The organism is uncultured Hyphomicrobium sp. (assembly GCF_902826555.1).
GTDB lineage: Bacteria > Pseudomonadota > Alphaproteobacteria > Rhizobiales > Hyphomicrobiaceae > Hyphomicrobium_C.
The window spans coordinates 1-54,908 of the sequence record NZ_CADEFI010000003.1 but is presented as its reverse complement, the minus strand read 5'-3'; the positions used below and the strand labels follow the sequence as shown (position 1 = coordinate 54,908).

The following is a 54,908-nucleotide window of genomic DNA, read 5'->3' as shown; positions in this document are numbered from 1 at the left end:
TGGTCATGATCGCCTGCGCCGTCTTGTTGAACATGTCGGGCGAGAACGCGCGCCTCAGGTCGCCCTCGGTAATGAGGCCGAGAAGGCGGTTGGTGCCCTCCTCCGTGACGACCACGCAACCGCGCTGACCCTCGGCCATTTTGATGACGACGTGGCCGAGAAGCTCGGTCGGGCTGACAGCCGGCACCGTATCTTTGAATTCTTCCGTATAGCGGCGCACGGAGGACAAGAGGAGGCCGAGCCGGCCACCGGGATGGAGCTTGCCGAAATCCGAATCGACGAAAGAGCGCTGCTCCATCAGCAGCACGGCGAGCACATGCCCCGCCGCCAGCGTGATGATCGCCGACGACGTCGGCGCGAGATTGTTGGGGCAGACCTCCTTGACCTTGGGCAGACGGAGGCAGATGTCCGACTGCTGTCCAAGGCGGCTCTGTTCGTTCGCGGTCATGCAGATGACCTTGGTGCCATTGGCCGCGCAGAACTCGAGCACCGGAAAGAGCTCTTTCGTCATGCCCGAGTTCGAGATGGCAAGCACGACATCCTGTCCCGTGATCATGCCGAGATCGCCGTGCGAGGCTTCGGCGGCGTGCAGGAAGAACGAAGGGGTGCCGGTCGATGCGAAGGTCGCTGCCAGCTTGGCGCCGATATGTCCCGACTTCCCGACGCCCGTGACGATCAGCCGGCCGCGACACGCCTGAATGAGGCCGACAGCCGCGATCAGGCTGTCGTCGAAGCTGTCGCGCAGGAGCGCCATGGCCTCGATCTCCTGATCGACAATCCAACGGCCTCGCTCCAGCGCCTGCGATGAATGTTCTTGTCGCATCCAGAATGCCTTTGTCGGGAAATCGCCACACGTGGAAGCGGCGGAGCAGGCTTCGTGAGCAAAGCCCGTCCCGGTTCACGGTCCGGGAAAGGAACCCGCGACCGTGGGTTACTGATCATCGCCGTGGAACTGTGTCAAGGCAGCGGAGAAGCCGCGTGCGCCGCCGTCGATCGCGTCTCGGATCGAGCCCTCGCGGAACCGGTGCTCGGCATGCGGCGGCGCAGCAGGTCTTGCACAGTTTTTTGGCCCCAGCGGTAGGCGAAGCCTCGGCCGCCACGCGGGTCTACTTGGTCTCGTCGGGCGCGCGGGAATAGACGTCGTCGCTGCGGATGATGTCGTCCTCGCCGAGATAGGTTCCGACTTGGACTTCGATCAGCTCCAGCGGAATCTTCCCGGGGTTTTCCAGCCGGTGCCACTGCGTCGCGACGATATAGACGCTCTCGTTCTCCTGCACGAGGCGCTCGACGCCGTCGACCGTGACCTTCGCCGTTCCCTGCACCACCACCCAGTGCTCGGATCTGTGATGGTGCATTTGCAGCGAGAGCAGTCCGCCCGGCTTGACGTGCAGGAGCTTCACCTGGAATCTGGAGCCGATATTGAGCGTCTCGAAGAAACCCCAAGGTCGATAGTTCCGGATGTGCTGCTCGTGCTCCGTCCGCTTCGCCGCCTTGAGCCGCTGCACGATGCGCGAAACGTCCTGTGAACGCGACTTGTGCGCCACGAGCACCGTATCGGGCGTGTCGACGATCACCAGATCCTCGAGACCGATGGTCGACACCAGCGCGCGCTCGCTGTGGATGTAGCAGTTCTGCGTATCCTCGAGAAAAGCCTCGCCCCGTACGAAATTGCCGTTGCCGTCCCTCGGCGCGATGTCCCACAGCGCCGACCACGATCCGAGATCGCTCCAGCCGATGTCGAGCGGCAGCACGGCCGCGGCCCGCGTCCTTTCCATCACCGCATAGTCGACCGAGATCGAGGGGGCGGCGGCGAACTGCTCCGCGTCGAGCCGCAGAAATCCGAGATCGGTCGCAGCTCCGGCAACCCCGCGGCGCGCGGCGTCCAGAACATCGGGCGCGAGCTTCTTCAGCTCGGCAAGGAAGACGTCGGCACGGAATACGAAGATGCCGCTGTTCCAGAAGTAGTCGCCTTGGGCGATGTATTTGCGCGCTTTGGCGCTGTCTGGCTTTTCGGCAAAGCTTTCGACGGCGAAGGCCGCTCCGTCGCTGCCCTCGATCGGCGCTCCGCGCCGGATGTAGCCGTAGCCGGTGTGCGCCTCGGTCGGCCGTATGCCGAACAGGACGATGCGGCCCTGGGCGGCCAGATCCGCCGCACGCCGCACCTCGGCACGGAAATGCTCGGTTTCGCGGATCACGTGGTCGGACGGCATGACGACAAGGACGGCCGATGGGGTCTTTGCCGCCACGTGGAGAGCCGCGACGGCAATCGCCGGCGCGGTATTGCGGCCGACCGGCTCGAGGATGATGGCGGACGGCGAAATTCCCGCGCGCTCGCATTCGTCTTTGACCAGGAAGCGATGAGCGTTGTTGCAGACGATGACGGGCGCCGAAACGTCGTCGTCCTGCCCGAGCCGCGTCAGCGTCGCGCCGAGCAGGCTTTCGTCGGGCGTGACGAGGCCGCGGATGAGCTGCTTCGGATAGAGCGCGCGTGAGATCGGCCACAGTCGCGTGCCCGAGCCGCCGGATAGAATGATGGGAACGATTGTCGTCATGGTCGGTCGGCTCTCGAGACGTCGGAGTGGTTCAGGCGAAATTGGCAAGAGGTGAGGAGACGAAGCGGGCGTCGCGGAAACTCGTTCGGTCCTTGGGGCGCAACGGAGAAGTCGAAACGAACGGGCAGCACGGCATGAGGATGTTTATAAGGGCTGATCGGCAAGTTCGGGGCTTGGAAAGCGGATCGTGGTTTCCGGGGCTATCCCCTGTCTTGTGCGAGCTTTATTTGACAACAGTGTTGTGTTAGAGCTGGCGCCCTCGAAAATCCATCTGATACCAAGATATTGACCTGACGTCATAATTCTGCGCTTCGCGGGTCTTGCCCGGCGTTAGCCGAGCGGGCTTGAGCACTGGCCGGTGCCGCAAATGATGATTGTCCTCTGTGGACGTGCAACCATAGTGTAGCCTCCGAAAGAATGGCAGCTGAGGTGCGACTTTGAGTAAAGGGACGGGGGCGAAGTGGTGGGATCTGACCCGGCTCCGCGATTGGCTGCTGGAGCGGCCGCGCTACCATAAGCGCGCTGCCCTGGTCGTCGCCGACTTGCTCGCGCTGCTCTCGGTTCTCTGGGTGGCCTTGTGGGTGCGCTACGGCGGCTTCTTTGTCCCGCCCAACATTCAGTCCTTCGGGCTGCTTCTGGCGGGCCCCTTCGCGACGGTCGCAACCCTGTGGCATTTCGGCGTCTACCGGATGGTCACCCGGTTCATCGGCCAGCGCGGAAAAACGCAGGTCATGGCCGCCGTCGGGCTGTCGGTCCTGCTTTGGGCCCTCGCGCTCTTCATGCTCGGCCAGTACGGTATCCCGCGCACCGTCATCCTGACCTACGGTGTGCTCGCCGCGGCAGCGATCATCGGCGTACGCGCTTTGATCAAGATGATGCTCGAAAGCGCCGGCATCCGCCTCGTTAGCTCCGCGCCGGTGTCGGATCGCACCCCCGCCCTCATTTACGGTGCCGACCAGCTCGGCATGGCGCTGCTGCAGGCGATCCGCAAGGCGCGCGACCGCCGGGTGGTCGGGTTCGTCGACTCCTCGCCCACCATGTGGCGTCAGTATGTGGGCGATCTCAAAGTCTACCCCCCGCACCGGATCGACCGATTGATCGAGCGCGAGAAGGTGCAGGAGGTTCTGATTGCCCTGCCGGGAAGTCGCAGGCAAGAGCGGCGCAGGGTGCTGCAGGAGCTGAAGCGCTTCCCGATCGCGGTCAAGATCCTCCCGACCTATGAGGATGTCGCCCTCGGCCACGTGAGCTTGAATAGCCTGCGCGCTGTCGAGGTCGGCGACCTGCTCGGCCGCGATGCGGTGACGCCCAACATCGAGCTTCTTGATCGCAACGTCACCGGCAAATCGATCCTCGTCACCGGCGCGGGCGGCTCGATCGGCTCGGAGCTTGTGCGCCAGATTGCGCTCCGCGCGCCACGACGGCTCGTGCTCCTCGATATCTCGGAGGCCGGCCTCTACACCATCGATATCGATCTGCGTCAGCTGCTGAAGCGCGAGGCCCAGCCTCCGGAGGTCAAGATTGTGCTCGGCTCGGTGACCGACGCGCGTCTGGTGGATCAGGTGATCGTCGAGAACGGCATCGAGACCATCTATCACGCGGCGGCCTACAAGCACGTACCCATGGTCGAGGAGAACCCCTTCACCGGGCTCGAGAACAACATTTTCGGGACTCAGGTCGTGGCCCAGTGCGCGCGCAAGCATGGCGTCGAGCGTTTTGTGCTGGTCTCCACCGACAAGGCGGTGCGTCCGACCAACATCATGGGAGCAAGCAAGCGGCTCGCTGAGCTCATCCTGCAGGCCGAGGCCGCAACCAAGGATGGCGCCGCGACCGTCTTCACGATGGTGCGCTTCGGCAATGTTCTGGAAAGCTCGGGCTCGGTCGTTCCCTTGTTCCGTCAGCAGATCCGCAACGGTGGGCCAATCACGGTCACCCATCCCAATGTGACGCGCTTCTTCATGTCGATCCCCGAGGCATCCGAGCTCGTCATCCAGGCCGGCGCCATGGCCAAGGGCGGCGAGGTGTTCGTGCTTCACATGGGCGACTCCGTACGCATCGACGATCTGGCGCGTCTGATGGTGCGCCTGTCCAACCTCGAGGTGCGCGACGAGGCCCATCCCGACGGCGACATCGAGATCACGTATACCGGCCTGCGGCCGGGTGAAAAGCTCTACGAGGAGCTGCTGATCGGCGCTCATACGCAGACCACCGAGCATCCGCGCATCTTCAAGTCCGATGAGCCCTATCTCACCAGGGCGGAGCTCCACCACGAGCTCGGGCTCCTGAAGCAGGCCATGGAAATGCGGGATCGCGCGGCCGTGCAGGCCATCCTGAAGCGCACGGTGGAAGGCTATAGCTCGAGCCTCGACGAGGGGAATTTCGAACGCGACCACGTGCACCCGGCCCCGTCGCAAACCCTGCACTGACCCGCCAAGCCGCCATCCCTGAAAGCGTAAACCATCCGCAATCAGGCCCGCGAATTGCTCTGCGGATCGTCTATACTGACCGGCTATAACGCCCCTTTAAACTCCCCGACCGAACGCCGGATGCGCCAATGAGCCTGGATTGGATCACGCCCGAAGAGATGGTGGCCATCAAGCTGTCGCTGCGGGTCGCGACGGTTGCGGTGCTGGCCAGCTTGCCGGTTGCGGTTCTGGTCGCCTACCTTCTCTCCCGCGGCCAATTCCGCGGCAAGATCCTCCTCGACGGCCTCGTCCATATGCCGCTCGTGCTGCCGCCCGTGGTGACGGGGTACGTGCTGCTGATCCTGTTCGGCCGCCGTGGCCCGCTCGGAGCGTTTCTCGAGCAGACGCTCGGCATCGTGCTGTCGTTCCGCTGGACCGGAGCAGCGCTCGCCGCCGCCGTTATGAGCTTCCCCCTCATGGTGCGCGCCATTCGTCTGGCGATGGACGCCATCGACCGGCGCAGCGAGGAGGCCGCCGCGACGCTTGGTGCCTCGCCGCTGTGGGTGTTCGCGACCGTCACCCTGCCGCTGGCCGTCCCGGGCATCATCGCCGGCATGGTCCTGGGCTTTGCCAAGGCCTTGGGCGAGTTCGGCGCCACCATCACCTTCGTTTCGAACATTCCGGGTGAGACGCAGACCATCCCGGCCGCCATCTACTCCTATACGCAGACGCCGGGTGGCGAGGCCGGCGCCCTGCGCCTGTCGTTGATCGCGGTCGGGCTTTCGTTCGCCGCCCTGGTCGCGTCCGAGCTTCTGATCCGCCGGTCGGGGCAAACGAGGGCCCGTTTCGAATGATCAGCTTCTCCTGCCGTCTCGCCCGCCCGCGCTTCACGCTCGAAGCCGACTTCTCGTCTCCGAGCGGTTGCACGGCGCTGTTCGGCGCCTCGGGGTCGGGCAAGACGACGATCGCCCGGTTGATCGCCGGTATCGAGCGGCCGGATCGCGGACGCATCGTCGTCAACGACCATGTGCTGGTCGATACCGAAGCCGGCAGATGGGAGCCCATCCACAAGCGCCGCGTCGGCCTCGTCTTTCAGGACGGGCAACTGCTCCCGCACCTCAACGTGCGGCAGAACCTTGCTTACGGCCGATACTTCGCTCCGGGCTCCGCGGAGGCCATCACCTTCGACGACGCCGTCGACCTGCTCGGCATCGCCCATTTGCTCGCGGCCTATCCGGCGACCCTCTCCGGGGGGGAGCGCCAGCGCGTCGCCATCGGCCGTGCGCTCCTGGCGGCCCCGCGCATCCTCGTCATGGATGAGCCGCTGGCCTCGCTCGATTCCGAGCGCAAGCAGGAGATCCTGCCGTTTATCGAGCGGCTCCGCGATGAGGTTGGTCTCCCCATCGTCTACGTTTCGCACGCCGTGGAGGAGGTCGCCCGTCTCGCCAACCTGGTGGTGAGACTGGCGGACGGCCGCGTGATCGCCCAGGGTCCCCCGGCCGACGTGTTCGCTGCAGGCCCGGCGGAGGCCCCCGCCGACCGATTCGAAGCCATCTCGTTCCTGTCGGGCCTGGTGGTGCGGGAAAGCCCCGAGTTCGGCATCGCCATCGTCGCCCATCCCGCCGGCGAAATCGCCGTTCCCGCTCTCCTCCCCGCGGGAGGCGGCACCGTTCGGGTGGCCATCCAGGCCACCAACGTCTCCCTTGCGACCGAAAAGCCCAGAAATCTGAGCGTTCGCACCGTGCTGGCGGGGCGCGTGAACGCGATTTCCGCCGGCACCGGTCCCTCGGGGTTGGTGACCGTTGCGCTCGAGGGCGGCGACCGGCTCGCCGCCTCCGTCACGCGCCACGCCATTGCCGACCTCGGACTTGCCCCGGGACGAGAGGTCTATGCTCTCGTCAAAGCCGTTTCCATTGACGAACGCGGCGTTGGCAGGTTCGATGGGGCAAAGCGAGCAAGGTAAGGACGAAATGACGGTGATGCACGGTCTCGGCCCCGAAGAGCGGGCGGAGATTCTGGAAGGGTTCGTACAAGCCGCATCGCGCGCCGGCGCGATTATCCTATCCCACCGCGCGGTTGGCTGTGCTGTCGAGACCAAGGCCGATCTCTCGCCCGTCACCATGGCGGATCGGGAATCGGAGGCGGAGATCCTGGATCACGTGCGCCGTGTCTTGGGCGGCATCCCTGTCATCGCCGAGGAATCGATTGGCAGAGGGCTGGTGGATTTCGATCCGGCTCGGCCCTTCGTGGTCATCGACCCGCTCGACGGAACCAAGGAGTTCATCGAGGGGCGCGGCGAGTTCACGGTCAACCTGGCCTTGGTCATGGACAGAAAGCCCGCTCTCGGCGTCATCTATGCGCCGGCGCTTGAAACGCTCTACATGGGAAGTGCGGGCGAAGCCGTTGGAGGATGGCTGGATCCTGGCGAAGGGTTGGGCGCGCTGAGAGGCAAGCGCACGCTTCGCTGCCGCGTCCCGGAGCAGGGACGCATCGTCGCCGTTGCCAGCCGCAAGCATCTCGATCCCGAGACGCAATCCTACATCGACGCTCTTCCGGGCGCCGAGTGCATCTATCGCGGCTCGTCGATCAAGCTTTGCATCATCGCCGAGGGGCAGGCCGACATCTACCCCCGTTTCGGCTCCACCAGCGAATGGGACACGGCGGCAGGGCACGCCATTTTGGACGCAGCCGGCGGAACGCTGACGCATTTCGACGGCACGCCCTTCCTTTACGGCAAGGTCGATGACGCCTTCTTGAACCCCGGCTTCGTTGCACGGGGGCTCGCGGCGTGAGCCGGTAAAGGGGCGCGGCCGTTCTTAGGCTCTAGGCGGCGCGCACCGTAAGAAGGAACTTCTCGAGCTCGCTCGAGAGATGGCGGCTTTGGCCGGACAGCGCCTTGGCCGACGACAGCACTTGCGAGGATGCCGAGCCGGTATCGGACGCTCCGTGGCTGACATCCACGATGCTCGAAGCGACCTCGGCCGTTCCTTTCGCGGCTTCGGTTACGTTGCGGCTGATCTCCTGCGTCGTCGCGCCCTGCTGTTCGACGGCGGCCGCGATCGCGACCGAGATCTCCGATACCTTGGTGATCGTATCGGTGATGTCCTTGATGGCCCCAACGGCGTCCCTGGTCGACTCCTGCATCGCTGCGATCTGCTGCGCGATCTCGTTCGTGGCCTTCGAGGTTTGCGATGCGAGCGCTTTCACTTCCTGCGCGACGACGGCAAAGCCTTTGCCTGCGTCGCCCGCCCGCGCGGCCTCGATGGTGGCGTTGAGCGCCAACAGGTTGGTCTGCGAGGCAATCGTATTGATCAAGCCCACCACGTTTCCGATCCGCTCGGCGGAGAGTTGGAGCTCGCTGATCTTGCCGTTGGTCCTCTGAGCCTGCTGCACGGCTTCTCCGGTGATGGAGCTGCTCGTCTCGACCTGCCGGCCGATCTCCGTCACCGTAGATGCGAGCTGCTCGGATGCCGCGGCAACGCTTTGCACGTTGACCGACGTCTGCTCGGAGGCCGAGGCGACGACGGTAGATTTGTGTTGGGTCGCTTCCGCCGTCTGGGACAGGGAGCTTGCCGCGGTTTCGAGCTTTGCCGATGCCGACGACACCGTCTCGACGATCCCGCCGACTGCGATGCGGAATTCGTCCGCGAGCCGGTTCATATCCGCCTTGCGGGTTTGAGCGGCATGCTGCGCGCTCTTGGCCTGCTGCTCGCGCAGATGCTCGTTGTCGGCGATGTTCTTTGCGAACACCTGCAGCGCGCCGGCCATGTCGCCGATTTCATCGCCGCGGCCAACGCCGGGAACGTCGACATCTTTTTGCCCCTGGGCCAGCGCCGTCATAGCGCGCTCGATCAGCGCGAACGGACGCATGATGCCGCGAAGAACGAAATACATGGCGCCGGCAGAGCCGATGATGCCGATCAGGAAGGCCAGAATAGAGACCACCGAAACGCGGGAAGCAAACGCGCCGGCATCGGTGTTGGTCTGTTGAGCCGTCGCCTCGATGCTGTCACCGACCCGCTCGAGCGCGGTTTCGAGCTGGCTGAACTTCTCTGAGAATGCCGGGATCTCGGCAAGCGCTTGCGCGCGATCTTTCCAAACCAGATCCACGACGCGGTTTGCGGAAGTGACATAGTCGTCGAGCGGTCCCTGGACGCCCGAGAGTTCTTTGAGGATGTGAGGCGGCAGCGGCAACCCGGCATTCTCCGCGACCACCTGGTTCATGTCGGCCGTCATGCGCTTCAACTCGGCCACGACTTCGTCTTGGGGTGTGTTCAGCTCGTGCGCCGATACCGCCGAAAGCACGACCGCACGCAGGCCGTCATGGAGCATGTCGGCTGTCATCTGGTTTCGCAAAGCGGTTGAAACGACCACCGTGTCGTCCAGCGACTGCTTCAGTCCGTTTTTGATGACGAGCGTCGATGCGCCTAGAAACAGGGTTGCGACCAAGCACCCTGTCGTGACCCAGACGGCGCGGGCTTTGAGCGTCTTGGGCAGAAGCGAGGAAACGGCGGCCATGAAAGCACCTTGGGACCTGCAGTTGCAGAGGCACAAAAATTAAAGATCTGTCCCAAGATAAGATCGATTGCTAAATAATTGGTTCACTGAAGATAAATACAACGCTGTTTTATAGAGCGTATTTGCAATTCAAGCTCTGACGATTTTGTTGCTGCGGGGAGCCTGCAGGGCATCAGAACCGGCGCGACATGCCCGCGAAAACGTTGACGTCGTCCGCCGCATCGGTGACGCCCACGTTGACGCCCGTGTCGAGCTGCAGGTTGTCCGTCACCGCGTAGGTCAGACCGGCGTCCAGCGTCACGATCGTGTTGGCGCCGCTTTCCGCGCTTCGTTCGACAAAGACCTCCGTATAGAGGCCGAGCTTGTCTGTCAGGTCGAAGCCGACGGTGGCTGAGTTGACGAACGACGGCTGATACCCGCCGTCCACGTCGCTGCGCAGGATATCGACCTCCGTCATCAGGCCGAGCCCGATCCCGGGCGCCAACTCGATGCCGAGCGGAACGATGACGCCACCCTCCACGTCGTCGTTGGCGTCATCGAACGAGCTGGTCGGAATTTTGATGAATGGCATGACGGCGAACGCCGTCCGTCCGCCGTCGTTGCCCCAGAAGTTGCGCTTGTAGCGGATGATCAGATCGCCGCTGCCGTCTTCGCTGTCCTTGGCGCCGCCGGGCCCTTCGACACGCACATGGCTGTAGCTGCCATAGACGATCTGCAGATCCGAATCGTTGGTGAGGCCGAGCTTGAAGTTGAAGGGCAGGACGTCCGTCGTCTCGACCGTGAAGCCGTCCGCACGATCGCGGGTATAGGCGACGAGATCGGTCTCGATTTGAATGTGACCGGCGTCGACGGTGTAAGGGCTCTCGGTTTTGTCCGGCCGGTCCGTCGACATATCGCGCATCGCACTGGCTGGCGTCGGGTTGAAAAGCGTATAGCCGCTCTTGTCCGTCGCGCCATCGCCGGCGTGTGCAACCATCGATTGCGTGGCGACGCCCAACGCCGTAACAAGCGACTTTCTAAGTTTCCCCCGCATGAGGCCCCCGGCTACGAATCTCGAAAGCGCACGCCGCTGCAGGACGTTTGTATGATCACGGAATGTTGCGTGAGGCTTGCCGAGGGGAGGCGGGAAGGATTGGGTTGTAGTGACGGGCCATTGCGCTCAGGGCACGCCCCGGCAGGAGACATCGCACGTCCGATCATTGTGTCGGATTGGGAGGCGAGAGCGCGGCGCAGGATTGGCGTGGCGGCTGCGCTCAAAGGGCAATGGTGCCCAGGGGCGGAATCGAACCACCGACACTGCGATTTTCAGTCGCATGCTCTACCAACTGAGCTACCTGGGCTTTTTTGCTTGCGAGGCCGAGGTGAAACCGGGCCTGCCATCAAAGCTCGCGCTTTATAGAGTGCTTCCGGAAAAGTGTGAAGCGGTTTTCCGAGGCGTGGGTCCGCCAGCAAAAATGCCCCGGGCATGTCCAGCGATGCCGGGCCGACACCCCACGGGCATCCCGCCTCCGCTGGCGTCGTCGGACGGGCTATTGCGTCTCCCCGTCTGGTGCACCCTTTCCGCGGTCGAGCTGGCCGGCCTCCCGAGCGAACCCTTCGTCGCCGTCCTCGTCCGCATCCGCTTGTCCGCCCGCGATCACGTAGGCGCCGGACACCCAGCGGGCGAGGTCGATGTCGGCACAACGGGCCGAGCAGAATGGCCGTACGGCGTGCACAGCGGGCTTGCCGCAGATCGGGCACGTGCCGCCGGTTGGTTTGGCATCCGCTGGCGTCATCGCGGCCTCATTCGGCGTCGATTTCGGCGGCTCTCAGCCAATTGAAGTGCACCGGGAACCCCTCACCGATCAGAAGACTCACGACTTCCGTCAGCGGCAGGCCCACCACGTTCGTGTAGGAGCCGGTAATCGTGCGTACGAAACAGCCGGCGAGACCCTGGATCGCGTATCCGCCGGCCTTGCCGCGCCACTCCCTGGACGCGATATAGGCTTCGATCTCCGACTTCGAAAGATGTTTGAAGCGCACGCGCGTATCGACGATGCGCGTCCGCACGCGGTCGTCCGGAGTGATGAGGCAGATGCCGGTCAACACGCGATGCGAGCGTCCCGAGAGCCGCTCCAGCGTCGCCACCGCCTCCTCGATATGCTCGGGCTTGCCGAAAATGCGCCGGCCTACCGACACCACGGTATCGGCGGCGAGGACATAGGCTCCCGCAATGTCCACGTCGTTGGCGATCTGGTCACGCGCCGTTTCCGCCTTTGCACGCGCAAGACGGGCTGCAAGCGCGCGCGGCATCTCCGCCATCCGCGCCGTCTCGTCGATGCTGGCAGGACGCAGGGCATTGGGCTCGATGCCGGCTTGGGCAAGCAGCGTCAGTCGCCGCGGGCTTGCGCTCGCCAGCACCAGCTTGGGTGCATGATGCGGCCCCTCCTCCCGCGCGCGCTCGCGGGCCAGCTCACGCCGGAGCGTCTCGCGTCGGGGACTGTCCGTACGTTTGAAGGTGCTGAAGAAGGCGGCCTTGACGGAGCTCATGTCTGGGTGCCGTTGATGGAGAAAGGGGCCTAAAGAGGTAAACGCCGCCGGGAGGGCGCCTCGGTCCCGAAAAACACGTGCGGAGAATGCAGATGGCCCTCCTGAAAAGCAAGAAGCTCGTTGCCATTCCGCGCCGTTCCCGCGAATATCCCCGCCGATCCCTAGACCGGGGTGGAGGATGGGATGGTCACCAAGGAAGCGCTGCTCGAAATGCTGGGGCGAACGCCGTTGTTCGGCGCGCTCGAGGAGGCGGACCGCAAGGCGGTCATGCAGGAGATGCGCGAGGCGTCCTATGACGGTGGCCAGGCCATTTTCGCGCGCGGTGACCCCGGTCGCGACATCTATCTTGTGACGAACGGCCGCGTGCGCTTGTCCGTGCTGACCTCCGAAGGGCGCGAGCTTTCGTTCGCGCACGCCGAGGCCGGCCAGATCTTTGGCGAGATTGCCGTGCTCGACGGTGGCGTGCGCAGCGCTGATGCAACCGCCGTGTCGAAGGTGACCGCGCTCACACTATCTAAGGGTGCACTGAACCGGCTCATCGAGCAGCGCACCGTGGTGCGCGAGGCCGTCGTTAAGTTCCTGTGCAACCGTGTGCGCGAGGCCGATCATCAGCTCGAAGGCATCGCTCTCTACCCGATCGAGGTCCGGCTGGCCCGGTTCTTCCTGGCGGCCGCCCGTCAGAAAGGGGAGCTGAAACCCGGCGCCAGGATCGTCATCGACCTTCCGATCTCCCAAAGCGAGCTGGCCCTGCTCATCGGCGCCAGCCGGCCGAAGGTGAATGCGGCACTGTCCCTGTTGGAGGATAGCGGCGCGATCGAGCGCAAGGACAGCCGTTTCACGTGCGACATCGACGAGCTCGAGGCCACGGCCGGCGCTTAGACCATGGCCGCCGCGGCGCCCTCCTGGTTTGCAGCGCTCGCGCAAAAGGCCACGAGCGCGGCCGTTGATCCCGGGCCGCCTTGTTTCGCGGATGACAGCCCTTTCGGCGTCGCTGCTTTAATCAGCCTTTCCGTCACCGTATCCACGAGAGATCGCAAATGATCTAGTTTCGGGCCGAGAAGAGCTCGCGACTGTCTTTGGGAGAAGCAGAAAAGTGCCGCGGCAGGAACAGCCTGAGACCGACGAAGCGCCCGAGCGCGGCGGGATGCTCGATTGGATATGGTCCTCGCCGGCACTGGCGGCTGCGGGTGCTTGGCTGTCGAGGATGGTTGAAGCCGGCACGCAAGGCTATCCGCCCGACACCAAGCGCCGTCTCATGATCCTGAACATGATCGCCTACCTGATCGTGGTCACGACGCTCATTTACGGCCTGCAGCAGGCGGCGCTCGATTTCGAACGCTTTTGGCCGATCGTCTACATCAACTTCGCCATCGTCTTGATCGTCGCTGCCGTGCCGCTGGTGCATCGCTTCGGATCGGCGGCGGCGGCGCTCCTTATTCTCGTGACGGAATGCGCGGCCCTTCTTGCTTTCACCTACTATCTCGGGCGCGAGTCGGGGCTGCACATCCAGTACATCGCCTTTTCCGCGGCCGCTTTCGTCGTCTTCGGCCTCGGACGGCTGTGGCTGATCGTGCCTGCCATCACGGTTGCCTTGATATTGCACCTTGTCTGTTGGTTTTGGTTCCCACAGTCAGCTGCAAAAATCGCCACTCCGCAGCATGTCCTCGACTCCCTCTACACCCAGGCGGCCATCACGACGTTCGGCCTCATCGCTGCCGCCGTGTTCTATGCGTTTCGCCTCGCCGAGAATGCAAAAGCCGAGACCGATGCGCTTCTGCGCAACATTCTTCCCGACACCATCGTCGAGCGCTTGAAGGCGAAGCCGGCCGAGCATGTCGCAGATACCTTCCAAGACGCCTCGATCCTGTTTGCGGACATATCGGGCTTCGTCCCTTTGGCGCGGCGTCTGGGCGCGGTCGAGACCGTGGCGCTGCTGAACAAGCTCGTCACGCTGTTCGACGACCTCGCGGAGCGGCACGGGGTCGAGAAGATCAAGACCATCGGCGACGCCTACATGGTGGCGTCGGGCGTGCCCGAGCCGACGGCGGATTTCGCCCATCGGCTCGCCCGCATGGCCCTCGCCATGCAGGAAGCCGTGCACGAGCTTCGCGCCGAGACAGGCTACGACATCAATATGCGCATGGGGATGGCGACGGGCCCCGTGATGGCCGGCGTCATTGGCCGCCAGAAATTCAGCTACGACATCTGGGGTGATGCGGTGAACCTCGCGGCGCGGCTCGAGAACACGTCCGTCCCCGGCCGTATCCACATCTGCCCGGCTTCGCGCGAGAGGTTGGGTGAGGGTTTCGAGGTCGAGGCGCGCGGCGCCATCGACATCAAGGGCGTTGGCGAGCGGAGCACCTGGTTTCTCATGGGCTCCCGCAAGAGCCGCCACCCGGGCGGATGATTTTTTGCGCGCCGGGAGCAGGCCTCACACGGTGGGACCGCCGCCACCCGGCAAAAACCGCCGCTTGATTCGCTGAAAGAGCGAATCGCGCACGTCGCGGTAGGCCGCCAGCACCTCCTCGCGGCTCGCGCTGTCCAGGTGCACCGTCGCATCCGGCGTCGGCCAGTACTCGATCTCGGCAGGAACGAGACGCGTCAGCTCGATGCCATGGTGATGAGCTTCCGGCGACAGCGTAATGATCAGGTCGAAGGCGTCCGTCTCGAGGTCCTTGAGCGACGTTGGCTCATGGTCGGAAATATCAATGCCGATCTCGTCCATGACGGCCACGGCAAAGGGATCCGTGAGCCCCGCGCGCACGCCGGCAGAGACCACATGGACGCGATCCCCCAGGAGATGCTGCAGGATCGCCGCGGCCATGGGGCTGCGCACGGCGTTCATGGCACACGCGAACAACACCGCTTGCGGCCCGTCGCCCTCGCGTGACACGAAACTACCCCTTCCAGTGCAGCGCCGAGATGAGCGTGAACAGGCGGCGAGCCGTATCGAAATCGATTTTGATCTTGCCCTCGAGCCGTTCGACGAGCACCCGGCTGCCCTCGTCGTGCAGTCCCCGCCGGCCGACGTCGATGGCCTGGATGCGTGAGGGCTGCGCGGAACGGATCGCCTGATAGTAGCTGTCGAGCACCAGGAAGTAGTCCTTCATGATGCGTTTGAAGGGCGTGAGCGACAGGAAATGCGTGACGATCGGCTCGCCCTCCTCTTCGGCGGCCTTGAACACGGTGAGCGCGAGGCGGTCTTCAACCATACCGATGGTGAGTTTGTAGGGTCCGTCGTCGCGTCCTTCGAGCTCGAACGAGTTGCCGTCCAGGAGATCGTAGATCGCAACCTCGCGCTCGTGCTCGATGTTGGCGTTGCCGCGCCCGATCGATGCCGGATCGAGCAGGATCTCGGCGAGCCGGTTGTTGCTGATGTCGACGGTCTCGGTCGTTGCGTCCGTCATGCCTTATCCTTTCGAAAGCCGGATCTCGACCGACCGCCTGTGTGCCTCGAGCCCCTCCGCTCGCGCGAGCGTCATGGCCTGGGACGCGAGCTTGTCGAGAGACTGCTCGTCGAGCTTGAGAATCGACGTTCGTTTCATGAAATCGAGGACACCGAGACCGGACGAGAAGCGCGCACTTCGTGCTGTCGGTAGCACATGGTTGGGCCCTGCCACGTAATCGCCGATGACCTCTGGCGTGTAGGCGCCGAGAAACAGGGCACCCGCGTTACGGATCTTGGCAGCCAGCGCGTCGGGATCGCGCGTCGCGATCTCAAGATGCTCGGCGGCGATCCGGTCGGCGAGAGCCGGTGCCTCGTCGAGCGACGAAACGAGAATGACGGCGCCGAAGTCCCGCCAGCTCGCGCCTGCGATGTCGGCCTTGGGCAACTGCTGCACTTGGCGCATGACGGCGGCCTCGACGGCATCCGCAAATGCCGCATCGTCCGTGAGCAGGATCGACTGCGCCGCGGTGTCATGCTCAGCCTGCGCCAGCAGGTCGGCCGCGATCCAGGCCGGGTCGTTGTCCTTGTCGGCGATCACCAGCACTTCCGAAGGGCCGGCGATACTGTCGATGCCGACGGTGCCGAACACCTGCCGCTTGGCGGCCGCCACGTAGGCGTTGCCCGGTCCCACGATCTTGGCCACCGGACGGATGGTGTCGGTGCCATAGGCGAGCGCCGCGATCGCCTGCGCGCCGCCGACGCGATAGACTTCCGACACGCCTGCCAGCTTGGCCGCGGCCAGCACCAGCGGGTTGAGCTCGCCTCGGGGCGTCGGTACGACGATCACCAGACGCTCGACGCCGGCAACCTTCGCCGGCACGGCATTCATCAGCACCGAGCTCGGATAGGAGGCGAGCCCGCCCGGCACGTAGAGACCCGCCGATTCCACCGCCGTCCAGCGGTGGCCGAGTGTCACCCCGAGCGCGTCCGTATAGGTCTCGCTCTGCGGCAGGTGCCGGAGATGGTGATCGGCGATGCGGTCGCGCGCAAATGCAAGCGCCTCGAGCGTGTCGGCGCTGCAGGCGCCCACCGCCGCGTCGATCTCGTCCGCCCCGACGCGGAGACCCGTAGCCCCAAGGTCCACATGGTCGAATTTTTTCGACAGCGCGATCAGCGCCGCATCGCCGCCAGCTCGCACATCCGCGACGATCGCGCGCACGGCCTGATCCACGTCCTCGGAGGCCTCTCGCTTGGTGGCGAGGAAGGCGTCGAATCGGGATGCGAAGCCGGGGTCCGATGTCGAAAGCCGCTGAGGCATTGAAAGCTCCGGTGGCGGACCGTCCCGCGGCCCAACGAATGGGCCGTTATAGGCGACGGTCGCCAAAGGCGAAAGCGCACATACGCCACAGGACGTTCCCTGCCTAAGCGTCGCAGATGGAGGGTCTTTCAGTCCCCGGCGTGCTCGGGCCGGCGCGAGGTTGCCCAGGCGGCGCCGAGATCCGTCAGCGCGGCTTCGATGCACTCGATCTCGAGACGCACCGCACCCCCGCCGGCAAAGGTGAAGGTGATCGTACCCCTCGGCTCGTCGCCCGCCGCGAAAGTCAGGGTTAAGAGGGACAGCACCTGATCCTTCTTTGTGAGGTCGAGCCCCTGCACCTGCGCCCCCGTCACATGCTCGAAGCGCACACCGGCGCGCCGGCGGACGAAGCCATCGGCTTTGCCCGCCAGCTTTGCCGCCGCATCGCTCCAGTCGAAACGGTTGACGACGGCAGCGAAGCGCCGCTCGGATTTGAGGTAGGTCATGTCTTCCACCCGCAACACGGCGTCCTGCAGATGGGCTGCGACAATCGCAAGATCCTCGGCATCAAGCGCGATCAGCTTGAGGTCGGCCATATCTCCTCGTGCTCGCTGTATGGCGTTAGCGGATAGACAGCTCAGCCACGCCGACGGCGAGGTTGAGACCCGTCTGACCCTGCACGCTCAAGGGCTGCAGGACGATGGAATTGTTCGAGCCGCCGACCAGAACGTTGGCGCCGCCGCCGATGCCGATCGCGGCATCCGCTGTCGCGCCGACATAGGTGCCGGCGAGCGCCTTCTTGTCGAGCTCATCGGTCGAGGCGAGCACAGCCCACACGATGATCGCATCCTGCGTGACACCGATGTCGAGACCGATCTTCGACACCGAGGCGGAATAGCTTTCCGAGCGCTTGCCTGACGCCGACGTGTATTTGCAGGAATAGGTCTTCTTCGACCCCAGCACCAGGCCGATGCCGCCGCCGCCTTCGCAGGTCAGCGTCCCGGCTTTGATCTTGGCCTGCGCGAGGGCAGGTGCGGATGAGGCGAGCGGCAAGACCGCGAGCGCGGCCAGAGCAATGACGATCTTCTTCACGGTTGATCTCCCCGATCGAGCCAAGGTCTTCGCTTGCTCCCTCCGGGAAAGCAAGGCCTTGATGCTCCTCAATTGCCCCGAAATATGACCGCAGGCAGGCGAACCGGCAATCCCAAACCCGGATCTTTACTTTGAAGCGCTGAGGCAGCGCTCGGAGCGGGGACAGGCCCCCCGTCCCGCGCTATAGTTTACCCCTTTTCGGATCATGATCGCTCCGACCGAGGTCTGGCCATGACGTTGGGCGCCCCTTTTGATTTTGATTTTCTCGAACGGTTCAAGATCCCTCTGAAGCGCTATGGCGCGGGCGAGAAGATTTTTCTCGAGGAGGACCCGGGCGACTACATGTATCTCGTTGTCGAGGGCAAGGTGAGCATCGTCACCTTCGGCACGGTGCTGGAGAACGTGGGGCTGCACGGCATCTTCGGCGAGCTGGCCCTCATCGACAACTCGCCCCGCTCCGCGGCTGCCCTCGCCGCAGAGGCGACCGAGGTCGCCCTCATCAACCGCGAGACGTTTCTGGAGCTGGTACGCCACAATCCGGCATTCTCGCTTTACGTCATGCGTCAGCTCGCTGCCCGCATCCGTCGTATGAACAAGAGCCTGTAGATCCGTTCTCCGTCCTTGCGGGGAGAGGCGGACCATCATCCAGTCGAGATCCGCTCGATCTTCGCCCCGCAGCGCGAAAGTTTTTCCTCCAGACGCTCGAAGCCGCGGTCGAGGTGGTAGACGCGGTTGATCGTCGTCTCGCCTTCCGCCATGAGCCCCGCGATCACGAGCGAGACCGATGCGCGCAGGTCGGTGGCCATCACCGGCGCGCCGCGCAGGCTCTTGACGCCTTTGATGGTCGCCGTATCGCCATGGAGCTTGATGTCGGCGCCGAGGCGCGCCAGCTCCTGCACGTGCATGAAACGGTTTTCGAAGATCGTCTCGCGAATGACGCTCGTTCCGTGCGCGCGTGTCATCAGCGCCATGAGCTGCGCCTGCAGGTCCGTCGGGAAGCCGGGGAACGGCTGCGTCTCCACGTCCACCGGTTCGAGCCCGTTGCCGTTGCGCGCGATGCGCACGCCGGTCTCCGTGTCGGTAACGACGGCGCCCGTATTTTGAAGTGTATCGAGCGCATTTCTGAGCAGCTCGCGCCGCGTCCCCTCGAGTACCACGTCGCCGCCCGTTGCCGCGACCGCAAACGCGAATGTGCCGGTCTCGATGCGATCCGGAAGCACGGTGTGCACCGCGCCTTCGAGCCTCGGCTTGCCCTGGATCCGCAGGGTTGACGTTCCGATGCCTTCGATCTGGACGCCCATCTTGACGAGACACGATGCGACGTCGCCGACCTCGGGCTCCCGCGCGGCGTTCTCGATCAGCGTCTCGCCCTTGGCGAGCGCGGCCGCGAGCAGAACGTTATGGGTCGCACCGACCGACACCATCGGAAAAAGGACGTGCCCTCCGACGAGACCCTTCGGCGCCCGGGCGATCACATAGCCGGCATCGATGTCGATCTCCGCTCCGAGGGCCCTGAGACCGGAGAGGTGCAGATCGACGGGACGCGTGCCGATGGCGCATCCACCGGGCAGCGAGACTTTGGCTTGCCCCATGCGCGCGACGAGCGGGCCGAGCACCCAGAAACTGGCGCGCATGCGCGATACCAGCTCGTAGGGCGCCGTTGTGTCGGAGATGTCGCGCGCCGTGAGATGGAATGTCTCGCCCAGATGCGCCGCACCGCCCGAGCGTTTGCCGTCGACGGCGAGATCCACGCCGTGGTTGCGCAAGATGCGCGCCAGCAGGTTCACGTCTGCAAGGTTCGGCACGTTCTTGAGCGTGAGCCGGTCGTCCGTGAGCAGCGACGCGATCATGAGGGGCAGCGCCGCGTTCTTCGCGCCGGAGATCGGGATCGACCCGTTGAGGCGCTCGCCGCCAATGATCTTGATGCGATCCATGGGTGATCAAAGTTCCTTGCCGAGATGGGTGGGGGCGGATCTGCCGAGCGAAAACCCGCGAATCCCGGGCGGCCGCCGTGTGATGGAGATGCTTAAAGTGCTTCCGGAAAAGTGGGAACCGGTTTTCCGACAAGAAGCACGATCAAGCGATAAGTGCTTCCGGAAAAGTGGGAACCGGTCATGGCGGAGCCATGCGCGTCCCGGAGCCCGACAAGAAGCACGATCAAGCGATAGTGCGGGCGTGAGCAATCGACGATCACGAGGGCGCGTCTTCGCGCTCCGGTTTACCGGACGCGGAGCCCGGAGATCCCGCCGTGTCCGTGCGCTCGCGCTTTGTGCGCACCAGCGCCTTACGGCGGGCGAGGTTGTCGCGCAGCGCCTTCGCCAGTCGCTCTTCCTTGGAGAGTTTCGGGGGCTTGGAGTTCATTGCAGCCATTTGGAATGCCAGGGACGAGTCACAGGCTAGGCGCGAGGGTGCATGTCGCCAAGAGTAAGCAAGAGCGTGCAATCAAAGATTGCATGTTGTCGAAATAGGCAATTAGAGATAGTTATTATACAGCATACAGATGATCATCGTTGACAGGATTAAGGTTAAGGAATTGTCTAGGCACAATCACAGCGTGTTTGTGGTGTGCGCGTCGTGTCAGCGGGGTGGAGACGAGTTTGGGTTCGCAAGAGCCTGCGCTTCGGCGCATCGGGTCTCGCCGTTGTCGCGCCTATCACGTTCGCGGATGTGGCACGTTCCCCGGCCGCTGCCGATCCCACACAGCCCCAGAGCGGCCGGCAAGTCTGGGCCGGCGCCGACGTCTCGACCAACGTGTGGCTCGTCTATTCGGGCGTGACCTTCGCGCCCTGGAGCGCCATGCACGACGACGGCTTTCGCTTTCGTGCCGCGGGCGGCTATGGCGAATACGAATACGAGAAGTCGTCCGATCCGAGTGTGGACTCGGACGACATTCGGCATCTCGATTTCCAAGCCAGGACCTACTTCGCGGACTTTCTGGTCGGCTACCTCAAGCGCTTCGGCGAGTTGACGGCCAAAGCCTACGTCGGCGCGTCCGTCATCAGCCACGACATCACGCCGGACGACGAATACACCATCGCCGTCGGCGACGAGGTGGGCATCAAGGGCGTTATCGAGCTCTGGCTCAACATCGGCGAGAGCGCTTGGGGATCGCTCGACCTCTCTTGGAGTTCCGCCCACGACACGCGCGCAGCCCGCGCACGTCTTGGCTATCGCGTCTGGCCCAAGCTTTCGATCGGGATCGAGGGTGGCATTAACGTCGACTCCCAGGGCCAATGCCGTATGCAGCCGGCAGGCACGGCCGGCTGCGGCTATGCCGATGAGCGGCAACGGGGCAAGTTCTTCGAGGTCGAAGAGGCGGATCTCCTCGATTACGCCCGCGCCGGCACGTTCCTTCGCTATGAGTGGGGAGCCAGCGAAGCATCGATCTCGACAGGCATCCTCGGTGACAGCTTCGCCAGCGACGACAAGGTCGAGCTGGCGCCGTACGTGACCGTGAACTGGCTGACCCAGTTCTGACCACGCCGCATCGGCTTGAAGCCTGAAACCGGCATCTCTCCGCAGTCATTCCACTGAAATTACGTGGAAATCCTGGATGAGCCCCGGGACACCACCGGTTTGTCCGCCTTGACGGGGTCACATTTTCTCGGCAACAAACAAAACGAATGTTCGTTTTGTTGCGTAGGGAACAGCCCAAAAAGCGTTGGGCAAGCACATTGCAGCGTCGGAAAACCATCATGCCCAAACTCAAACCCGAGACCCAGCAAGCGCGCCGTGAGCGCATTCTCGACGCGGCAGAGATCTGCTTCGCGCGCTCGGGCTTTCATCGCTGCACGATGCAGGACATCTGCAAGGAAGCCGGAGTGAGCCCCGGCGCCCTCTACGTTTATTTCGCCTCCAAGGAAGAGCTGATCGCCGGCATCGTCGAGCGCGATCGCGCCAAGCTTGCGGCCGAGCTTGCGGAGCTGTCCAACGCCCCCGATCTGCTCACCGCACTCGCCAAGCTCGGCGAGCACTACACGATGGAGGAGCCGCACCACAAAGGCGTGCTGCACGTGGAGATCGGCAGCGAGGCGACCCGCAACCCCGCGGTCAGGGCAACGTTCCGCGCCGTCGACGACTACTGCCGCCAGAGCTTCGAGCAGGTGTTTGCGCGCGCCGAGCACGAAGGAAAAATCAAGCTCGAGGACGATCCGCGCTTGGTTTCCGAAGCCCTCTCCGTGATTGGCGACGGCCTCTTCTGGCGCCGCGCCGTCGATCCGGATTTCAACGTTCACAAGGTCATGCCGATCCTCATGAGAATGGTGAGCGCCGTCCTCAACCCCGTGACCGCGGACGCAGGTGCTTCCACGGTTGCCAAATCCAAGACCGAGGCGGCCCAATGAGAAAGCGTACTCTCGTCATCCTCCTGGGTCTCGTTGGGCTCGGTGTCGCGGCCTATCAGTCGGGCATCGTCGCGCCATTTCTCGCGTCCCTGGCATCCAAGCATGCGGAAAAAAAGCAGGAGGCGACCAAAAAGGAGCCTCCAGCCCCGGCCGTTTCAGTCGTTCAGGCGGCCCCCCTGGACTTCGTGGAGACTGTGCTCGTCACAGGCTCGTTCACCCCCCGTGAGGAGATCCTGGTCGCGCCCGAGGTCGATGGCCTGCGTGTCCTTGAGATCAAGGTCGAGGAAGGCGATCGCGTAAAAAAGGGCGATCTTCTCGCCGTGCTCGTCACCGAGCAGATCGAAACCCAGCTCGCCGCCAACGAAGCCGCGCTCGGCAGCGCCACCGCGTCCGTTGAGCGTGCGAAAAGCTCGATCCTTGAGATGGAGGCCCGCGCCGCGGAGGCGAAGGCCCAGCTCGAGCGTGCGCGCCCGCTGGTCAAGGACAAGTATCTCTCCGAAAGCGTATTCGATCAGCGCCAAGCCGCCTACAAGGCCGCCGAAGCGCAGCTTGAATCCGCCAAGGGCATGCTGGCCCAGACAGAGGCCGATCGGAACCAGATCGAGGCGCAGCGCCGCGAGCTGATATGGCGCCGCGGCCGCGCCGAGGTCCGTGCCCCTGCCGACGGCATCGTCAGTAAGCGGGCAGGCCGTATCGGCGGCATCGCCACGGCGAGCACGCTCACCGGCGGCGACACCATGTTTCGCATCATCCAGAACGGCGAGATCGAGCTCGATGCCGAAGTCGCCGAGAACAACCTTTGGAAGGTGAAGCCGGGCCAGCCGGCCCGCGTCTCCGCGCCCGGAGGCGTCGAGGCTTCGGGTACGGTGCGCCTCATCGCGCCCGAGGTCGACAAGGCGACGCGCCTCGGCCGCGTCCGCATTTTCCTCGGCTCCCGCCCGGAGCTCAAAGTCGGTTCGTTCGGGCGCGGCACCATCGAGACGGGCCGTGGCCGGGCCATCGCCGTCCCGCTGTCGGCAATCCTGCACTCCGACGACGCCGCGACGGTGCAGGTCGTCGTGGACGGCAAAGTGAAAACGAAGCAAGTGAAAACCGGCCTCGAGACGGCAGGTATGGTGGCCATCGAAAGCGGGATCGCCGAAGGGGATCTCGTCGTCGCCAAGGCCGGCACCTTCCTGCGCGATGGCGACGCGGTTCGTCCCGTCAGTCCGGATCCGCTGCTCAGCGGCAAGGTGAGTGAGAACGCGAACGAGGCCATGCGATGAACATATCGGCCTGGTCGATCCGCAATCCGGTGCCGTCGCTGGTGCTCTTCATGGTCCTGCTCGTGCTGGGCCTCCTGAGTTTCCAGGCGCTCCCGGTCACGCGCTTCCCGAATATCGACGTGCCCGTCATCCAGGCGCGCATTTATCAGTCGGGCGCCGCGCCGTCCGAGCTCGAGACGCAGGTCACGAAGCGCGTCGAGGATGCCATCGCCGGCGTCAACGGCGTGAAGCACATTACCTCTTCCGTCACCGAGGGCTCCTCGGTCACGACCGTCGAGTTCCGCCTCGAGATCGATCCCGACCGCGCGCTCAACGACGTCAAGGATGCCGTCCAGCGGATTCGCACCGATCTGCCGCGCACCATCGAGGAGCCGGTCGTCACCCGCGTTGAAATCGAAGGCCTGCCGGTCGTTACATACGCGGCCCGAGCGCCAGCGATGACGCCCGAGGAGCTGTCCTGGTTCGTGGACGACACGCTGGTGCGGCTGCTGCAGGGCGTGAAGGGCGTGTCCGAGGTCGCGCGCATGGGCGGTGTCCTGCGCGAGATCCGCATCAACCTCGATCCCGACCGGCTGCTCTCCTATGGTGTGACGGCGGGAGAGGTGAACAGTCAGGTGCGCGCCTCCAACGTCAATCTCGCCGGCGGACGCGGTGAGATCGCTGGCCGCGAGCAGGCCATCCGCACGCTCGCCAGCAAGCAGACGGTGGCTGAGCTGGCTGAGACCATGATTGCGCTCCCCGGCGGGCGCAAGGTCCGTCTCGACCAGCTCGGAACCGTCACCGACGAAGTGGAGGAGCCGCGCACCTTCGCCAAGCTGGACGGCGAGGGCATCGTCGCCTTCTCGATTTCGCGGGCTAAAGGCGAAAGCGACACCACGGTCGCCGCCGCAGCCGCCGCCAAGATCGCGGAGATCGAGAAGCTCTATCCGGACGTCCAGTTGCAGCGCATCGACAATACGGTCGACTACACCTACGGCGTTTATCAGTCGACCATGAAGACCCTGCTCGAAGGTGCCGTGCTGGCCATCTTGGTGGTCTTCGTCTTCCTGCGCGATTGGCGCGCCACCGTGATCGCCGCCATCGCCTTGCCACTGTCGATCATCCCGGCTTTCTGGGCCATGTCGGCGATGGGCTTCTCGCTCAATCTCGTGAGCCTGCTCGCCATCACCATCGTCACCGGCATTCTCGTCGACGACGCCATCGTCGAGATCGAGAACATCGTGCGCCATATTCAGATGGGCAAATCGCCCTATCGCGCCTCGCTCGAGGCGGCCGACGAGATCGGCCTCGCGGTCATCGCCATCACGACGACCATTATTGCCGTCTTCACGCCCGTCTCCTTCATGGGCGGCATCGCCGGCCAGTACTTCAAGCAGTTCGGCCTCGTCGTGGCGGCCGCCGTCTTTTTCTCGCTCTTGGTTGCGCGCCTCATCACGCCGCTGCTTGCCGCCTACTTCATGCGCCCCCACGAGCACGCGCCCGAAGAAGGTCGCCTCATGCGCACCTACACCCGCGTCGTGAGCTGGTCCGTGCGCCATCACATCGCCACCGTCGCGCTCGGCCTGTTGGTCTTTGCGGGTTCGATTGGCAGCTTCTACCTGTTGCCGTCCGGCTTTATCCCGCAGGAAGACTCGGGCCGCATGCTGCTCGGCGTCGAGCTGCCGCCGGGAACCAAGCTTGCCGACACCGAAGCCGCCACTGACGAGGTAACGCGGCGCATCAAGGTGCGCCCCGACGTCGAAAGCGTGTTCGTGATCGGCGGCACGCTGCTCGGCAGCGGCGAGGAGGTCCGCAAGGCGACGTTGATTGTCACCCTGAAACCGCGCGACCAGCGCGCACTGCTGCAAAGCCGCATCGCCGAGGAGATCGGTCACAATCTGTCGGACATTCCCGACATCCGCTACTTCTTCCTCCAGGATGACGGCCAGCGCGAGTTCCAGCTCGTGGTGACAGGCCGCGACGGCGAAGCCGTCACCAAGGTCGCAGCCGAGCTCACCAGCCAGGCCAAGCGCATTCCGTTCTTGCAGAATGTCGTCTCCACGGCCGAGTTGGACCGTCCGGAGCTGCGCGTCTATCCCCGGTCCGAGGTCGCAGCCGAGCTTGGCATCACCACGGAGACCATCTCCGAGGCCGTGCGCATTGCCACCCTCGGCGATATCGGCGCCAACCTCGCCAAGTTCGACGTTGGCGACCGCCAGGTCCCGATCCGTGTCCAGCTCAAGACCAGCGCGCGTGAAAGCCGCCAGCTGCTCGAGGAGTTGAAGGTCCCGACCGCTTCGGGAGGCGCCGTACCGCTGTCGACGGTCGCCACGTTCGACTATGGCCAGGGCCCGACCTCCATCGACCGCTACGATCGCACGCGCCGCATTGTCCTCGGTGCCGGCCTCGTCACCGGTACGCCCCTCGGAGACGCCGTCAACGCCGTGATGGCACTTCCTGCAGCGCAAAAGCTGCCGCCGGGCGTTGAGATCAAGCAGTTCGGCGCCGCCGAGATCATGGGCGAGGTGTTCGAGAGCTTCGAGAAGGCCATGGGTGCCGGCCTGATGATGGTCTATGCCGTCCTCGTGCTGCTGTTTGCGAGCTTCCTGCAGCCGGTCACCATCCTGTTCTCGCTGCCGCTCTCCATCGGCGGAGCCATCACCGCCCTGGCGCTCACCGGCAACGCCATCAGCCTGCCCGTCGTCATCGGCGTTCTCATGCTGATGGGCATTGTGACCAAGAATGCAATCATGCTGGTCGACTTCGCGGTCGAGGAGATCAAGCGCGGGGTGCCCAGGGCCGAGGCCATTGTCGACGCCGGGCGCAAGCGCGCCCGCCCGATCATCATGACCACCATCGCCATGGTCGGCGGCATGCTTCCCTCGGCGCTGGCGCTCGAATCCGGCGGCGAGTTCCGCGCCCCCATGGCGGTCGCTGTCATCGGCGGACTGATCTCGTCGACGGTGCTGAGTCTCCTGTTCGTGCCGGCCGTCTTTATGCTCATGGACGACGTCGCGAGCTGGATCTGGCGCTTCTTCAGCCGCTTCGTCGGGAAATCGGACGAACAACCCGACGAGGCTCCGGCGCGGCTCCTGCCCCGCCCGGACACGCGCGCCGCCGCCGAGTGAGCGTGTGCGCCAGTTTCAAATCGCCTTGGACGCCCATTCCGCGGCGCGCACGCCGGTGAGTTCGGCAATCGACTTGGCCCCGCGTGCGGCACACGTCGCGGCGAGGTGCGCCGCGATGCGTTGGATCAGGCCTGGCCCTTCGTAGATGAGACCGGTGTAGAGCTGTAGCAGGCTGGCGCCGGCCTCGATTTTGGCGAGCGCCGTCTCGGCGCTGTCGATCCCACCGATGCCGATCAGCGGGACTCGGCCCTCCGTCGCCGTAAAAACCCGAGCGAGCATAACCGTCGAGCGGTGGAACAACGGCCGGCCCGAGAGCCCGCCGGCTTCCTGAGCGATCCGATCGGAGAGCCCCGGTCGCGCAAGTGTGGTGTTGGACACGGCGATGCCGTCGATATCATGCCGGAGCAACGTCGCCACCACGTCTCCGAGCGTTCCTTCGGCGATGTCGGGCGCCAGCTTGACGACAACGGGCCGGCGAACACCGTTCGCCGCTATCTTTGCCGTCCGCGCGCTCATGATCCGGGACAGCAGCTCGTCCAACGCCTCGGGCGCCTGCAGATCCCGCAACCCCGGCGTATTGGGCGACGAGATGTTCACCGTGAAATAGCTGGCAACATCGTAAAACGTTTCAATGCCAGCAACATAGTCGCCCGCGCGATCCGCGCTGTCCTTGTTGGCGCCGATGTTCACCCCGACGATTCCGCGCGCCGTTCGCCGCGCAAGTCCGGCGCGCGCCGCCGCATGCCCTTTGTTGTTGAAACCCAGCCGGTTGATCACCGCGCGCTCGCTGACCAGCCTGAAAACGCGCGGAGCAGCGTTGCCCGCCTGCGGCTTAGGGGTAGTCGTGCCAACCTCCGCAAAGCCGCAGCCGAGCCCGAGCACGGCGTCCGCAACCCGGGCATCCTTGTCGAAGCCTGCGGCGATGCCGATCGGATTAGGAAATCTGAGGCCAAGTACGGATGTTGCGAGAACGGTTTCGTCCGTATTTGCGCAATGAGGATAGAGGCCGAACTCGAGTGCCTTCAGCGTCATCTCGTGCGCGGCCTCGGGATCGAGCGCCAGCAGCAACGGCCGGGCGAGATGAGCGAGCGGGCCGATCATCTTGCATCATCCTCGGGAACGATCGGCACGCCGCCGTCGTCGAGGTCGAGCGGCTTTTCCCAAAGCACGAGCGACGTTGGCAGAGCGGCATAGAGATGCGGGAAGAGGTCCCCGCCGCGCGAAGGCTCCCAGACAAGCGCGGCCCCAAGCGCACTCTCGTCGATCGCGACCAGGAGCAGATCGTCAATGCCCTTGAAATGCTTAGCGGCCGTTCCGCGGACCTGGTGCGCCGCAGAGAAATGGATGAACCCGTCGCGGGCGTCGTCGGCGGAGCCGTCATAGGCTCCCTTGAGACAAGCCTCGCGCCACGCTTTCCGTTCAACAATCTTGAAGATCATTCCTCGTGTGTCCGCTTTCACGCACTCCGTCACAACGTGCGCGCACCTTGGTGCACTAGACTTAATCTCCTCGTCTCTCGAGGTTGATATCATGTACAATCCATGACTCTCGACCGCACGGGCGGGCACATGGATCGAGTGGGGGCAATAGCACAGGCTGAGAGGGTTTGTTGCAACCCTGAACTCCTTATGAACGACGATCCGACGGGCACTCCGAGCTCTGGCCTGTGGCGCTCCGCGGGGCAGGCACATCGTGCTCCGTCGTAAAGAAGACGGGAACATTCCGCGTGCACGATCTTATTTCAGTGAGCGTACTGCCTCTCAAGGATCTTTTTTCCGACGACTTCCATTTTCGTCTTCCCTATTTCCAGCGCGCCTATGCGTGGCAGACCGAGCAGGTAGGGCGCCTGCTGTCCGATATCACCGGGGCCATGCGCGCAAGTGGCGGCAGACGCGGCTATCTGCTCGGCAAGCTCGTGCTGGCCAAGAGGAAGGGGCAGCCCGAGACCGCGCTCGTCGACGGCCATCAGCGGGTCATGTCGCTCACGCTGCTGTTCGCCGTGCTGCGCGATCTCGAGAGCAATCCCAGATTTCAGGAACGGCTCAACGGGTTCATCCGCGGCCGAGAGCTGCGTTTGACCCCCCAGGAAGCCATCGCTCCGTCCTGTGAGCGTTTCGTTCAGGCGCCCGGCGCCACATCCGTCGAGCCAGACGAGGATCTGGACATCCTTTCCGAGACCGAGCGCAATATCATAGAGAACCGCAACTACCTGCGCACCGAGCTCACCAGCGTCGAGTTCACGCCTGACATGAGGCACGCGCTGGTCGATTATCTCGCCGAGCAGTGTTGCGTCATCGTCTCCTCCGTGGACGACGAGGACGAAGCCTGGGCATCTCTCAGAACCGAGGAGGAGACACGCGTCGAATTCTCGAAGACGGCGCGCGCCAAGTTCAACCTCCTGGCCATCGTGCCGGCGAACGAACGCAGCGAGTGCCAGCGGGTTTGGGAGGCATGCGAAACCCTTTTGGGCGCAAGCGACATGCACGCCCTGCTCGGCCATCTCCGCACGTTGAAGCGTCGCCGGCAAAGCGGCAAGCCGGTCGAGGTCGAGATCGCCGAAAGCTACAAGTTCAACGTTGCGGGCGCCGGCGCCGCCTTCCTGAAGACGCAGTTGCAGCCTGCTGCCGAGTGCCTCGCCGCCCTGCGCCGTACCGACGAAAACCCCTTCGGTGTCGGAGAGTTCGCCGAACGCCTCAGGTGGATCGACATGCAGCTATGGGTGCCGGCGGCCCTTCTCTGGCTTCAGACCAAGCGCGACACGGAGGAGACGAAGCTCTTCTTCAAGCGTCTTGAGCGCCTCGTCTGGATGATGCGGATCGCCGGCTTCGACCCCACCAAGCAGCACAATCGCATCGTCCAGCTCTTGGGCGAGATCGATCGCGGCGGCCCTGTTTCCAAGATGCGCGAGCTCGAAGTGACGGCCGAGATGCGCGACAAGGCGCTTACCAACCTGCGCAGCCCATCCTTCGATGCCAAGCATTTCAGCGGACGCGTGCTGCGGCGCATCAGCATCGCGCTCGGGGAGGATCCGGGGCCGATCGCGCGCGACCGGCTCACCATCGAGCACGTGCTGCCGCGCGCCTTCGAGGCCAAGAGCGGCTGGCGGGCGCAATTCCCGTCCGTCCGCTCCGTCAAGCAGTACGCTCACCGGCTCGGCAACCTCACCTTCCTGTCGCCGGAAGAAAACCAGGCCGCGGATGCCTTCGATTGGGCGGTCAAGCGCCCCATCCTGGCGCGTTCGCAATGCGTGCTGTCACGCCGGCTCGGCGAACAGGAGGACTGGTCGCCGCCGCAGATTTACGGCCGCACCGAGGATCTCATCGGCATCCTCTTCAAGGATTGGGAAATCAAGTTCTGAGGCTGGCTCAGGAGGACTTTGCGTCCGCCGCAATGAGCTTCCCGTCCAGTGCGGTCGCGATCAGAGCCCGCGTTTCCGGAACGCCGTAGAGCGCGATGAAGGAGCCGAAGCGCGGACCTTTGCTCTCGCCGAGCAGGATCTCGTAGATGCTGTTGAACCACGCGTTCGAGACGCCGGGCTTCTCTGGCGTTGCGCCTTTGGCCGCAAAATCCTGGTAGCGCGGCACCGCGCGCCCGACGTCGTAGAGGATCGCCTGCAGATCTTCCGCGCTGGCCCCTTCCGGCGCCTTGGCGAGCGCATCCGAGAGCGCTTGCAGCGCCACGCGCTCTTCCTCATCGGCCGCCCGGTAACGCTTCTGCGGCTTCACGAAATCGGCGTAGTAGCGGACCGCATAACCCGCGAGCTTGTCCAGCAGCGGATGTGTTTCTGGGCTGACGCCCGGAACGTGGCGGCGGATGAAGCCCCACAGCACGCTCTTATCGTCGGCGTTCGAGGCTGCGACCAGGTTGAGCAGCAGCGCGAACGTGAGCGGCGTTTCAGCCGCGGGCGGCACGCCGCCGTGAATATGCCAGACCGCGTTGTCGAGCTTGGCTTTGCCGTCCTGCCGCGGATAGGCCGCGAGCAATTGCAGGTATTCGTCCACGGCGCGCGGAATGACGTCGAAATAGAGCTTCTTCGCGCTCCTGGGCTTCTGGAACATGAAGAGCGCCAGGCTTTCGGGCGACGCGTAGGTCAGCCACTCGTCGATGGTGAGCCCGTTCCCCTTGGACTTTGAGATCTTCTCTCCGTTTTCGTCCAGGAACAGCTCGTACACGTAGTGCTCGGGCGGCGCCCCGCCCAGGATCTCGCAGATCTTGTCGTAGATCGGCGCGTTGGTCTGGTGGTCCTTCCCGAACATCTCGAAATCGACGCCGAGCGCGGCCCACCGCATGCCGAAATCAGGCTTCCACTGCAGCTTGACGCCGCCTCCCGTCACCGGGAGCGTGACGTCGCGCCCGTCCTCGTCCGCGAAGGTGATCGTACCGGCCTTGGCATCCACCGCCTTCATCGGCACGTAGAGCACGCGCCCGCTCGTGGGCGAGATGGGCAGGAATGGGCTGTAGGTCGCCTGCCGCTCGGCTCCGAGCGTCGGCAGCATCACGTCCATGATCGCGTCGTAGCGTTCGACGGCGCGCAGCAGCACCTCGTCGAAGCGACCGGACTTGTAATACTCGGTGGCGCTCGCGAATTCGTACTCGAAGCCGAAGGTGTCGAGGAAGCGGCGCAGCATGGCGTTGTTGTGGTCGCCGAAGCTCTTGTAGTCGCCGCCGAACGGGTTCGGCACCGTTGTCAGCGGCATCTGCATATAGGGCTCGAGCGCGGCGCGGTCCGGCACGTTGTCCGGGATCTTGCGCATGCCGTCCATGTCGTCCGAGAAGCAGAGGAGGCGCGTCTTGATCTTGCCGCCGGTCAGCGCTTCGAAGGCGCGTCGCACCATCGTGGTCCGCGCGACCTCGCCGAACGTGCCGATGTGCGGCAGGCCCGACGGTCCGTAGCCGGTCTCGAAGAGCACCGCCTTGTCGGCGCCGCCCTTCTTTTTTTCCACGCGCTTGATCAGCCGGCGTGCCTCCTCGAACGGCCAGGCCTTCGCGTCGCCGAGCGCGGCGGACAAGGCGGTATCGAGCGTGGCAGCGTCAGTCATGGATTGCTTTCGGGTGCTGGCGAAGATGCGTCGGCGCAATCGAACATTGCGGTCCTGCAAATCGAAATGGCGAGGTCGCAACCTATGAGGCGCGTCAAAGCCCGTCAATTGCCGGCCGCGGCGTTCAAGCGGTCGTTTGTTGAGGAGCGGAGGGGCGGCGCGGCCGGAAAAGCCGCCGCAGCATCAGGAGAAGCATGACCGCGATGAGGCCGAGCCCGATCACGACCAGCGGATGCTTCTCCCAGATCAGGATCGGCGAGATCTGCCCGTCCCATGCGGCCTTCGCGTCCTCGAGAATGACCTCCGGCCCGCCGCTTCCCTCGCGCAGCATCATATCGACGGCACGGGCCTGGTCGCGGCTCGAAAGGACGGCTTCGCGCACCCGCGGCGCGGCAAGGCTCTGCATCTTGCCCGGCGTCTCGGCGACGGCCACCAGCACCCGCGCCCGTGGCTCCGGCTGCAGTCCGTCCAGATAACGGGACAGCGTAGCCAGCTCCGCTTCCGAGAAAGCGCGTGCAAGCCGCTTCAGATCGTTGGTCGGAAGACTGAACAGGCGGTCGCGCGCCTCGGGCGTGAGCGACGCGAGCCGGGAGATCGCCACATGATCGTCGAGCGCCAGGAGCGTGTTGAGCGTCGCGCGCGTGAAGCCCTTAGCGTCGGCGCGCTTGTAGATCTCGTGCTCGAGCACTTTCGGCATCTGGTCTCCGGCCAGCGCTGTCCACCCGAGTGCCGCATCGATGGATCGCGTGTCGCGCGCGATCGTCATCGATGCCTCGGGCAGGAACCGTACGGCCTCGTTGAGCGTGCTATCGTCGAGCCGCTTCAAAACGCCCGCCTCGCCGTCGGCGGCGAGCACCAGCGCCACCACCTCGTCGAGGCGCGCGAGTTGGTCCGGCTTGACCGTGTCGAGGAAGGCGCGGAAGGAGGCGTTCTTCTCCGCGAGGTCGAGCGCCTTCTGATGCGCGTTGCGGAAGCTGCGCCAGATCTCGACCACGCGGTCAGCGGCCTTGGAGGCAATCTCGCTCAGATGCGCATTGATTTGCTCATCGAGGGTTTTGGCCAGCTCGTCTTTGACGAGCCCCTTGGTGGCCTCCGACTTCATCTCCTCGGAAACGATGGGCAGAACGCCGTTGCGCAGCTCCCAGATATCCTTGGCGACGAGCACGAGCCCCACGCCGCCCGCCGCCACGGATACGAGCCGTGCGAGAATGCTGCCGGCCAGCCGCTGCCCGATGCGGGCTGCGATATTGGCAAGCTGGCGGCGCACGAGGATGATGGCGGCACCCGCGATGCCCTCGCTCGAGCGCTGGATGACGGAGCCCGAAGAGACAGTGGCCCGGCCGGCCGCGGACTGCAGCCCGAAATCGTGCTCGACATCGCCCGATACCGCGCCGGCGACCGTCGAGCCATAGCGCCCTCCGAGGAAGGCCCTGAGGCATTCGAGCGACGGCGCGACCGCATCCTGGCTCGCGAGCTCGAGCGTGCGGCCGACCTCGTTCCCGACGCCGATGGCGAGCCCTTCGATGGCGCTTTTCATGGCATCGGATTTGTAGACGCGCTCGGCGACCGCGGAGGAGATCTCCTGCGCCTTCTCGGAATTGACGAGCGATTGCGCGAGCCCGGCCCAGCTCGTCTCGCTGCGGACTTCCTCGATCGCCACATCGACGCGCTTGGAAAGCAGATCGTCCATGCCGAGGCGCCGCCATTGCACGTCGACGCTGGCTCGGTAGTCGAAGGTCTTGACGCCCGCTTCGAGAGCCTTGAGCGAAAGCGTTTCGATCGTGCGGCGAAAGCCGGCCTCATCCGCAGCCTGACAGGCTTCGTAGTCGGCACGCGTCATTGGGGAAGCGGCAAAAGCAGGGATCGCCTCTCGCGCCGTGATCGTGAAAACGAGCAATGCTGAGACAGCGGGGCGCAGAAAACGAGACAACGACAAGCTCCCGAGCGGGCACACGAGTGGCGTGAGGCTGCGGCCCAGTGTGCCTTTTACTATACGCGCGAGGCCAGCAACGGCCAGTGACATTTCAGACACCTTTGGCCGAACCGCAACCGGACCTTGCGTGCCGCCGACGCGCTTTCGGAACATTGAATCGATCGCCTGCAGCGGGCCGGCATCGGCAAGTTTACACCACTGATTTTTTGGGTGCGTCAATCTGACCAACGCCCATCCAGGTGTCCTATATCCCCGTCCAATTCACCGAGAAACATAATGGACGCGTAGAGTTGGAAAACGTCGCTGGCGTTGCTGGGCAGGCAGACAGTCCGCTTACGCAGGATTGGGGGTCACATTTCCGCCGTACGCAGCAGCGACCAGAGCCGGGTGCCTTTGTTGCGTTGCACATAATCGTGAGAATTCACGCAAGGGTTGTCTGGCAAGTCGAAGTGGCCATTGCACCTATTTACCTTGCGACCGAAAGCCCTATAGGCAAGTGCGGCGCGAGAGTTGCAGGTAGGGCGTGGACGGCACCAGCACAGAATCGCGACCCGGATCTGCCTGCCTCGGATCGTCGTATCTCGGTGTGACGGCACCTCCCGGTTAGTGAAATCTTTTCGTTTGAGTGGACTAAAAGATCCATGGCGACGCCAAGGGAACTGCGGTCCGTTTAATCGGCGGGCATAACGCCGAGAAAAGCAGCAGAGGACAGAAACCGGGGAGCCACGTTCTGCATCTCGATGAATGGGAATACAAACTCGGAGCTTGGCATTTCCCAATTAATCGGCTTTATTCCGTTTTGAGTAGTAACAGCGAGTTAGCCTAACTACATGAGCAAGAAAGAAAAAATCAACGCCTTCCGCGGCAGCTTGGTTATTCCCGGCGGCCGTGTCGGCGTGCTCTTGGTGCATAGCCTCGGTGGCAACCCCGTTGAATTGCGGTTTGTCGCTCAAGGGCTTGCGCGTCAGGGCTGCACTGTCTACTGCCCGCTCGTTCCCGGTCTTGGTGGGGGTACGGACACGTCCGGTCTCTCGTCTTGGCAGGATTGGTATGCCGCGCTCGAAGGCGCGCATGACGAGCTCAAGGCTCATTGTGACGTCATCGTCGTCGGCGGCATTTCTGCGGGCTCCATGCTTGCGCTGAGGCTCGCCCGCGAGCGCGCATCCGAAGTTGACGGATTGCTGCTGTTTGCACCGACGATCTGGCCGAACGGCTGGGCCATTCCGCTGCACTTCAATCTGTTCGCACTCGTCTATCACAAGTGGGTCGCGTCCATGATGCGGCTGCGCCAGCGCGCGCCGTACGGTATCAAGGACGAGCGCATTCGCAATTTCGTCATCGAGAGCTTCAAGAGCGAGGGGCGCCCGCTCGAGGATCTGTTCGGCCGTGGCGGCGGGCTGGTGTGGGAGTTCAAGGCCCTGGCCCGCGACGTGAAGCGCAGGCTGCGTGAGATTCCGCAGCATGCCGCGATCTTCCATCCGCGCGAGGATGACCAGAGCGACATCTCGAACGCGTTTCGCCTTCAGCGTGAGCTTGGCGGCGTGGTCGAGGTCACCGTTCTCGACGACAGCTATCACATGGTGACGCTCGATCGGCAGCGCTCCATCGTCGTCGACCGCGCGACCGAGTTCGTGCAGCGCCTGACGCAGAAAATCGAGGAAAAGGCCGCTGTTGCGCGCCTCGTGAAGGGCAAGGGGATCGCCGAATAGGCGCTCCGTTCACAATCTGGAAATTGAAAAGGCCGGGTCGATCAACCCGGCCTTTTTCGTATCGATTGTCCGTATCGCGTGCCTCCGCGCCCGCGTCAGGCTGGCGGCACGCAACGCGGCAGGTCGGTCGGCGCCTTGGTCCAGGTGAACGATTTGCCGAGCATCTTCACGCCGAGGTACCCCGTCACCACCAACTTGTCCGCCTGCTTGAGGCTGATCGAGGCGTCGTAAGTCTTCCCTGTTTTGGGATCGTAGATCCTGCCGCCGTCGAATGTGCCGTCGCTCATCAGGCCGAGATTGCCGAGGATGGGCAGGCCGCAAATGGAGCGCGTCTGACTTGCGGGATCGGGGTTGTAGCGATCACGCTTCGGGTTGCCTTCCGCGTTGAGCGGATCTTTGAGCCAGAAGATGCGGCCACACAGACGGTTGGGATTGTCTTCGCAAATGTAGATTTCGACGGCGCCCTGCCCGGTATCGTCGTACCAGACTCCGATTTCGGGGCGCGCGGCGGCACTTGCCGACGAGAGCACGGCAACGCCGACGAAAAAGGCGGGAATGAACCGCAGTGCTGCACCCGCCAGGGTGAAAACTCGCTCGGTCATGGGAAACCTTGATGGCTGTGGGCTGCTTCTGGATGCGCCTGCGCCGAACGGTGTCCCTTCGTCGCAGGAGCCTTAATCAGCAATCAAAAGAGGCAAAAACGCGAAAGTGACCCCTTATCAGCCAAGAGCCTACGTATATCAAGGGGTCGGAAAACCACTTACCATCTTTCTGCCCAAGCGCTTTGATTTGAACGCATTGACGCTACAAGGGTGGTGTGAGCCTCCGCTAAAACCTATATACCGGCTCGCAGAAGCCTAAGTTTAGAATGCGCGTAACGTACGGGCATTAATTTCGAGCGGGTCTTGGCGCTCGATTGCCGAATTTGGTCCGTGCCCGAGGCGCAACGAGCCCGCAACCCGACCGGACCTTGAGACGATGATCCTCACGCTCGCGTTCCGAAATCTGTTCCACGACCGCATCCGGCTCGCCGTGACGCTGGTCGGGATTCTGTTTTCGATCGTGCTCGTCGCCATCCAGCTCGGAATGTATCTCGGCTCGAGCCGCATGATCACGTCCATGATCGAGCGCTCGAACAGCGATCTCTGGATCACGGCCTTCGGCGCCAAGAGCTTCGAGGAGGGCGGCATCCTGCTCTCCACGCGCGAGCGCCATCAGGCTCTCGCCACGCCGGGGGTCAAGGCGGTCATCCCGCTCGTCGTCGCTTTCGCCGAATGGCGCAAGCCCGAAGGCGGCTCAACCCGCGTGGTTCTGGTCGGCACCGATGCCGAGGACGGCGCGCTCGAGCCGTGGTCGCTCGTTTCCGGAACCTGGCAGGACATCAAATCGCCGGATGCGATCTCGGCGGACGACACCTATTTCCGCGAGCTCGGCATCAACGGCATCGGCGACACGGCGCAGATCGCCATGGGGCGCGTCAAGGTGAAGGCATTGACGCACCGCATCCGCTCGTTCACGCAGTCGCCCTACGTCTTCACGACGCTTTCTCGTGCACGCAGTCTGCTCGGTGCCGAGAGCGACAAGGCCACCTTCTATCTCGTGCAGCTCGAGCCCGGTGCCGACGCCGAGGCCGTCCGCCTCGAGCTTTTGAACCGCCTGGAAGGCGCCGAGGTGCTGACCAAGAACGAGTTCGAGGACCGCAGCCTGCGCCAGTGGCTGTTCCGCACCGGTGCCGGTCTTGCGCTCATCGGCGGTGCACTGCTTGGCATTCTGGTCGGCACGGTGATCGTCGCGCAGACGCTCTACTCGAGCACGAAGGATCACTTGAACGAGTTCGCGACCCTGCGCGCGCTCGGCTCCTCGTCGGGATACATCTACAAGGTGATCCTCGCCCAGGCCGGCCTGAGCGCCGTCATCGGTTACATTCTCGGCATCCTGATTTCGCTCGGCATCCTCTACATCAGCCGCAACACGCCTCTGCCTTTGGTCATGACTCCGGGCCTTGCCGGCGCACTCTTCGGATTGACGCTTTTCATGTCGGCAGTGTCCGCCATCTCGGCGATTATCAAGGTCACCCGGATCGACCCAGCCACGGTGTTCAACAGATGACCCAGCCTGTTCTCGAGGCCGAAAACGTCGTCAAGGAGCTCGGCAAGGGCGCCGGCAAGGTGATCGCGCTGAAAGGCGTGAACTTGTCGCTCGTCAAGGGCGAGCTCACGCTGCTCATGGGACCGTCGGGCAGCGGCAAGACCACGCTTCTTTCTATTCTCGGCTGCATTCTGACGCCGACCTCCGGCGACGTGCGTGTCGAAGGCGAATCGACCGCCGGCAAAAGCCCGGAACAGCTCGCTGAGCTGCGCCGCAAGCACATCGGCTTCATCTTCCAGTCCTACAACTTGTTTCCCACGCTTTCGGCGCTGGAGAACGTGCGCATCGCGCTCGATGTCATCGGCCGCAAGGGCTATCAGGCCGCGCAGCGCGCCGAAGAGGTGCTCCGCGACGTCGGGCTCGGCAACCGGCTCAGGAACTACCCGTCGAACCTGTCGGGCGGAGAGCAGCAGCGCGTCGCCGTGGCTCGCGCCATTGCCGCGTCGCCGTCCGTCGTTCTGGCGGACGAGCCCACGGCCGCGCTGGACAGCGAGAACGGTCACGCCGTCATGGCGCTGCTCTCGCGCATTGCCAAGGAGCAGAACCGCAGTGTTCTGGCCGTGACTCACGATCCCCGTACGCTTGGCTATGCCGATCGCGTCGTGCGCATCGAGGATGGATTGATTGTCGGTGAGGAGCGCAGGCCGCAAGGTCTCGACGCGCCCGAGATTGCCGACCTGACAAAGAGGCGAAAAGTGAATGGCTAAGCTTGATCCCACCGTGTCTGCCGTCGTGGCCGCCGCCGTGGCGGCTATCGTGGCGAGCGTGACGTTGAACCAGCTCGCTCCGAGTTTTAGCGGCGGCGAAGCGCAGGCCGACAATGTGCATGCCGCCGATGGCCTCGCGGCTCGTCCGGTTTGGGCGGCATCCGCCACCGGCCGCGTCGAGCCGAAGGACGGCGAGGTCCGCATCTCGTCCGAGGTCCCGGCCCGGGTTTCCGAGGTCATTGCCGGCACCAACGATCAGGTCGTCGCCGGCGACCTTCTCGTCGCCCTCGACAGCGAGGATCTCCTGCCCAAGCTCTCCGCCGCCGAATCCGAAGCCGATGTCCGCGTTCTCGAGCGCGACGAGGAGCAGGCCACCGGTCTCGCTCTCGAGCGTCGCAACGCGGAGGACAAGCTGAACGATTCCGAGCGCTCTCTCTTCCGCGCCCGGCAGGCTTTCGATGATGCCTATCGCGCCGCGAAGCAGAGCGGTGGCGATGCCAACGCCGTCAAGACGGCACGCGACAAACTGACTGAAGCCGGAAAGAACGTCGTCGGCGACCGCGCCGCCTTGGACACCGTGTTGGCCAAGCCCAATCTTCCGAAGCCCACACGCCTCGAATCGGCGCTGTGGGTTGCGCGCACCGACATCGCGCAGGTGGAGAACGCCATCGAAAAGACCCGCGTGCGCGCGCCCGCCAATGGCACCATCCTCAACGTGTGGGCCAAGGTAGGCGAGATGGCGCAGCCCTCACCCGATGCGGCGCTCGTTCTATTCGGCGACATCTCGAGCTTGCGCGTCCGCGCCGAGGTCGAGGAGCGCGACGTGACGAAGATCCGCGTTGGCCAGCGCGTCGTCGTGCGCGCAGACGCGTTCCCTGACAAAGATTTCGAAGGCACCGTGACCCAGGTGGCACCCGCACTCGGCTCGCCGCGCATCACCACGCGCGGTCCGCGCCGTCCCAATGACGTCGAGGTGCTCGAAGTGCTGGCTGCCCTCGACGGGACGCCCCCGCTCATGACCGGTATGCGGGTCGACGTGTTCTTCCGCCACGAGACGTCCGCCTCGGCCGCCCCGACGCGCTAGCGCTCGCAGCCCCATGTCCCAACGTCATGGTGGCGGGGTCAAACCGTGCCGTCAGGTGGAGGAACGCGTCACTCCGTCTTGGAGCGGGCCGCGCCGACCACGCGCGCGATCAGCCAGATCGGCACCACCACCAGTGCGCCGAGCAGCATGTATTCGAGCACCCATTCCACGGCGCCGAAACCGAGGTCGTAGATATTCCTGAGCAGCTCGTTGATGCGTTGGAAGAAATTCGAAAGGTCGATGCCGAGCGCCTTCATCACGATCCCGACCACGATCGAGATCAGCGCCAGACGGATTGCCACCCCGAACGGGTTTCCGCCGAAAATCATGTTACGGTCCATCACTCTTCCCTGAGCAAACAGGCTCCCCATCTAGCACAACGGGCGGCGGGAGCGAAGGAAGTCTGGCGACGTGAGCGGCGTAATCGCGAAGGCGGGTGAAGGGCCCAAGGCACGGAGGCCGGCGGCGCGGGCGGAGAACGCCGCTATAACCCTCCCCGCGCCATTCTCGGACTGGTTTGCCCGTCGCGGCTGGAAGCCCCGTCAGCATCAGCTGGCTCTCGTCGAGCAGTCCCGTGCCCGCCGCTCGACTTTGCTCATCGCGCCGACAGGCGCCGGCAAGACGCTCGCCGGGTTCCTGCCGAGCCTGATCGCGTTGACGGAATCGCCACGCCCGAAGCAAGGCGCAGGATTGCGCACGCTCTACATCTCGCCGCTCAAAGCCCTCGCCGAGGACATCTCCCGCAACCTCGTCGCGCCGGTCTCTGAGATGGGACTCGGGATTTCGATCGAGACCCGTACCGGTGACACGTCCGTTGCCCGCCGCGCCCGCCAGCGCGTGAAGCCGCCGCAGATCCTGCTCACCACGCCCGAGCAGGTTGCGCTCATGCTGTCGGGCTCCGACGCCGGTTATGTGTTCGCCGATCTCGACACCATCATCCTCGACGAGCTGCACGCGCTCGCGCCTTCCAAGCGCGGCGACCTCCTGTCGTTAGGGCTCGCGCGGCTCAACACGTTCGCGCCGGGCCTCGTGACCCTCGGCTTGTCCGCCACCGTTGCACGGCCCTCCGAGCTACTGAGCTATCTGGTGCCGCAGCGTGCGCCGGAGCTCGTTTGCGCCATGGCGGACCTTGTCGTGGCTCCGCCGGGTGCAGAGCCTGAGATCGACATCCTCGAGATCGAGGAGCCGGTGCCCTGGAGCGGGCATTCCGCCCGCTACGCCATGCACGAGATCTATCGCGCGATCGCGGCCCACAAGACAACGCTCGTCTTCGTCAACACGCGCATGCAGGCCGAGCTGGTGTTCCAGGAGCTGTGGCGCATCAACGACAAGTCTCTTCCGATCGCCCTTCATCACGGCTCCCTCGACAAGGCGCGCCGCCTCAAGGTCGAGGCCGCCATGGCCGAAGGCAGGCTTCGCGCGGTTGTCGCCACCTCCACGCTGGACCTCGGCATCGATTGGGGCGACGTGGATCTGGTCGTCAACGTCGGCGCGCCCAAGGGCGCCTCACGCCTGGCGCAGCGCATCGGCCGCGCCAATCACCGCCTGGACGAGCCGTCGGCAGCCCTCCTCGTGCCCGCCAATCGCTTCGAAGTACTGGAGTGCCGCGCCGCGCTGGAGGCCGCCAAAGCCGGCGAGCAAGACGCAGTCATCTCCCGCGCCGGCGCCTTGGACGTCCTGGCCCAGCACGTGCTCGGCATGGCCTGTCATGGCCCGTTCGCGCCCGACGCCCTGTTCGACGAGGTGCGCTCCGCCGCGCCCTACGCCGGCCTGACGCGCGACCGCTTCGATCGTGTCGTCGATTTCGTCGCCACCGGCGGCTATGCGCTGCGGTCCTACGAGCGCTTTGCGCGCCTGCGCCCCACGGACGATGGCCGCTTGCGCCTCGCGCATCCGAGCTTGATCCGCCAATACCGCATGAATGCCGGCACCATCGTCGAAGCGCCGATGATCAAGATCCGCCTCGTCGGCCAGCGTCGCGGCCGCAGCCTGAGAAAGCCCGGCTCGCCGCAGCCGCTGATGGGCGGCCGTGTGCTGGGCGAGGTCGAGGAGTATTTCATCGAGCAGCTCGCGCCGGGCAACACGTTCGTTTTCGCAGGCGAGATCCTGCGCTTCGAGGGCCTCTCCGAGACTGAGGCCTACGTCACGCGTGCGCCCGGCGCCGATGCGATGATCCCGAGCTACGCCGGTGGCAAGTTCCCGCTCTCGACCCACTTGGCCAAGCGCGTGCGTGCCATGCTGGCCGACCGCAGCCGATGGGCGGACCTGCCCACCCCCGTCGCCCAATGGCTCGGTCTCCAGTTCGAGCATTCGGAGCTTCCCGGCGCCGACGATGTGCTGATCGAGACGTTCCCGCGCCGCTCGCGTCATTTCATGGTCGCTTACCCGTTCGAGGGGCGCCTCGCCCACCAGACGCTCGGCATGCTGCTGACGCGCCGCCTCGAACGCGAGGGCGCACAGCCGCTCGGCTTCGTCGCCAACGACTACGGCTTGGCCATCTGGGGGCTGGGCGACCTGTCGGCCCGCTTCGCCAATGGCAGCCTCAGCCTCGCCCGACTGTTCGAGGAGGACATGCTGGGCGACGACCTCGAAGCCTGGCTCGCCGAGAGCAGCCTCATGCGCCGCACCTTTCGCAATGTGGCGGTCATCTCCGGGCTGATCGAACGCAAGCATCCCGGTCGCGAGAAGAGTGGCCGGCAGGTCACGATGTCGACAGATCTTATCTACAACGTGCTGCGCCGGCACGATCCAGGCCATATTCTGCTCGAAGCGGCCTGGGAGGACGCGGCCACGGGTCTACTGGATATTGCTCGTCTCGGCCAATTCCTGACCCGCGCGCGTGGTCGAATCAGGCATCAAGCTCTGGATCGGGTTTCTCCGCTTGCGGTGCCGATCCTGCTGGAGATCGGTGTTGAGCCGGTCGGCAGGCTGACGCGCGAGGATCTCCTGCGCGAGGCCGCCGAGGAGCTGATAGCCGAGGCAATGCAGGGTGGGGTTGTCCACGAGACGACAATTGGCGACAGGGATGCACGTGAGAAGCACCACGCAAATGCTCGAGCTCAAGCCCGAACGCCTCGACGTCGGTGAGTTCAGCCAGCAGCCGATCTCGATCTCCGGCCGCTCGTTTGTGGCCGACGTGTCGGGCGCCCTCTACTGGCCCGCCGAGGACATCCTCGTCGTCGCCGATCTGCATCTCGAGAAGGGCTCGGCCTACGCGTCGCGCGGCGTCATGCTGCCGCCCTACGACACCGCCGCCACGCTCGAGCGCCTAGCCGCAACAATCGACGCCTATCCGGCGGCGACCGTCGTCTGCCTCGGCGACAGCTTCCACGATTGCGCCGCCGCGGAGCGCATGAGCCTCGCCGATCGCGAGACGCTGGCCATCCTGCAGGAGGATCGCCATTGGATCTGGCTCAACGGCAACCATGATCCGGTGATCGCCGAGTGCATGGGAGGCGTGACGCTGCACGAGATCACGGTCTCCGGCCTTGCCTTCCGTCACGAGCCCACCCAAGGGCCCGTCACGCACGAGATCGCCGGACACCTGCATCCTGCCGCCCGGGTGTCCTTCCACGGCCACGTCATCCGCCGCCCATGCTTCGTCGGCAACGGCATGCGCCTCGTGCTGCCTGCGTTTGGCACCTATGCCGGAGGGCTCAACGTGCTCGACGACGCCTTCACGCCGCTCTTTGGCCACGACGGATTGTCGGTGCTCGTGCTGGGTCAGGAAGGCCTCTATCCCATCGCCTCCCGTCTTCTCAAGGAAGACTGAGACGTGCCCCTTCGCTAGGCCGCCGCAGGCTTGCGCCGGAACGGCATGGACGCGAGCAGGCCTGCGAGCGCCGCCGCCAGCACCGCCGCCAGCCCGTAGTAGAAGGGATGCCGCATGGCGGCCCGATAGAGCCAAAGCTCGATACCGCTGCGCTCGAGCCGGACCTTCGACTGGAACGTGCTCAAAAGCTCCCCTTCCCGGAACAGAAAGACGCGCGCCGTCAGCGGTCCGACGGGCACATTCGCCGGCAGCGCGATGGAGCTGCGGAACAGGCTCTTGCCGATGAAGATCACGGCATAGTCGCGCTTGACGAAAAGACCGTCCTTCTGCTTCAGCCGGATCACCGCGTCTTTGTAGGCCTTGAGCTCGCCGGGTTCCGTCTCGATTGCGGAGTGCGCGGCCGGCGACAGGCGCGCGAAGTCGTGCCCGATCGCGTTTCGCTGCAGCAGCGTCGCGTCGGCGATCTCCTCGATCGGACGCGTGGAGGCGATGGCATAGAAGCTCGGCGCACTTTCGAACGCGACCGACTCCGTGTTCACCCAGAGCCCGGCCACGTTGGTCTTCCGGCGCGCGAGCAGCGGCGTCGGCATCCCCTCGAGCACGACGATCACGTCGTAGTATCCGGCTTCCGCGCTGGGTTGGCGGCTGTTCACGACGGAGCCGAAGACGACGATCTCCGTTCCCGTGAAGGCCGATGTGACCGCGATGGTCCGCGTCGAGACGTCGGCCTCGACCGCCTCCCTGGCGGGCTCGGGTGTCGCGCTGCGCTCGCCGGGGCGCTTGGCCGGTGTCGGTGCCGCGGCTCGGGGATCGGCCTTGCGGTTACGGGAATCCTGCTTACGCAACGATTTTCCCCAATCGGGCAGCTCGGCCTCGGGCTGTTTCGGGGTTTGCGCGCGCCCCGGTGCCGCAGGCTCCAGAAAGCAGATGGCTAGCGCCAGCGCCGGGAGCACGACGAAAGATCGCCACCACGAGCCGCTTGGAGCCGTCATGTCGGCCCCCCGAGCGTGGTTGTGATGCTGAACAGCTCCGGCGGCGTCATCACGAGATCCCAGCCGATGCGTCCGGCGACCAGCAGCACCAGCGCCGCCAGCAGCAGGCGGAGTTGCTCGCCCTTGAGTCGCGCGCCCGCCCGCGCCCCATACTGCGCACCGATGACGCCGCTGACGATCAGGAGCAGCGCCAGCACGATATCGACGCTGAAGTTCTCGGTTGACTGCATGACCGTCGTCACGGCCGCAACGAATACGATCTGGAACAGCGACGTGCCGACCACCACGTTGGTCGGCACGCGCAAGAGATAGATCATGGCGGGGATCATGATGAACCCACCGCCGGCTCCCATGATTGCGCCGAGAAATCCGACGAAGGCGCCGATCATCATGGGCGGAATGGCGCTGATGTAGAGCTTCGAGCGGTGAAAGCGCATCTTGAGTGGCAGCTTGTGAATCCAGTTGTGCTGCCCAGAGCGCCGCGCCATTCGTGGCTGGCCGCTGCGTGCGGCTTGGATCGCGTTGATGCTTTCGATCAGCATGAGGACGCCGATCACGCCGAGGAAGGTGACATAGGCCAGGGCCACGAAGAGATCGAATTGGCCGGCCATGCGCAGGATGCGCACCATCTTCACGCCGATGACCGAGCCGACGACGCCACCCACGAGCAGCACCGCGCCCATCTTGATGTCGACGTTGTTGCGCCGGTATTGGGCGATCGCGCCGGACACGGATGAGGCGACGATCTGCGCCGCCCCCGTGCCGACCGCCACCGCTGATGGGATGCCGGAGAAGATCAGGAGCGGCGTCATGAGAAAGCCGCCGCCGACACCGAACATGCCGGAGAGAAAGCCCACCGCGGCCCCCATGCCGAGGAACAGCAGCACATTGGCGCTCATCTCGGCGATCGGCAGATAGATGTGCATTGCGTGAGTGTTACGCCGGAACCGAAGAGGTGGGACTTCGATGCCGCTCAAGCGGCGAGCGCCACGCCCCGTGCGCCCGGCCGCATCGTATTGAACCTTTGCCTCGAGCACCAGTGTTGCGTTGCGGGACGCATGACCTCAATCCCGCGAAAACTCTGGTTGCGCGCACGGTTTGGCCGCGCGCCCCGAGATTTCTAGGTGTTTGTGTCGTTATGGACGCGCTTCTTCCAGTCCTCGCCGGCCGTGCGCGCATCGTTGGCCAGCGGTGACGCAGCTCGTGCCCTGAATTTCGCGATCAGGTCTTCGGCCGCCGTGAGCTCTTCGGCTTTGAGCTGCGGCTTCAGCGCGTCGCGCCGTTGCGTGGCATCCTGATCGCCGCCTTTCGCCGCCAGTGCATACCATTTGTAGGCGGCGACGCGATCGGCTGCTCCGTTGAGACCATTCTCGAGCAGGACGCCGAGATTGTACTGGCTGTCGGCAAGGCCATACTCGGCGGCCTTGAGGAACCAGGGTGCTGCGCCGGAAAAATCGGGCCGCTCGCCGCTGGCATTCAGAACTGCGAGATTGTGCATCGACTTCACGTTGCCCTGTTGAGCGGCGCGGCTGTACCAGACCTTGGCGCGCTCGATGTCCTTGTCGACGCCGAGCCCGCGCTCGTAGAGCGTGCCGAGCCGGTACTGGGACTGAGCAAAGCCCTTGGCGGCAGAGCGCTGATACCAGTGCAGGGCCTGTGCGTAGTCCTGCCCCGTGCCCTTGCCTTCCGCGAGCCGCGCCGCGACCTCGAATTCCGCCGAGGCATCGCCGTTGGCAGCCGCAAGCCGAAGCGACATCGGCCCCACCGTTGCCGGCGGCAGATCGAGCGCGGTTGAGTTTGCGGCGCTTTCGCTGCCGGGAGGGAGCACGGACTGCGTATAAGCGGCATCCACGCGCCCGCTCTTTTCGGGCAACAGCGCATCGGCCGACTGACCGGCCGCGATCATCCCAAGCTGGCCCGATAGCCCGGCGAGCACCTGCTGCTCGTAGATGTCGGCCACCGCATGGTCGGGAAGTGAGCCGGCGGGACGCGCGATCGTCATGCCTCCGGGAGGGGTCGCGGGAATCGCGCTGCCCATCGTCTCGACCTCGGGCGGGTTGAGGATGTCGTCATGATATCCGTAGGGCGTGACTCCGCCGCCGCCGAGATCAGAACGCGGACCGGGAGCGTGCGTGTCTGCCGATGGGGCCTCCGGCGCCGCGTTGCTGGTGCCGGCTGGAGCTTGCGATGCGGTCGGCTGCGTGATCTGCGGTGCGGCCGGATGTGTGGCCTTGCGGTTGAGGAGCAGAAGGCCGCCGTTGATGGCGATGATCAGCGCCAGAACGCCCGCGAGGAGCTTGGTCGACATTCCGAAAATGCGACCGGACCCACCCTGCGATGAGCGCATTGTCTGCGTGAGGGCCGCGCGCGCCTGAGCGACGGAGCTGGGCTTTTGCTCCTCGGCGGGTTCACTGGCGGTCTCCTCGGCGCGGTTGGCCGCTGCCTTGAGCTTGGCGCGGCGTGCGTCCGCGACGAAGTCGCGCCGCAGCCTGTCGAGCGGCGATTCCGGATCGCCGGAGACGACGTACTCCACCGGTCCGCCGGCATCGTCATCGAAGGCCGCAGGAACCTCGACCGGAGAAGGCCGGCCGGGCGCGTCTTTGGCGCTGAAGGTGCTGTCGAAGCGCGTGTCGCGGAAGGTATAGGACGCCTCGTTCGAACCTAATTCGCCGGCAAACGGCGCGCCGTCGTCGGCATAGGCGACGTCCGGCCGCGCCGGCTCTGCCGCCTCGGCCTGGACCGGGTCGAGCAGGGCCACATGCTGCTGCTGCTCCAGAGCGTCCATGCGATCGAGGATCGTGACCAGGGCCTGCTGCAGCGTGTCCAGCATGCCGAACGCCGTCTGCTCGTTCTCGCGCTGCTCCTTGATGGCCTGCTCCATCAGGCCTTTGAGATCGTCGTAGCGGTCCGACTGCGCGCTGACACGCCCGGAAAGTCCGGTAACCAGCGACACCGCCTGGACCTCGGCCTCGCGCCGGTCTTGGATGGAAGCCTCGATCAAGGCCCTGAGCTCGTCATGGCGGCGCGTATCGGAGCCGGCTTCGTCAACCTCGGGCGCGAAGCGCGTGTGCACCTCCTCGGCCGCCCGGCGCGCGACGGCTTCGAGATCGGCGGCGAAGCGGCTGTCGTAATCGAAGAGCTTGGCGATGCGCTCGTCCGACACCTGCTCGATGACATTGCGCACGTCGCTCTCGATGCTGTCGATCCGCGACACGTGCCGCTCGAGCTCGTCGAGCTTGTCGCCGAGGTCGTTGACGTGCACCTCGATGAGCCGCATGCCATCGAGATCCTCGCGGCGCACGACGTCACGGAGCGCTTCGGCGATCAGGGCTTGGAAGGCATCGAGCCGCTGCTCCAGCAGCGTCATCGTGCTGCCGGGCTGCAGGTCCGATAGCGCCTGTGAGATCTTCTGGGTGACGTCGTTGAAGCGCTCGCCGATCCACGCCTGCTGGCTGTAGGACATGGCCTCGCTCCCGGTCCCGCGGGGCGCCTCCGCCTGCTCGTCCTCTTCGTAGCTCCGCATGAGAGTTTCGGCTTGCTCGGCGTCCCACGGCTCGTCGCCGGCTTGGTCGAGCACCATGTGCTGCCGGCGCGGAGCCGGCGCGGGAGCAGCCGTCTCGGGCGCCTGGGGCGAAGCGTATGCACGGCTGGAATTGATGGCCCGCAGCCGCTCGACGATGTGCGTCATCGTCTCGCTCTGCTGGCGCTGCGTGTCCTCGATCTCGCGTGCGAGCTCGTCGAGCGCGTGGCCCGACCCGCCGGGGAGGCCGGTAAGACCGAGGGCGTTCTCGCGCGTCGGCTCGCTGTCCAGATCAAATCGCAGCATAGGGGGCCCCAAGGGTAGTGCGGCGCCGACGCCGGACGCTCCCTCGCGGGAGGCAAAGCGGCCGGAGCCGCTTCGTGCCAGGCTGAAGCGTGATGGAGGGTCAGACGAGGCACGAACCAGAAACCCGAATGCTGTGAGGCTCGCAGTCAGCAGTAAATGTTCTGTTAAGTCCTGCAGAGAGGGCCGAAAAACGGCCTGAAATGGCAGCGCTCTAGCGCCACCGGCGTTTGCCGCCGCAGAGGTGATTCGAAAAGGCCCGCGCGCTGAAGCCGAACGTGGGTCACAATCGCTGTCTATTCTCCACTAGGACCATATCCAGACACGGCAACGTCTGATGCCAGCGAACGGAGACTCCATCGTGCCAACATCGTCCCGAACCCGCTCCGGAAGCGTCGGCATCCTGCTCGCCGCCGGCTTCTCTGCGATTGTCGCATCGCCGGTCTGGGCGGCCGGCGAGGATGCATCCGGCCGCTATACGATGTCGCCCACGGAGGGTGGCGTCATTCGCCTCGATCGTGAGACCGGAGCGATGAGCTTCTGCAGTGGCGCCGCCGGCAATTGGTCCTGCAAGGACATGCCGGAGACCGAGAACGCTTTGAAGAAGCGGCTTGAGGAGTTGGAGGCCGAAAATCGGGCGCTCGAGGCGGAGAAGCAGCTCCGCGGCGCGCCACCGCCGGGTCCGAGCGCCACTGCGCCCGAGGCGGCCGTTCCACCGGGTGAGGCACCGCCGCCCGCTCCGCCGGGAGATCTGCCGATCCCGAATGAGCGCGATGTCGACAAGCTCTTCGACTACGTCGAGGGCATGATGAAGAAGTTCAAGGAGCGCATCGAGCGCCTGGAGCGGGAAGCCAAGAAGGATCCGGCAGTGCCGCTCTAGACCATGATCGCTTCGGACCCTATCAGTCCGAAGCGTGAATCATCGGTCTCACTAAAAGGACCATGATCGCTTCGGACCCTATCAGTCCGAAGCGTGAATCATCGGTCTCACTAAAAAGACCATGATCGCTTCGGATCGTAGTCGCTCCGATCGTCGCGTCGTCGGCCAGGTGTGACGTCCTACGCTGCCGCCGGACGGTGCTGTGCGGCCGCGTCGGCGCGACGCGGTGCGAGGCGGAACATGGCCGGCCGGGTGAACAGGAAACCCGCCCGCGTATCTTTCACCAGCCACGCGAGCGCGAGCGCCCCGGTCACACCCGCGAATGTCGAGAGCAGGGCGACGGCCGTCGTCCATTCGCCGCCCGTGAGCTTGAGCGCCACGATCCGCGCCGGCCCCATGAACACGGTGAAGGCGAGATAGATCGCGATGGAGTTGCGGCCGCAGTAGGCGAGCATCCGTCCCGCCTGCCGGCCCGTGATGAGCACGGCGAATGCGATCACCGCGCCGATTCCGACGTAGGAGAAGAGGAGGTCGGGGCCGCGTGTCAGCGCAAGCCCGCTTTGCACGCCCGCGGCGTTGACCGCAGCCCACACCACGAGGGCGGCCGCGAGCAGTGTGTGAGGCTGCGCGCGCATCCGTTCGGCAAGCGCGAACACCATCGGCGCCAGCGCATAGCCCGAATAAAAGAAGACGAACCGGTTGGTGAACTCGTCGACGATGAACACGCCGCTTTCCGGAGCGAAGACGTGGAGGGCCGCGGCGCCCGCGAGCACAACCAGTTTCGGCACCGGCGTGAGCAGCTTCGCCACCACGAAATAGATGGCCAGAAGATAGATGAACCACAGCGTCCCGAACGGAACCACGAAGCTCGTGAAGTAGTCGAGCGCCGTCGCCGTCGCGCCGTTCTCCGTCACCATGCCCGGCGCCTTCATCCCGAACTGGATGGTCAGCCACAGCACGTAGAAATACGCAAAATGCACGACTTTGGTGTCGAGGTAGCTCCGCCATGGCCGGTCGATGCGGGCGGCCAGGAACAGTCCCGAGATGAGGAAGAAATCGGGCATGCGGAACGGCCGCGCCCACTCGATGAAGGCGTGCAGGCCGGATTCCGTGCCAGTCGCTTTCTCGACACCGAGCGTGGCATGCATGAGCACCACGAGCACGATGCAGAGGCCCTTCGCCACGTCGACCCAGTCCAGCCGGAATGCTCCCGGCCGATCGGTATTGTCCGTTGGACGCGTCATGTTTTGAGCCTCAAATCGCTGCGAGCAGTGCCGGATCGGCACGCGCCGGTCCATGGCCCTCGCCGTAGCAAGACCCATTCCGTTTAAGCGGTCGGGATGGAGCGAGACCTAAAAGAACAGCCGATAGCGGACGAAATCGTCGGCCTTGGTGAAGCGATCGTAAACGCTCCGCGCCGTGGCATTGCCGGCTTGCGTATGCCAATAGAGCCGCGACCAGCCGTGGGTCTTGGCCTGGTTGACGAGATCACGGATGAGCGCTTCCCCGATCCCGCGGCCCCGGCGTTCCGGAGCCACGAAAAGATCCTCGAGATAGCAGGCCGGCGCCGTCGTCCAGGTGCCGGCATGCAGCACTGAGAGGCTGAAACCAACCACCTCGCCCCCGGTCTCGGCGACGCGGCAGAAAAGGCCGTCCTGTTTGCGGATCAGCCGCTCCCAGGTTTTGGCGGTCACTTCGTCGGGCACCTGGGCTTCGTAGAAGGCGAGATATCCCTCCCAGAGCTTACGCCATGAGGGCTCGTCACTCGGAAACGCGTCGCGGATGAGCATATCACGGGTCCAAGACGGGGCTGGAATGGTGTGGCGCCAGACCGGCTCCGCACGTATCTGATCAGTGTAACACTGACTCGGGCGCAACGTCCTGGAGAACCGCGCAAATTAGACAACACAGAAATAAGAAGCGCGACGGCCGCAGAAGCGGCCGCCGCGCCAAAGACCGAAAGTGGATCGATATTAGACGAGATCGATCTCGGCCGGCAGGTACGAGGTGACCTCGAGGCCAACTTCCTGCTCGCGAACGGCAGGCTTCATCCAAGTCTTCATGGTGGTTCCTCCTTAGAACAATGCCAGACGATAACGTCTGAGCACGAAAACAATTAGGGATTCGAACCGCGGGATACCAATCGTATTTTCATTCGCGTTCTATCAGTCGGGCTGATGCTACTGTGTAGCAGAAAGCCTGGAAAAGCCCGGTTTGAAAGCACTTCTGAAGACTGCGGTCGGGAAATTTGAAACGGTTTTGTCAGCACTCACACGGTTTGAACTTTTCGTGTGCGCTTGAGGGAGGCATCGCCAGACTGGGCTCCGCCGTCACGCCGAGTGCAGCCGCCAGTACGGACGTGCGGAGCGAAGATCGGTGCGGATTGAGGAGAGATGCGCGAGCGTACGGAGACCCGTGTCCGCCTCAGCCGCGCCGGCCGATGAGAGGGCTATAGGCACCCCATTAAACCGCATCCGGCTAGGGAAGATGGCGCGTCGGAATGGTCGTAAATCGGAAATGGAAAAGTCGCCGCCACAGGGCGCGAGTTTCGGCAACCGCATATGACAAAATAAAACGGCGACCGCTTTCGCGATCGCCGTTGAATTCGACTGAAAGCCGATCGACTTAGATGAGGTCGATCTCAGCCGGCAGATACGAGGTAACCTCGAGGCCGACTTCCTGCTCGCGAACCGAGGGCTTCATCCAGGTCTTCATGGCAATTCCTCCTTAGGGTGTTCCAACGACAGCGGGCCGCCAGCCCAACTGCTCTGCACCGTATATAGGCAAACTGCCCGATAACGGCAAATCGCAAGTTCGTGATCCGCAATCAGGGAATCTTATCAGATAAACTTATCGGCCGACATAGCGAATCTTATAGATCGGCGCGCACCGCCGCGGAGAGACTTAGAAAATAAAAAGTAAAACAACGTGTTAGTGGAGCTAGGCCCCGCTCCACAGCAGGACCGCCGCCGGTAGGGCGAGCAGCACCAGAGCCAGCGCCGTACGCGGAGCCCGGTCGAGCCAGGCCAGCAGCAGGCCCGGCAAAGTGAGCAGCACGAGTGGAGCTGCGAGCAGCAGCGTCATGCCTTGGCCGATCGACGCCCCGAGCGGATCGGTCGACTGCAGCATCAGGTGGGCGAAGAGCGTAAACAGGATCACCTCGACGCTGCCCAGCACCAGCGTGACGAGCCGCATCAGCGCCCCGCCTCCGGTGGCTTGGTCGAGGTTGGTATTGTCCGTCATTGAGCAATCCCCCAAGGCGTCGCGAACGTGAGCCGGCCCTATTCGGCCCCTATGATGCGAGGCGCGGCGCCGTCAGGCAACGGCGCTCAGGCGACGGAGTAAACGCTTGGGTATCACGAGGCCTCGTTGGACTCCGCGCCGAACTCCTGCGCAAGCGCCGCGTGAAGGCTTTCGAGATCGTCCGGGATGGGGAGCCCGTAGGCCCGCAGCTCGTTGAGCTTCTCCGAGAGCTGGAGATAGAGCTCGTGCGCGTCCTCCGGTTCGTTTTGCATGCGCGTGAGCAGAACACCGATCTCCGCCTTCACATCTTCGAACGCCATGACGACCTCCCGGAGCTGCACCTCTTTGAGACATAGGAACGCGCTCCGTCCGTCCCAAGATCCCGCATGGAGCCCACGCACCTTGCAGGCTCGCGACATGGTAAAGGGCCGGGCTGTCATAGCCTCGGCACATTTCTCGGCCCTCCTTCGCGGGCCAGCCGGGCGGGGGACCGGCTTGCGTCACGATGCAAGATCGAAAGAGCGCGAGGGGAGCCATGGGGGATCCAGCCGTCGGCCGCGTCATGGGCCGTGTCGGTATTGTCATCTGCGTGAGCGTCATGAGCCTGCCCGGAATCGGCAGGAGCGGCGCCGCGCTGGCGGGCGACGCGGCAGCCGCGAACCCGCCGAAGTACTGGGCCGTGACCGGCGTCGCGTTGGACGATGTGCTCAACATGCGTGACGTGCCGCACGGCGACAGCAAGAAGCTCGGCGCCATCCCCCCGAACGCCCACGGATTGAAGCATCTCGGCTGCATCAAGCCCGAGCCGAGCCTCGACCGCTGGATGACCATGACCGAGGATGAGAAGAAGAACGCCAAGCTCGAGTGGTGCCGTGTCGAGTATCACGGCCAGCAAGGCTGGGTTGCCGCCCGCTTTTTGAAGCCCGACGACAAGGCGCCCTAGCCGCGCCAAAGCGCGTCGAGCGCAGGCCGCCGCGCCGCGTATGCCGCGTTGTGGGCATCTGGCTGGTGTGCGTCCGAAGGAGGGCGACCGCCCGGAAAGTTGTGCTATGCTCTCCGCGTGCGGAACCGGAATGGGGAACGGGGAGCTTACACGAAGCCGCGACGCCTGAGGGCTGGCCGAGCGGCGAAGGGGGTAAGGGTATGCGTTTCGATCTCGACGCTCTGCGGCAGGTGCTTCAGGCGAAGGCCGCGACGAGCATTCCGACGCTGTTCGCGGTTGGCGGCGTGCTATTGGCCGCGCTGGTTCTCGTCTACGGCGTGTTTCGGGATGCGGGCGACAGTCCCGCCGATGCGGTGACGGTCACCGGCCCGCTGTACACGCCCGTTGCCGCAACGCCGCCTCCCATGCCCGCCACGCGATCGGCCAACGCCCATGTCCCGGACCAGCCGCGCTTCGATGATCCGACTTCGGTCGTAAGCTCGGTGCAGTCCGAGCTCAAGCGCGCCGGCTGCTATCGCGGCCCCGTCAACGGCGTCTGGTCGCCCGCAACGCGCAAGGCCATGGCCGCGTTCACGGAGCGCGTCAACGCCCGCTTGCCCGTCGATCGTCCGGACCCCGTGCTGCTCGCGCTGCTCCAATCCCATCCGGGTATGGTGTGCGCGGCCGATTGCGCGGATGCCGCGTGCGCGCCGTCCGAGCGGCCGTTGCCGCGCAAGGCCGAGGTCGCGAGCATCGAGACCGGCGCCGCCGCCGAGAGCCGCGAGCCTCCGCCGCCGGCCGGTGTCACCGACGACACGGCGCCGGACGCCGAGGATCTCGGCTATTCCCCCGAGGCGCGGCGCGTGCCGAACCCGATTGCGTCCGTGCAGTCGGCATCCACCGAGAGTGGCGATGTCGGCGCGGACGAGCTGAGCGCGGAGGACGCCGCCGCGGCTGCAGCCGCGGGCGCCGCGGCCCATCAGGTCACGAAACCGAAACCCCACCGCACAGCGCGCAAATACAAAAAGAAGAACTCGTTCTCGCGCCAGGTCTCGAAAGGCTTCCGCCAGATCCAGCGCTCACTGAACAAGCTGTTCTGAGCGCCGCCGCGGTTGCGCATCTCATGCCTGTCGCCGGGGCAGCAGTGGGAGCTGGCCTTGCCTCCCAAGGCGTCACTCCGGCGAAACGGGTTCCAGACAAGCTTCCACGAACTCCGTTGGTGTTGGATTGATGGCAGCCCAAGAGCGACGGCTGCTCCAGAGTGCGTGCTGTCTTTCTGCTCTCGAGATATCTCGAGAGCAGAAAGACAGCACGCATAAGAGAGCGCGAAGGCAGACCGCTTCCTACGCCATGGCCGTGTCGATGGCAGAGCGCGAACGTCGGGGGACATCATGGCGACGCTGAGGATCTACGATCTCGATGGCGGAGTGCTGGCCGTGCACCTGTCGCGGCTGCTCGATCTGCTCGCACCGAAATCTCTGGACGCGGAGTGGACCGTTGCGCAGCTCCGCTCGGATGGTGAGGACAAGTTCGAGGCCACGGGATCGGGAGCCGCGGAACTGGAGGAGCTGGTTGCTACCGCCATGCCGATTTCCGGCATGGCGCTGCTGATCGTCGCGACGAACACACATCAGATCGTCTGGGGCGAATTCATCGCCATAGTGCCGGGCGAGAGCACCCCCTGGCTCACCCTCCGCGCCATCGACAGCACGTTTTACGAGATCGGGACGGATGACGCCGACGCGCTCGCCAAAATCAAATCGGCCTACAAAGACGTGCGTATCGCCGACACGCCATAACGCCCATGAAGTGACAGCCACTTCACGCCAGATGTCCGGAAAGGCTTCCGCCAACTCCAACGCAGCCTCAACAAGCCGATTTGATCGGCTGCAGCTTGGGGCGCGATTGGGAAGTTATTGAGCGTTTAAACTGCCGCATAAACTCAGAGCAGGTTATTGGTCGCAGTGTCACTCGTGGCTCGGCGGAGTTCCTTACGCGAAATCTATGCACTAGTTCGTTCTCAATAGTCGAGCAATCCTCCTCAGACATCCCCACGCTCGTCCCATAGATTTTACAAACTCCGGAGGGGTCTTTTGAATCCTCGGAGCGAAGCAGCTCCATGTTCTGGGGATGGAAAGCGAACCCTAAAAAAATGAGTGTAGA

Annotated in this window: 50 protein-coding genes and 1 tRNA gene (1 of these 51 running past the window's edge); 22 read left to right on the top strand and 29 right to left on the bottom strand. The window is 64.5% G+C overall.

From position 1 onward, the window contains the following. Nucleotides 1–823, bottom strand: partial view of a KpsF/GutQ family sugar-phosphate isomerase gene (locus QZV93_RS02540; RefSeq protein ID WP_295555700.1) — the 5' portion only. It extends 152 nt beyond the left edge of the window; 823 of the gene's 975 nt are visible here — the first part of the coding sequence; the start codon lies at nucleotides 821–823; its stop codon lies off the left edge, out of view. Between the two features lie 283 nt (nucleotides 824–1,106). Next, nucleotides 1,107–2,552: a mannose-1-phosphate guanylyltransferase/mannose-6-phosphate isomerase gene (locus QZV93_RS02535; protein ID WP_295555699.1), complete on the bottom strand. Its 1,446-nt coding sequence runs from the start codon at nucleotides 2,550–2,552 to the stop codon at nucleotides 1,107–1,109. A gap of 437 nt (nucleotides 2,553–2,989) precedes the next feature. Here QZV93_RS02535 and QZV93_RS02530 point away from each other — a divergent pair, with 437 nt between their 5' ends. From QZV93_RS02530 to cysQ, 4 genes are all read left to right on the top strand, one after another. Next, a complete protein-coding gene (locus tag QZV93_RS02530) occupies nucleotides 2,990–4,975 on the top strand; it encodes a nucleoside-diphosphate sugar epimerase/dehydratase (protein ID WP_295555698.1) in 1,986 nt (661 codons plus the stop codon). A gap of 128 nt (nucleotides 4,976–5,103) precedes the next feature. Next, nucleotides 5,104–5,808, top strand: coding sequence for a molybdate ABC transporter permease subunit (gene modB / locus QZV93_RS02525; RefSeq protein WP_295555697.1), 705 nt, complete (start codon nucleotides 5,104–5,106; stop codon nucleotides 5,806–5,808). Beyond that, on the top strand, nucleotides 5,805–6,917 hold the full coding sequence (gene modC / locus QZV93_RS02520) for a molybdenum ABC transporter ATP-binding protein (RefSeq protein WP_295555696.1): 1,113 nt from the start codon (nucleotides 5,805–5,807) through the stop codon (nucleotides 6,915–6,917). The genes modB and modC overlap by 4 nt, the downstream gene beginning before the upstream one ends. Next, complete coding sequence (cysQ, locus tag QZV93_RS02515) at nucleotides 6,895–7,746, top strand: 3'(2'),5'-bisphosphate nucleotidase CysQ (protein ID WP_295555695.1); 852 nt, start codon at nucleotides 6,895–6,897, stop codon at nucleotides 7,744–7,746. Before modC ends, cysQ begins: the two co-directional genes overlap by 23 nt. 31 nt (nucleotides 7,747–7,777) lie before the next feature. Here the strand turns inward: cysQ and QZV93_RS02510 are convergent, their stop codons facing one another. The 5 genes from QZV93_RS02510 to QZV93_RS02490 form a co-directional block, all read right to left on the bottom strand. After that, complete coding sequence (locus QZV93_RS02510; RefSeq protein ID WP_295555694.1) at nucleotides 7,778–9,472, bottom strand: HAMP domain-containing methyl-accepting chemotaxis protein; 1,695 nt, start codon at nucleotides 9,470–9,472, stop codon at nucleotides 7,778–7,780. A gap of 172 nt (nucleotides 9,473–9,644) precedes the next feature. Beyond that, entirely contained in the window at nucleotides 9,645–10,505 is an 861-nt protein-coding gene (locus QZV93_RS02505) for a transporter (RefSeq protein WP_295555693.1), read from the bottom strand. A 231-nt stretch (nucleotides 10,506–10,736) separates the two neighbouring features. Continuing rightward, nucleotides 10,737–10,812: transfer RNA gene (locus tag QZV93_RS02500), tRNA-Phe, on the bottom strand. A gap of 189 nt (nucleotides 10,813–11,001) precedes the next feature. Further along, entirely contained in the window at nucleotides 11,002–11,247 is a 246-nt protein-coding gene (gene yacG, locus QZV93_RS02495; protein ID WP_295555692.1) for a DNA gyrase inhibitor YacG, read from the bottom strand. Between the two features lie 7 nt (nucleotides 11,248–11,254). After that, a complete protein-coding gene (locus QZV93_RS02490; protein ID WP_295555691.1) occupies nucleotides 11,255–12,001 on the bottom strand; it encodes a Maf family nucleotide pyrophosphatase in 747 nt (248 codons plus the stop codon). A 183-nt stretch (nucleotides 12,002–12,184) separates the two neighbouring features. Here QZV93_RS02490 and QZV93_RS02485 point away from each other — a divergent pair, with 183 nt between their 5' ends. Both QZV93_RS02485 and QZV93_RS02480 read left to right on the top strand, forming a co-directional pair. After that, nucleotides 12,185–12,880 carry a Crp/Fnr family transcriptional regulator gene (locus QZV93_RS02485; protein WP_295555690.1) on the top strand — a complete coding sequence of 232 codons (696 nt, stop codon included), beginning with the start codon at nucleotides 12,185–12,187 and terminating at the stop codon, nucleotides 12,878–12,880. A gap of 214 nt (nucleotides 12,881–13,094) precedes the next feature. Next, on the top strand, nucleotides 13,095–14,408 hold the full coding sequence (locus tag QZV93_RS02480; RefSeq protein WP_295555689.1) for an adenylate/guanylate cyclase domain-containing protein: 1,314 nt from the start codon (nucleotides 13,095–13,097) through the stop codon (nucleotides 14,406–14,408). A 24-nt stretch (nucleotides 14,409–14,432) separates the two neighbouring features. Here QZV93_RS02480 and QZV93_RS02475 read toward each other — a convergent pair whose 3' ends face one another. The 5 genes from QZV93_RS02475 to QZV93_RS02455 form a co-directional block, all read right to left on the bottom strand. After that, on the bottom strand, nucleotides 14,433–14,894 hold the full coding sequence (locus tag QZV93_RS02475; protein WP_295555688.1) for a low molecular weight phosphatase family protein: 462 nt from the start codon (nucleotides 14,892–14,894) through the stop codon (nucleotides 14,433–14,435). Between the two features lie 4 nt (nucleotides 14,895–14,898). Beyond that, nucleotides 14,899–15,408 carry a UPF0262 family protein gene (locus tag QZV93_RS02470; protein WP_295555687.1) on the bottom strand — a complete coding sequence of 170 codons (510 nt, stop codon included), beginning with the start codon at nucleotides 15,406–15,408 and terminating at the stop codon, nucleotides 14,899–14,901. 3 nt (nucleotides 15,409–15,411) lie between these two features. Continuing rightward, nucleotides 15,412–16,707 carry a histidinol dehydrogenase gene (hisD, locus tag QZV93_RS02465; protein WP_295555686.1) on the bottom strand — a complete coding sequence of 432 codons (1,296 nt, stop codon included), beginning with the start codon at nucleotides 16,705–16,707 and terminating at the stop codon, nucleotides 15,412–15,414. Between the two features lie 128 nt (nucleotides 16,708–16,835). Continuing rightward, nucleotides 16,836–17,282 (bottom strand): DUF2948 family protein, encoded by a 447-nt coding sequence (locus QZV93_RS02460; RefSeq protein ID WP_295555685.1) that lies wholly within the window; start codon nucleotides 17,280–17,282, stop codon nucleotides 16,836–16,838. 25 nt (nucleotides 17,283–17,307) lie between these two features. Further along, entirely contained in the window at nucleotides 17,308–17,778 is a 471-nt protein-coding gene (locus QZV93_RS02455) for a DUF992 domain-containing protein (protein ID WP_295555683.1), read from the bottom strand. 231 nt (nucleotides 17,779–18,009) lie between these two features. Here QZV93_RS02455 and QZV93_RS02450 point away from each other — a divergent pair, with 231 nt between their 5' ends. Next, a complete protein-coding gene (locus QZV93_RS02450; RefSeq protein WP_295555682.1) occupies nucleotides 18,010–18,384 on the top strand; it encodes a Crp/Fnr family transcriptional regulator in 375 nt (124 codons plus the stop codon). Between the two features lie 35 nt (nucleotides 18,385–18,419). Here the strand turns inward: QZV93_RS02450 and murA are convergent, their stop codons facing one another. Together murA and QZV93_RS02440 are read right to left on the bottom strand one after the other, a co-directional pair. Then, nucleotides 18,420–19,712: a UDP-N-acetylglucosamine 1-carboxyvinyltransferase gene (gene murA, locus QZV93_RS02445; RefSeq protein ID WP_295555680.1), complete on the bottom strand. Its 1,293-nt coding sequence runs from the start codon at nucleotides 19,710–19,712 to the stop codon at nucleotides 18,420–18,422. Between the two features lie 256 nt (nucleotides 19,713–19,968). Beyond that, nucleotides 19,969–20,139, bottom strand: coding sequence for a hypothetical protein (locus tag QZV93_RS02440; protein ID WP_295555679.1), 171 nt, complete (start codon nucleotides 20,137–20,139; stop codon nucleotides 19,969–19,971). A 306-nt stretch (nucleotides 20,140–20,445) separates the two neighbouring features. On the opposite strand from QZV93_RS02440, the gene bcsS reads away from it, so the two are divergent. The 4 genes from bcsS (at nucleotide 20,446) to QZV93_RS02420 (ending at nucleotide 26,493) form a co-directional block, all read left to right on the top strand. Beyond that, entirely contained in the window at nucleotides 20,446–21,255 is an 810-nt protein-coding gene (bcsS, locus tag QZV93_RS02435) for a cellulose biosynthesis protein BcsS (protein WP_295555677.1), read from the top strand. A 218-nt stretch (nucleotides 21,256–21,473) separates the two neighbouring features. Next, on the top strand, nucleotides 21,474–22,121 hold the full coding sequence (locus QZV93_RS02430; RefSeq protein WP_295555675.1) for a TetR/AcrR family transcriptional regulator: 648 nt from the start codon (nucleotides 21,474–21,476) through the stop codon (nucleotides 22,119–22,121). Beyond that, the gene (locus QZV93_RS02425) at nucleotides 22,118–23,386 is read left to right on the top strand and encodes an efflux RND transporter periplasmic adaptor subunit (RefSeq protein WP_295555674.1); all 1,269 of its coding nucleotides are present in this window, start codon (nucleotides 22,118–22,120) and stop codon (nucleotides 23,384–23,386) included. The genes QZV93_RS02430 and QZV93_RS02425 overlap by 4 nt, the downstream gene beginning before the upstream one ends. After that, nucleotides 23,383–26,493: an efflux RND transporter permease subunit gene (locus tag QZV93_RS02420; RefSeq protein ID WP_295555672.1), complete on the top strand. Its 3,111-nt coding sequence runs from the start codon at nucleotides 23,383–23,385 to the stop codon at nucleotides 26,491–26,493. Before QZV93_RS02425 ends, QZV93_RS02420 begins: the two co-directional genes overlap by 4 nt. Before the next feature lie 15 nt (nucleotides 26,494–26,508). Here the strand turns inward: QZV93_RS02420 and QZV93_RS02415 are convergent, their stop codons facing one another. Together QZV93_RS02415 and QZV93_RS02410 are read right to left on the bottom strand one after the other, a co-directional pair. Continuing rightward, nucleotides 26,509–27,594, bottom strand: a complete 1,086-nt coding sequence (locus QZV93_RS02415) for a quinone-dependent dihydroorotate dehydrogenase (protein WP_295555670.1) — start codon at nucleotides 27,592–27,594, stop codon at nucleotides 26,509–26,511. Beyond that, nucleotides 27,591–27,932, bottom strand: a complete 342-nt coding sequence (locus QZV93_RS02410) for a DUF952 domain-containing protein (protein ID WP_295555669.1) — start codon at nucleotides 27,930–27,932, stop codon at nucleotides 27,591–27,593. Before QZV93_RS02410 ends, QZV93_RS02415 begins: the two co-directional genes overlap by 4 nt. A gap of 305 nt (nucleotides 27,933–28,237) precedes the next feature. On the opposite strand from QZV93_RS02410, the gene QZV93_RS02405 reads away from it, so the two are divergent. Then, on the top strand, nucleotides 28,238–29,851 hold the full coding sequence (locus QZV93_RS02405) for a DUF262 domain-containing HNH endonuclease family protein (RefSeq protein WP_295555668.1): 1,614 nt from the start codon (nucleotides 28,238–28,240) through the stop codon (nucleotides 29,849–29,851). A 7-nt stretch (nucleotides 29,852–29,858) separates the two neighbouring features. On the opposite strand, the gene QZV93_RS02400 is transcribed toward QZV93_RS02405, so the two are convergent. Both QZV93_RS02400 and QZV93_RS02395 read right to left on the bottom strand, forming a co-directional pair. Further along, entirely contained in the window at nucleotides 29,859–31,532 is a 1,674-nt protein-coding gene (locus tag QZV93_RS02400; RefSeq protein WP_295555666.1) for a lysine--tRNA ligase, read from the bottom strand. Nucleotides 31,533–31,656: 124 nt separating this feature from the next. Further along, nucleotides 31,657–33,372, bottom strand: coding sequence for a hypothetical protein (locus QZV93_RS02395; RefSeq protein ID WP_295555665.1), 1,716 nt, complete (start codon nucleotides 33,370–33,372; stop codon nucleotides 31,657–31,659). A gap of 923 nt (nucleotides 33,373–34,295) precedes the next feature. Between QZV93_RS02395 and QZV93_RS02390 the strand changes: the two genes are divergently transcribed. Continuing rightward, nucleotides 34,296–35,174 (top strand): alpha/beta fold hydrolase, encoded by an 879-nt coding sequence (locus QZV93_RS02390; RefSeq protein ID WP_295555663.1) that lies wholly within the window; start codon nucleotides 34,296–34,298, stop codon nucleotides 35,172–35,174. A gap of 95 nt (nucleotides 35,175–35,269) precedes the next feature. Here QZV93_RS02390 and QZV93_RS02385 read toward each other — a convergent pair whose 3' ends face one another. Next, a complete protein-coding gene (locus QZV93_RS02385; RefSeq protein WP_295555661.1) occupies nucleotides 35,270–35,776 on the bottom strand; it encodes a DUF2147 domain-containing protein in 507 nt (168 codons plus the stop codon). Between the two features lie 376 nt (nucleotides 35,777–36,152). Between QZV93_RS02385 and QZV93_RS02380 the strand changes: the two genes are divergently transcribed. From QZV93_RS02380 to QZV93_RS02370, 3 genes are read left to right on the top strand one after another with little or no spacing between them, the layout of a single operon-like run. Next, the gene (locus QZV93_RS02380; protein WP_295555660.1) at nucleotides 36,153–37,283 is read left to right on the top strand and encodes an ABC transporter permease; all 1,131 of its coding nucleotides are present in this window, start codon (nucleotides 36,153–36,155) and stop codon (nucleotides 37,281–37,283) included. Then, nucleotides 37,280–38,029 (top strand): ABC transporter ATP-binding protein, encoded by a 750-nt coding sequence (locus QZV93_RS02375; RefSeq protein WP_295555659.1) that lies wholly within the window; start codon nucleotides 37,280–37,282, stop codon nucleotides 38,027–38,029. Before QZV93_RS02380 ends, QZV93_RS02375 begins: the two co-directional genes overlap by 4 nt. Then, nucleotides 38,022–39,113 (top strand): efflux RND transporter periplasmic adaptor subunit, encoded by a 1,092-nt coding sequence (locus tag QZV93_RS02370; RefSeq protein WP_295555657.1) that lies wholly within the window; start codon nucleotides 38,022–38,024, stop codon nucleotides 39,111–39,113. Before QZV93_RS02375 ends, QZV93_RS02370 begins: the two co-directional genes overlap by 8 nt. Nucleotides 39,114–39,181: 68 nt before the next feature. Here QZV93_RS02370 and QZV93_RS02365 read toward each other — a convergent pair whose 3' ends face one another. Beyond that, a complete protein-coding gene (locus QZV93_RS02365) occupies nucleotides 39,182–39,454 on the bottom strand; it encodes a DUF6460 domain-containing protein (RefSeq protein WP_295555656.1) in 273 nt (90 codons plus the stop codon). A gap of 145 nt (nucleotides 39,455–39,599) precedes the next feature. On the opposite strand from QZV93_RS02365, the gene QZV93_RS02360 reads away from it, so the two are divergent. Both QZV93_RS02360 and pdeM read left to right on the top strand, forming a co-directional pair. Further along, nucleotides 39,600–42,200 carry a ligase-associated DNA damage response DEXH box helicase gene (locus QZV93_RS02360; protein WP_295555895.1) on the top strand — a complete coding sequence of 867 codons (2,601 nt, stop codon included), beginning with the start codon at nucleotides 39,600–39,602 and terminating at the stop codon, nucleotides 42,198–42,200. Continuing rightward, nucleotides 42,163–42,885 carry a ligase-associated DNA damage response endonuclease PdeM gene (gene pdeM / locus QZV93_RS02355; protein WP_295555655.1) on the top strand — a complete coding sequence of 241 codons (723 nt, stop codon included), beginning with the start codon at nucleotides 42,163–42,165 and terminating at the stop codon, nucleotides 42,883–42,885. Before QZV93_RS02360 ends, pdeM begins: the two co-directional genes overlap by 38 nt. Before the next feature lie 14 nt (nucleotides 42,886–42,899). Here pdeM and QZV93_RS02350 read toward each other — a convergent pair whose 3' ends face one another. The 3 genes from QZV93_RS02350 to QZV93_RS02340 all read right to left on the bottom strand — a co-directional run bounded on the left by QZV93_RS02350 (nucleotide 42,900) and on the right by QZV93_RS02340 (nucleotide 47,703). Beyond that, nucleotides 42,900–43,877: a TIGR02186 family protein gene (locus tag QZV93_RS02350; protein ID WP_295555653.1), complete on the bottom strand. Its 978-nt coding sequence runs from the start codon at nucleotides 43,875–43,877 to the stop codon at nucleotides 42,900–42,902. Next, complete coding sequence (locus QZV93_RS02345) at nucleotides 43,874–44,803, bottom strand: sulfite exporter TauE/SafE family protein (RefSeq protein WP_295555652.1); 930 nt, start codon at nucleotides 44,801–44,803, stop codon at nucleotides 43,874–43,876. Before QZV93_RS02345 ends, QZV93_RS02350 begins: the two co-directional genes overlap by 4 nt. A 194-nt stretch (nucleotides 44,804–44,997) precedes the next feature. Next, nucleotides 44,998–47,703 carry a hypothetical protein gene (locus QZV93_RS02340; RefSeq protein ID WP_295555650.1) on the bottom strand — a complete coding sequence of 902 codons (2,706 nt, stop codon included), beginning with the start codon at nucleotides 47,701–47,703 and terminating at the stop codon, nucleotides 44,998–45,000. Between the two features lie 358 nt (nucleotides 47,704–48,061). Here QZV93_RS02340 and QZV93_RS02335 point away from each other — a divergent pair, with 358 nt between their 5' ends. Next, nucleotides 48,062–48,580, top strand: coding sequence for a hypothetical protein (locus QZV93_RS02335; protein ID WP_295555648.1), 519 nt, complete (start codon nucleotides 48,062–48,064; stop codon nucleotides 48,578–48,580). 179 nt (nucleotides 48,581–48,759) lie between these two features. Here the strand turns inward: QZV93_RS02335 and QZV93_RS02330 are convergent, their stop codons facing one another. The 6 genes from QZV93_RS02330 to QZV93_RS02305 form a co-directional block, all read right to left on the bottom strand. Next, nucleotides 48,760–49,824 carry an acyltransferase family protein gene (locus QZV93_RS02330; protein ID WP_295555646.1) on the bottom strand — a complete coding sequence of 355 codons (1,065 nt, stop codon included), beginning with the start codon at nucleotides 49,822–49,824 and terminating at the stop codon, nucleotides 48,760–48,762. A gap of 108 nt (nucleotides 49,825–49,932) precedes the next feature. Next, nucleotides 49,933–50,370, bottom strand: a complete 438-nt coding sequence (locus QZV93_RS02325) for a GNAT family N-acetyltransferase (protein ID WP_295555645.1) — start codon at nucleotides 50,368–50,370, stop codon at nucleotides 49,933–49,935. 183 nt (nucleotides 50,371–50,553) lie between these two features. Next, the gene (gene pqqA / locus QZV93_RS02320) at nucleotides 50,554–50,643 is read right to left on the bottom strand and encodes a pyrroloquinoline quinone precursor peptide PqqA (protein WP_295555644.1); all 90 of its coding nucleotides are present in this window, start codon (nucleotides 50,641–50,643) and stop codon (nucleotides 50,554–50,556) included. A 562-nt stretch (nucleotides 50,644–51,205) separates the two neighbouring features. Then, on the bottom strand, nucleotides 51,206–51,295 hold the full coding sequence (gene pqqA, locus QZV93_RS02315; protein ID WP_020086227.1) for a pyrroloquinoline quinone precursor peptide PqqA: 90 nt from the start codon (nucleotides 51,293–51,295) through the stop codon (nucleotides 51,206–51,208). Nucleotides 51,296–51,520: 225 nt separating this feature from the next. Next, entirely contained in the window at nucleotides 51,521–51,823 is a 303-nt protein-coding gene (locus QZV93_RS02310) for a hypothetical protein (RefSeq protein ID WP_295555643.1), read from the bottom strand. Between the two features lie 113 nt (nucleotides 51,824–51,936). Next, a complete protein-coding gene (locus tag QZV93_RS02305) occupies nucleotides 51,937–52,143 on the bottom strand; it encodes a hypothetical protein (RefSeq protein ID WP_295555641.1) in 207 nt (68 codons plus the stop codon). A gap of 215 nt (nucleotides 52,144–52,358) precedes the next feature. Between QZV93_RS02305 and QZV93_RS02300 the strand changes: the two genes are divergently transcribed. The 3 genes from QZV93_RS02300 to QZV93_RS02290 all read left to right on the top strand — a co-directional run bounded on the left by QZV93_RS02300 (nucleotide 52,359) and on the right by QZV93_RS02290 (nucleotide 54,544). Then, entirely contained in the window at nucleotides 52,359–52,766 is a 408-nt protein-coding gene (locus tag QZV93_RS02300; RefSeq protein ID WP_295555640.1) for a hypothetical protein, read from the top strand. 200 nt (nucleotides 52,767–52,966) lie between these two features. Continuing rightward, nucleotides 52,967–53,845 (top strand): hypothetical protein, encoded by an 879-nt coding sequence (locus QZV93_RS02295; RefSeq protein WP_295555638.1) that lies wholly within the window; start codon nucleotides 52,967–52,969, stop codon nucleotides 53,843–53,845. A gap of 291 nt (nucleotides 53,846–54,136) precedes the next feature. Continuing rightward, nucleotides 54,137–54,544, top strand: a complete 408-nt coding sequence (locus QZV93_RS02290; RefSeq protein ID WP_295555636.1) for a hypothetical protein — start codon at nucleotides 54,137–54,139, stop codon at nucleotides 54,542–54,544. Nucleotides 54,545–54,908: the final 364 nt, after the last annotated feature.

What these genes read in the sequence shown, in the direction of transcription:
- QZV93_RS02300 (WP_295555640.1), top strand. Translation starts at nt 52,359, where the DNA reads ATGGGGGATCCAGCCGTCGGCCGCGTCATGGGCCGTGTCGGTATTGTC.
- QZV93_RS02310 (WP_295555643.1), bottom strand. Translation starts at nt 51,823, where the DNA reads ATGACGGACAATACCAACCTCGACCAAGCCACCGGAGGCGGGGCGCTG.
- QZV93_RS02450 (WP_295555682.1), top strand. Translation starts at nt 18,010, where the DNA reads ATGACGTTGGGCGCCCCTTTTGATTTTGATTTTCTCGAACGGTTCAAG.
- QZV93_RS02330 (WP_295555646.1), bottom strand. Translation starts at nt 49,824, where the DNA reads ATGACGCGTCCAACGGACAATACCGATCGGCCGGGAGCATTCCGGCTG.
- QZV93_RS02410 (WP_295555669.1), bottom strand. Translation starts at nt 27,932, where the DNA reads ATGATCTTCAAGATTGTTGAACGGAAAGCGTGGCGCGAGGCTTGTCTC.
- hisD (WP_295555686.1), bottom strand. Translation starts at nt 16,707, where the DNA reads ATGCCTCAGCGGCTTTCGACATCGGACCCCGGCTTCGCATCCCGATTC.
- modC (WP_295555696.1), top strand. Translation starts at nt 5,805, where the DNA reads ATGATCAGCTTCTCCTGCCGTCTCGCCCGCCCGCGCTTCACGCTCGAA.
- cysQ (WP_295555695.1), top strand. Translation starts at nt 6,895, where the DNA reads ATGGGGCAAAGCGAGCAAGGTAAGGACGAAATGACGGTGATGCACGGT.
- QZV93_RS02420 (WP_295555672.1), top strand. Translation starts at nt 23,383, where the DNA reads ATGAACATATCGGCCTGGTCGATCCGCAATCCGGTGCCGTCGCTGGTG.
- QZV93_RS02440 (WP_295555679.1), bottom strand. Translation starts at nt 20,139, where the DNA reads ATGAACTCCAAGCCCCCGAAACTCTCCAAGGAAGAGCGACTGGCGAAG.
- pqqA (WP_295555644.1), bottom strand. Translation starts at nt 50,643, where the DNA reads ATGAAGACTTGGATGAAGCCTGCCGTTCGCGAGCAGGAAGTTGGCCTC.
- QZV93_RS02395 (WP_295555665.1), bottom strand. Translation starts at nt 33,372, where the DNA reads ATGACGCGTGCCGACTACGAAGCCTGTCAGGCTGCGGATGAGGCCGGC.
- yacG (WP_295555692.1), bottom strand. Translation starts at nt 11,247, where the DNA reads ATGACGCCAGCGGATGCCAAACCAACCGGCGGCACGTGCCCGATCTGC.
- QZV93_RS02425 (WP_295555674.1), top strand. Translation starts at nt 22,118, where the DNA reads ATGAGAAAGCGTACTCTCGTCATCCTCCTGGGTCTCGTTGGGCTCGGT.
- QZV93_RS02350 (WP_295555653.1), bottom strand. Translation starts at nt 43,877, where the DNA reads ATGACGGCTCCAAGCGGCTCGTGGTGGCGATCTTTCGTCGTGCTCCCG.
- QZV93_RS02290 (WP_295555636.1), top strand. Translation starts at nt 54,137, where the DNA reads ATGGCGACGCTGAGGATCTACGATCTCGATGGCGGAGTGCTGGCCGTG.
- QZV93_RS02415 (WP_295555670.1), bottom strand. Translation starts at nt 27,594, where the DNA reads ATGATCGGCCCGCTCGCTCATCTCGCCCGGCCGTTGCTGCTGGCGCTC.
- QZV93_RS02295 (WP_295555638.1), top strand. Translation starts at nt 52,967, where the DNA reads ATGCGTTTCGATCTCGACGCTCTGCGGCAGGTGCTTCAGGCGAAGGCC.
- QZV93_RS02345 (WP_295555652.1), bottom strand. Translation starts at nt 44,803, where the DNA reads ATGCACATCTATCTGCCGATCGCCGAGATGAGCGCCAATGTGCTGCTG.
- murA (WP_295555680.1), bottom strand. Translation starts at nt 19,712, where the DNA reads ATGGATCGCATCAAGATCATTGGCGGCGAGCGCCTCAACGGGTCGATC.
- QZV93_RS02375 (WP_295555659.1), top strand. Translation starts at nt 37,280, where the DNA reads ATGACCCAGCCTGTTCTCGAGGCCGAAAACGTCGTCAAGGAGCTCGGC.
- QZV93_RS02510 (WP_295555694.1), bottom strand. Translation starts at nt 9,472, where the DNA reads ATGGCCGCCGTTTCCTCGCTTCTGCCCAAGACGCTCAAAGCCCGCGCC.
- QZV93_RS02370 (WP_295555657.1), top strand. Translation starts at nt 38,022, where the DNA reads ATGGCTAAGCTTGATCCCACCGTGTCTGCCGTCGTGGCCGCCGCCGTG.
- QZV93_RS02385 (WP_295555661.1), bottom strand. Translation starts at nt 35,776, where the DNA reads ATGACCGAGCGAGTTTTCACCCTGGCGGGTGCAGCACTGCGGTTCATT.
- QZV93_RS02390 (WP_295555663.1), top strand. Translation starts at nt 34,296, where the DNA reads ATGAGCAAGAAAGAAAAAATCAACGCCTTCCGCGGCAGCTTGGTTATT.
- QZV93_RS02365 (WP_295555656.1), bottom strand. Translation starts at nt 39,454, where the DNA reads ATGGACCGTAACATGATTTTCGGCGGAAACCCGTTCGGGGTGGCAATC.
- QZV93_RS02400 (WP_295555666.1), bottom strand. Translation starts at nt 31,532, where the DNA reads ATGACTGACGCTGCCACGCTCGATACCGCCTTGTCCGCCGCGCTCGGC.
- modB (WP_295555697.1), top strand. Translation starts at nt 5,104, where the DNA reads ATGAGCCTGGATTGGATCACGCCCGAAGAGATGGTGGCCATCAAGCTG.
- QZV93_RS02470 (WP_295555687.1), bottom strand. Translation starts at nt 15,408, where the DNA reads ATGACGGACGCAACGACCGAGACCGTCGACATCAGCAACAACCGGCTC.
- QZV93_RS02325 (WP_295555645.1), bottom strand. Translation starts at nt 50,370, where the DNA reads ATGCTCATCCGCGACGCGTTTCCGAGTGACGAGCCCTCATGGCGTAAG.
- pqqA (WP_020086227.1), bottom strand. Translation starts at nt 51,295, where the DNA reads ATGAAGACCTGGATGAAGCCCTCGGTTCGCGAGCAGGAAGTCGGCCTC.
- QZV93_RS02485 (WP_295555690.1), top strand. Translation starts at nt 12,185, where the DNA reads ATGGTCACCAAGGAAGCGCTGCTCGAAATGCTGGGGCGAACGCCGTTG.
- QZV93_RS02460 (WP_295555685.1), bottom strand. Translation starts at nt 17,282, where the DNA reads ATGGCCGACCTCAAGCTGATCGCGCTTGATGCCGAGGATCTTGCGATT.
- QZV93_RS02535 (WP_295555699.1), bottom strand. Translation starts at nt 2,552, where the DNA reads ATGACGACAATCGTTCCCATCATTCTATCCGGCGGCTCGGGCACGCGA.
- pdeM (WP_295555655.1), top strand. Translation starts at nt 42,163, where the DNA reads ATGCTCGAGCTCAAGCCCGAACGCCTCGACGTCGGTGAGTTCAGCCAG.
- QZV93_RS02305 (WP_295555641.1), bottom strand. Translation starts at nt 52,143, where the DNA reads ATGGCGTTCGAAGATGTGAAGGCGGAGATCGGTGTTCTGCTCACGCGC.
- QZV93_RS02380 (WP_295555660.1), top strand. Translation starts at nt 36,153, where the DNA reads ATGATCCTCACGCTCGCGTTCCGAAATCTGTTCCACGACCGCATCCGG.
- QZV93_RS02340 (WP_295555650.1), bottom strand. Translation starts at nt 47,703, where the DNA reads ATGCTGCGATTTGATCTGGACAGCGAGCCGACGCGCGAGAACGCCCTC.
- QZV93_RS02505 (WP_295555693.1), bottom strand. Translation starts at nt 10,505, where the DNA reads ATGCGGGGGAAACTTAGAAAGTCGCTTGTTACGGCGTTGGGCGTCGCC.
- QZV93_RS02430 (WP_295555675.1), top strand. Translation starts at nt 21,474, where the DNA reads ATGCCCAAACTCAAACCCGAGACCCAGCAAGCGCGCCGTGAGCGCATT.
- QZV93_RS02490 (WP_295555691.1), bottom strand. Translation starts at nt 12,001, where the DNA reads ATGAGCTCCGTCAAGGCCGCCTTCTTCAGCACCTTCAAACGTACGGAC.